Annotated in this window: 60 protein-coding genes and 1 pseudogene (1 of these 61 cut by a window edge); 27 read left to right on the forward strand and 34 right to left on the reverse strand. The window is 60.3% G+C overall.

Annotation, left to right across the window (positions count from 1 at the left end; translation table 11 throughout):
- Positions 1–936: 936 nt before the first annotated feature.
- Positions 937–1,974, forward strand: coding sequence for a PDDEXK nuclease domain-containing protein (locus ACX80B_RS17325; RefSeq protein ID WP_459298469.1), 1,038 nt, complete (start codon positions 937–939; stop codon positions 1,972–1,974).
- 27 nt (positions 1,975–2,001) lie between these two features.
- Here ACX80B_RS17325 and ACX80B_RS17330 read toward each other — a convergent pair whose 3' ends face one another.
- The 3 genes from ACX80B_RS17330 to ACX80B_RS17340 form a co-directional block, all read right to left on the reverse strand.
- Positions 2,002–2,229, reverse strand: a complete 228-nt coding sequence (locus tag ACX80B_RS17330; protein WP_459298471.1) for a hypothetical protein — start codon at positions 2,227–2,229, stop codon at positions 2,002–2,004.
- Positions 2,230–2,403: 174 nt separating this feature from the next.
- Complete coding sequence (locus tag ACX80B_RS17335; RefSeq protein ID WP_459298473.1) at positions 2,404–2,886, reverse strand: pyridoxamine 5'-phosphate oxidase family protein; 483 nt, start codon at positions 2,884–2,886, stop codon at positions 2,404–2,406.
- 55 nt (positions 2,887–2,941) lie between these two features.
- Positions 2,942–3,478 carry a hypothetical protein gene (locus ACX80B_RS17340; protein ID WP_459298602.1) on the reverse strand — a complete coding sequence of 179 codons (537 nt, stop codon included), beginning with the start codon at positions 3,476–3,478 and terminating at the stop codon, positions 2,942–2,944.
- Between the two features lie 199 nt (positions 3,479–3,677).
- Between ACX80B_RS17340 and ACX80B_RS17345 the strand changes: the two genes are divergently transcribed.
- From ACX80B_RS17345 to ACX80B_RS17365, 5 genes are all read left to right on the forward strand, one after another.
- The gene (locus tag ACX80B_RS17345; RefSeq protein WP_459298475.1) at positions 3,678–3,920 is read left to right on the forward strand and encodes a hypothetical protein; all 243 of its coding nucleotides are present in this window, start codon (positions 3,678–3,680) and stop codon (positions 3,918–3,920) included.
- A 506-nt stretch (positions 3,921–4,426) separates the two neighbouring features.
- Positions 4,427–4,852: an N-acetyltransferase gene (locus ACX80B_RS17350; protein ID WP_459298477.1), complete on the forward strand. Its 426-nt coding sequence runs from the start codon at positions 4,427–4,429 to the stop codon at positions 4,850–4,852.
- A 252-nt stretch (positions 4,853–5,104) separates the two neighbouring features.
- The gene (locus tag ACX80B_RS17355) at positions 5,105–5,308 is read left to right on the forward strand and encodes a cold-shock protein (protein WP_459298479.1); all 204 of its coding nucleotides are present in this window, start codon (positions 5,105–5,107) and stop codon (positions 5,306–5,308) included.
- Between the two features lie 86 nt (positions 5,309–5,394).
- On the forward strand, positions 5,395–5,844 hold the full coding sequence (locus ACX80B_RS17360; protein ID WP_459298481.1) for a hypothetical protein: 450 nt from the start codon (positions 5,395–5,397) through the stop codon (positions 5,842–5,844).
- 252 nt (positions 5,845–6,096) lie between these two features.
- Positions 6,097–6,831, forward strand: a complete 735-nt coding sequence (locus ACX80B_RS17365; RefSeq protein WP_459298483.1) for an ANTAR domain-containing protein — start codon at positions 6,097–6,099, stop codon at positions 6,829–6,831.
- A gap of 87 nt (positions 6,832–6,918) precedes the next feature.
- Here the strand turns inward: ACX80B_RS17365 and ACX80B_RS17370 are convergent, their stop codons facing one another.
- Both ACX80B_RS17370 and ACX80B_RS17375 read right to left on the reverse strand, forming a co-directional pair.
- On the reverse strand, positions 6,919–7,173 hold the full coding sequence (locus ACX80B_RS17370; RefSeq protein ID WP_459298485.1) for a hypothetical protein: 255 nt from the start codon (positions 7,171–7,173) through the stop codon (positions 6,919–6,921).
- Positions 7,174–7,370: 197 nt separating this feature from the next.
- Positions 7,371–7,445 (reverse strand): annotated as a pseudogene (locus ACX80B_RS17375) (hypothetical protein); the annotation flags it as partial.
- Between the two features lie 145 nt (positions 7,446–7,590).
- On the opposite strand from ACX80B_RS17375, the gene ACX80B_RS17380 reads away from it, so the two are divergent.
- Positions 7,591–8,349 (forward strand): helicase associated domain-containing protein, encoded by a 759-nt coding sequence (locus tag ACX80B_RS17380; RefSeq protein WP_459298487.1) that lies wholly within the window; start codon positions 7,591–7,593, stop codon positions 8,347–8,349.
- Between the two features lie 215 nt (positions 8,350–8,564).
- Here ACX80B_RS17380 and ACX80B_RS17385 read toward each other — a convergent pair whose 3' ends face one another.
- The 12 genes from ACX80B_RS17385 to ACX80B_RS17440 form a co-directional block, all read right to left on the reverse strand.
- Positions 8,565–8,804, reverse strand: coding sequence for a helix-turn-helix domain-containing protein (locus tag ACX80B_RS17385; RefSeq protein WP_459298489.1), 240 nt, complete (start codon positions 8,802–8,804; stop codon positions 8,565–8,567).
- 118 nt (positions 8,805–8,922) lie between these two features.
- Entirely contained in the window at positions 8,923–9,177 is a 255-nt protein-coding gene (locus tag ACX80B_RS17390; protein WP_459298491.1) for a ParB family protein, read from the reverse strand.
- Positions 9,178–9,270: 93 nt separating this feature from the next.
- Positions 9,271–9,639: a hypothetical protein gene (locus ACX80B_RS17395; protein ID WP_459298493.1), complete on the reverse strand. Its 369-nt coding sequence runs from the start codon at positions 9,637–9,639 to the stop codon at positions 9,271–9,273.
- Positions 9,640–9,703: 64 nt separating this feature from the next.
- Positions 9,704–10,207, reverse strand: a complete 504-nt coding sequence (locus ACX80B_RS17400; RefSeq protein WP_459298495.1) for a single-stranded DNA-binding protein — start codon at positions 10,205–10,207, stop codon at positions 9,704–9,706.
- A 75-nt stretch (positions 10,208–10,282) separates the two neighbouring features.
- The gene (locus ACX80B_RS17405; RefSeq protein ID WP_459298497.1) at positions 10,283–10,540 is read right to left on the reverse strand and encodes a glutaredoxin family protein; all 258 of its coding nucleotides are present in this window, start codon (positions 10,538–10,540) and stop codon (positions 10,283–10,285) included.
- Between the two features lie 525 nt (positions 10,541–11,065).
- Positions 11,066–11,212, reverse strand: coding sequence for a hypothetical protein (locus tag ACX80B_RS17410; protein WP_459298499.1), 147 nt, complete (start codon positions 11,210–11,212; stop codon positions 11,066–11,068).
- Between the two features lie 200 nt (positions 11,213–11,412).
- Positions 11,413–12,444, reverse strand: coding sequence for a DUF4192 domain-containing protein (locus ACX80B_RS17415; RefSeq protein WP_459298501.1), 1,032 nt, complete (start codon positions 12,442–12,444; stop codon positions 11,413–11,415).
- A 455-nt stretch (positions 12,445–12,899) separates the two neighbouring features.
- Complete coding sequence (locus tag ACX80B_RS17420; protein WP_459298503.1) at positions 12,900–13,328, reverse strand: hypothetical protein; 429 nt, start codon at positions 13,326–13,328, stop codon at positions 12,900–12,902.
- Between the two features lie 568 nt (positions 13,329–13,896).
- Positions 13,897–14,481, reverse strand: coding sequence for a hypothetical protein (locus tag ACX80B_RS17425; protein WP_459298505.1), 585 nt, complete (start codon positions 14,479–14,481; stop codon positions 13,897–13,899).
- Positions 14,478–15,419: a ParA family protein gene (locus ACX80B_RS17430; RefSeq protein WP_459298507.1), complete on the reverse strand. Its 942-nt coding sequence runs from the start codon at positions 15,417–15,419 to the stop codon at positions 14,478–14,480. Before ACX80B_RS17430 ends, ACX80B_RS17425 begins: the two co-directional genes overlap by 4 nt.
- A gap of 211 nt (positions 15,420–15,630) precedes the next feature.
- Positions 15,631–17,469 (reverse strand): helix-turn-helix domain-containing protein, encoded by a 1,839-nt coding sequence (locus tag ACX80B_RS17435; RefSeq protein WP_459298509.1) that lies wholly within the window; start codon positions 17,467–17,469, stop codon positions 15,631–15,633.
- Positions 17,470–17,666: 197 nt separating this feature from the next.
- Positions 17,667–17,891, reverse strand: a complete 225-nt coding sequence (locus tag ACX80B_RS17440) for a hypothetical protein (RefSeq protein ID WP_459298511.1) — start codon at positions 17,889–17,891, stop codon at positions 17,667–17,669.
- A gap of 488 nt (positions 17,892–18,379) precedes the next feature.
- On the opposite strand from ACX80B_RS17440, the gene ACX80B_RS17445 reads away from it, so the two are divergent.
- The 3 genes from ACX80B_RS17445 to ACX80B_RS17455 are packed head-to-tail and all read left to right on the forward strand — an operon-like array spanning position 18,380 to position 20,194.
- The gene (locus tag ACX80B_RS17445) at positions 18,380–18,826 is read left to right on the forward strand and encodes a hypothetical protein (protein ID WP_459298513.1); all 447 of its coding nucleotides are present in this window, start codon (positions 18,380–18,382) and stop codon (positions 18,824–18,826) included.
- Positions 18,827–19,279, forward strand: coding sequence for a hypothetical protein (locus tag ACX80B_RS17450; RefSeq protein WP_459298515.1), 453 nt, complete (start codon positions 18,827–18,829; stop codon positions 19,277–19,279).
- Positions 19,280–20,194, forward strand: coding sequence for a hypothetical protein (locus ACX80B_RS17455; protein ID WP_459298517.1), 915 nt, complete (start codon positions 19,280–19,282; stop codon positions 20,192–20,194).
- Here ACX80B_RS17455 and ACX80B_RS17460 read toward each other — a convergent pair.
- The gene (locus tag ACX80B_RS17460; RefSeq protein ID WP_459298519.1) at positions 20,169–21,329 is read right to left on the reverse strand and encodes an alpha/beta hydrolase family protein; all 1,161 of its coding nucleotides are present in this window, start codon (positions 21,327–21,329) and stop codon (positions 20,169–20,171) included. The two genes, ACX80B_RS17455 and ACX80B_RS17460, sit on opposite strands and share 26 nt — an antisense overlap.
- A 259-nt stretch (positions 21,330–21,588) precedes the next feature.
- The gene (locus ACX80B_RS17465; RefSeq protein ID WP_459298521.1) at positions 21,589–21,903 is read right to left on the reverse strand and encodes a MarR family transcriptional regulator; all 315 of its coding nucleotides are present in this window, start codon (positions 21,901–21,903) and stop codon (positions 21,589–21,591) included.
- A gap of 200 nt (positions 21,904–22,103) precedes the next feature.
- On the opposite strand from ACX80B_RS17465, the gene ACX80B_RS17470 reads away from it, so the two are divergent.
- The 10 genes from ACX80B_RS17470 (at position 22,104) to ACX80B_RS17515 (ending at position 33,245) form a co-directional block, all read left to right on the forward strand.
- Complete coding sequence (locus ACX80B_RS17470) at positions 22,104–22,643, forward strand: hypothetical protein (protein WP_459298523.1); 540 nt, start codon at positions 22,104–22,106, stop codon at positions 22,641–22,643.
- Entirely contained in the window at positions 22,640–23,692 is a 1,053-nt protein-coding gene (locus ACX80B_RS17475) for a CHAP domain-containing protein (protein WP_459298525.1), read from the forward strand. The genes ACX80B_RS17470 and ACX80B_RS17475 overlap by 4 nt, the downstream gene beginning before the upstream one ends.
- A 286-nt stretch (positions 23,693–23,978) precedes the next feature.
- Positions 23,979–24,896: a MinD/ParA family ATP-binding protein gene (locus ACX80B_RS17480; RefSeq protein ID WP_459298527.1), complete on the forward strand. Its 918-nt coding sequence runs from the start codon at positions 23,979–23,981 to the stop codon at positions 24,894–24,896.
- Positions 24,889–25,215: a hypothetical protein gene (locus ACX80B_RS17485; RefSeq protein WP_459298529.1), complete on the forward strand. Its 327-nt coding sequence runs from the start codon at positions 24,889–24,891 to the stop codon at positions 25,213–25,215. The genes ACX80B_RS17480 and ACX80B_RS17485 overlap by 8 nt, the downstream gene beginning before the upstream one ends.
- A gap of 32 nt (positions 25,216–25,247) precedes the next feature.
- Entirely contained in the window at positions 25,248–26,072 is an 825-nt protein-coding gene (locus tag ACX80B_RS17490) for a hypothetical protein (protein WP_459298531.1), read from the forward strand.
- On the forward strand, positions 26,050–27,846 hold the full coding sequence (locus ACX80B_RS17495; RefSeq protein WP_459298533.1) for a hypothetical protein: 1,797 nt from the start codon (positions 26,050–26,052) through the stop codon (positions 27,844–27,846). The genes ACX80B_RS17490 and ACX80B_RS17495 overlap by 23 nt, the downstream gene beginning before the upstream one ends.
- A 13-nt stretch (positions 27,847–27,859) precedes the next feature.
- Positions 27,860–29,383: an SCO6880 family protein gene (locus tag ACX80B_RS17500; RefSeq protein ID WP_459298535.1), complete on the forward strand. Its 1,524-nt coding sequence runs from the start codon at positions 27,860–27,862 to the stop codon at positions 29,381–29,383.
- Complete coding sequence (locus ACX80B_RS17505) at positions 29,380–30,876, forward strand: ATP/GTP-binding protein (protein WP_459298537.1); 1,497 nt, start codon at positions 29,380–29,382, stop codon at positions 30,874–30,876. The genes ACX80B_RS17500 and ACX80B_RS17505 overlap by 4 nt, the downstream gene beginning before the upstream one ends.
- Before the next feature lie 33 nt (positions 30,877–30,909).
- A complete protein-coding gene (locus tag ACX80B_RS17510; protein WP_459298539.1) occupies positions 30,910–32,622 on the forward strand; it encodes a type IV secretory system conjugative DNA transfer family protein in 1,713 nt (570 codons plus the stop codon).
- Positions 32,619–33,245 (forward strand): DUF4913 domain-containing protein, encoded by a 627-nt coding sequence (locus tag ACX80B_RS17515; RefSeq protein WP_459298541.1) that lies wholly within the window; start codon positions 32,619–32,621, stop codon positions 33,243–33,245. The genes ACX80B_RS17510 and ACX80B_RS17515 overlap by 4 nt, the downstream gene beginning before the upstream one ends.
- A gap of 275 nt (positions 33,246–33,520) precedes the next feature.
- Here ACX80B_RS17515 and ACX80B_RS17520 read toward each other — a convergent pair whose 3' ends face one another.
- Positions 33,521–33,679: a hypothetical protein gene (locus ACX80B_RS17520; RefSeq protein WP_459298543.1), complete on the reverse strand. Its 159-nt coding sequence runs from the start codon at positions 33,677–33,679 to the stop codon at positions 33,521–33,523.
- A 5-nt stretch (positions 33,680–33,684) separates the two neighbouring features.
- On the opposite strand from ACX80B_RS17520, the gene ACX80B_RS17525 reads away from it, so the two are divergent.
- Entirely contained in the window at positions 33,685–34,062 is a 378-nt protein-coding gene (locus tag ACX80B_RS17525) for a hypothetical protein (RefSeq protein ID WP_459298545.1), read from the forward strand.
- A 567-nt stretch (positions 34,063–34,629) separates the two neighbouring features.
- On the opposite strand, the gene ACX80B_RS17530 is transcribed toward ACX80B_RS17525, so the two are convergent.
- On the reverse strand, positions 34,630–35,328 hold the full coding sequence (locus ACX80B_RS17530; protein WP_459298547.1) for a M48 family metalloprotease: 699 nt from the start codon (positions 35,326–35,328) through the stop codon (positions 34,630–34,632).
- Positions 35,325–39,680, reverse strand: coding sequence for a MobF family relaxase (mobF, locus tag ACX80B_RS17535; protein ID WP_459298604.1), 4,356 nt, complete (start codon positions 39,678–39,680; stop codon positions 35,325–35,327). The genes ACX80B_RS17530 and mobF overlap by 4 nt, the downstream gene beginning before the upstream one ends.
- Before the next feature lie 461 nt (positions 39,681–40,141).
- On the opposite strand from mobF, the gene ACX80B_RS17540 reads away from it, so the two are divergent.
- Positions 40,142–40,585: a hypothetical protein gene (locus ACX80B_RS17540; protein WP_459298549.1), complete on the forward strand. Its 444-nt coding sequence runs from the start codon at positions 40,142–40,144 to the stop codon at positions 40,583–40,585.
- Here ACX80B_RS17540 and ACX80B_RS17545 read toward each other — a convergent pair.
- The 4 genes from ACX80B_RS17545 to ACX80B_RS17560 are packed head-to-tail and all read right to left on the reverse strand — an operon-like array spanning position 40,582 to position 42,635.
- Positions 40,582–41,058 carry a hypothetical protein gene (locus ACX80B_RS17545; RefSeq protein ID WP_459298551.1) on the reverse strand — a complete coding sequence of 159 codons (477 nt, stop codon included), beginning with the start codon at positions 41,056–41,058 and terminating at the stop codon, positions 40,582–40,584. The genes ACX80B_RS17540 and ACX80B_RS17545 overlap by 4 nt on opposite strands.
- Complete coding sequence (locus ACX80B_RS17550; RefSeq protein ID WP_459298553.1) at positions 41,048–41,617, reverse strand: recombinase family protein; 570 nt, start codon at positions 41,615–41,617, stop codon at positions 41,048–41,050. The genes ACX80B_RS17545 and ACX80B_RS17550 overlap by 11 nt, the downstream gene beginning before the upstream one ends.
- Positions 41,614–42,396, reverse strand: coding sequence for a Fic/DOC family protein (locus ACX80B_RS17555; protein WP_459298555.1), 783 nt, complete (start codon positions 42,394–42,396; stop codon positions 41,614–41,616). The genes ACX80B_RS17550 and ACX80B_RS17555 overlap by 4 nt, the downstream gene beginning before the upstream one ends.
- Positions 42,396–42,635, reverse strand: coding sequence for an antitoxin VbhA family protein (locus ACX80B_RS17560; RefSeq protein WP_459298557.1), 240 nt, complete (start codon positions 42,633–42,635; stop codon positions 42,396–42,398). Before ACX80B_RS17560 ends, ACX80B_RS17555 begins: the two co-directional genes overlap by 1 nt.
- A 559-nt stretch (positions 42,636–43,194) precedes the next feature.
- Here ACX80B_RS17560 and ACX80B_RS17565 point away from each other — a divergent pair.
- Entirely contained in the window at positions 43,195–43,650 is a 456-nt protein-coding gene (locus tag ACX80B_RS17565; protein WP_459298559.1) for a hypothetical protein, read from the forward strand.
- A gap of 618 nt (positions 43,651–44,268) precedes the next feature.
- Here ACX80B_RS17565 and ACX80B_RS17570 read toward each other — a convergent pair.
- On the reverse strand, positions 44,269–44,895 hold the full coding sequence (locus ACX80B_RS17570; RefSeq protein ID WP_459298561.1) for an HAD family hydrolase: 627 nt from the start codon (positions 44,893–44,895) through the stop codon (positions 44,269–44,271).
- Positions 44,896–45,227: 332 nt separating this feature from the next.
- Here ACX80B_RS17570 and srmL point away from each other — a divergent pair, with 332 nt between their 5' ends.
- Complete coding sequence (srmL, locus tag ACX80B_RS17575; protein WP_459298563.1) at positions 45,228–46,346, forward strand: PheS-related mystery ligase SrmL; 1,119 nt, start codon at positions 45,228–45,230, stop codon at positions 46,344–46,346.
- A gap of 736 nt (positions 46,347–47,082) precedes the next feature.
- On the opposite strand, the gene ACX80B_RS17580 is transcribed toward srmL, so the two are convergent.
- On the reverse strand, positions 47,083–47,592 hold the full coding sequence (locus ACX80B_RS17580) for a GNAT family N-acetyltransferase (RefSeq protein ID WP_459298565.1): 510 nt from the start codon (positions 47,590–47,592) through the stop codon (positions 47,083–47,085).
- A 104-nt stretch (positions 47,593–47,696) separates the two neighbouring features.
- On the reverse strand, positions 47,697–48,479 hold the full coding sequence (locus ACX80B_RS17585; protein ID WP_459298567.1) for a class I SAM-dependent methyltransferase: 783 nt from the start codon (positions 48,477–48,479) through the stop codon (positions 47,697–47,699).
- Positions 48,480–48,567: 88 nt separating this feature from the next.
- Between ACX80B_RS17585 and ACX80B_RS17590 the strand changes: the two genes are divergently transcribed.
- Positions 48,568–49,080, forward strand: a complete 513-nt coding sequence (locus tag ACX80B_RS17590) for a MarR family winged helix-turn-helix transcriptional regulator (protein WP_459298569.1) — start codon at positions 48,568–48,570, stop codon at positions 49,078–49,080.
- A 118-nt stretch (positions 49,081–49,198) separates the two neighbouring features.
- Here the strand turns inward: ACX80B_RS17590 and ACX80B_RS17595 are convergent, their stop codons facing one another.
- From ACX80B_RS17595 to ACX80B_RS17615, 5 genes are all read right to left on the reverse strand, one after another.
- Positions 49,199–50,104 carry an AAA family ATPase gene (locus ACX80B_RS17595; protein ID WP_459298571.1) on the reverse strand — a complete coding sequence of 302 codons (906 nt, stop codon included), beginning with the start codon at positions 50,102–50,104 and terminating at the stop codon, positions 49,199–49,201.
- Complete coding sequence (locus ACX80B_RS17600; protein ID WP_459298573.1) at positions 50,091–51,530, reverse strand: Mu transposase C-terminal domain-containing protein; 1,440 nt, start codon at positions 51,528–51,530, stop codon at positions 50,091–50,093. The genes ACX80B_RS17595 and ACX80B_RS17600 overlap by 14 nt, the downstream gene beginning before the upstream one ends.
- Positions 51,531–51,539: 9 nt before the next feature.
- Positions 51,540–52,103 carry a recombinase family protein gene (locus ACX80B_RS17605; RefSeq protein WP_459298575.1) on the reverse strand — a complete coding sequence of 188 codons (564 nt, stop codon included), beginning with the start codon at positions 52,101–52,103 and terminating at the stop codon, positions 51,540–51,542.
- 126 nt (positions 52,104–52,229) lie between these two features.
- A complete protein-coding gene (locus ACX80B_RS17610; protein ID WP_459298577.1) occupies positions 52,230–53,582 on the reverse strand; it encodes a dihydrolipoyl dehydrogenase family protein in 1,353 nt (450 codons plus the stop codon).
- Between the two features lie 79 nt (positions 53,583–53,661).
- The gene (locus tag ACX80B_RS17615) at positions 53,662–53,955 is read right to left on the reverse strand and encodes a thioredoxin family protein (RefSeq protein ID WP_459298579.1); all 294 of its coding nucleotides are present in this window, start codon (positions 53,953–53,955) and stop codon (positions 53,662–53,664) included.
- A 54-nt stretch (positions 53,956–54,009) separates the two neighbouring features.
- Between ACX80B_RS17615 and ACX80B_RS17620 the strand changes: the two genes are divergently transcribed.
- On the forward strand, positions 54,010–54,408 hold the full coding sequence (locus ACX80B_RS17620) for a heavy metal-responsive transcriptional regulator (RefSeq protein WP_459298581.1): 399 nt from the start codon (positions 54,010–54,012) through the stop codon (positions 54,406–54,408).
- A 563-nt stretch (positions 54,409–54,971) separates the two neighbouring features.
- Positions 54,972–54,979: the beginning of a toxic anion resistance protein gene (locus ACX80B_RS17625; protein ID WP_459298582.1), read on the forward strand. 1,219 nt of this gene lie beyond the right edge of the window; the window shows 8 of its 1,227 coding nt (coding positions 1–8); it begins with the start codon at positions 54,972–54,974; its stop codon lies beyond the right edge, outside the window.

Here is a 54,979-nt window from a genome sequence, read left to right on the forward strand (position 1 = left end):
CGATTCAGACGCCGGCAGCAATGTCGACGCCGACACCTCGGCCGACAGCACCACGGACAACGCCTACTACGGCGGATCCGACAACGAGGGCCTGCTGGGCGGACTGCTCTAACCAGCCCCTCAAGGAACTGTGTGGCACCCATCCCAACCCGGGACGGGTGCCACACCCCTATCAAGGACGCCCAAAGGCAACGGCCGGCGGGATATCCGGCAAGCCCTCGATTCCGGATTCTGCAAGCACAGTTCCAGCTAATAACGGGCAATTACGTCACTTTGAACCGCCACTTGGACGAAGAGCGTCTGGCCGGCACCTCAGCTCCACGGCTTCTGTCTCCTTCTTCGACGGAACGTTTTGCAGGTGACAACTCGTCTTCGACGCTCATCGTGCGATTCCGGGCCGGCACCATGTCACGGATGACGATTGCAGCCACGACTGCCGACTGGTCTCGTCCGCAGCGAGCCACTCCAACAATACGGCGCCTCTCCCCCATTCAAGGACCACTCCGTTGGCACGCACGTACTGCTCTCCGTCACGAACCCAGGCGGTAGCTTCCTGTTTCATCATTCTATAATTAGAACATAGGTTCGAATTATCCACAGTGGGGATAACAGTGTGGAAACAAGGCAGACTGCCCGCCAGTCGGGGATCAAACAGACCCAACAAACGAGGTCTGGTGCACATAGATAGGGTCCGGTATGGCCCATTTTGAGCTATACGGCTCTGGCAAACGTGCACAAAAAGGCGTCTGCCGAGCTTGGTTGCACACCAAGCTCGCTTGATTCGGCGGTCTGGCAGCATATGTCGGGCGCTAACCGCTCATAACCGGTTGCCCCTTGCTGGGCAGGAAGATGAGTCTCCTTCCAACAACCGCAGGGTTTGTCCGTTCCAGCGGGGTAATTCGCTTGGGACATACGGATTTCGAGAGAATGAGTTCCATGACGCCTGCTGATCTTGTTCTGCCCGACGGTTACAGCCAGACGCTCGACGTGCTCAAGCGTCGCGTTCGGGATGCCAGGGTTCAGGCGCAACGTGTGGTCAATACCCAGCTCATTGAGCTGTACTGGCACATTGGAAGCGAGATTCTGGTGCAGCAGGAGCGCCGGGGCTGGGGAAGCAAAATAGTCGCCCAGCTCGCGTCCGACCTCAGGGCCGAGTTTCCCGAGATGACCGGCTTATCGCGAAGCAATCTGCACTATATGCGGGCTTTTGCCGCCGCCTGGAGCGGTGAAGTAATTGTCCAACAGGCTGTTGGACAATTGCCGTGGGGCCACATCACCACCCTGTTGGACAAGCTGGACGATCCGGCCGCACGTCGGTGGTACGCGGCCGCGGCCGTCGAGTATGGCTGGTCGCGGAACGTGTTGTTGAACATGATTATGAATAAGTCGATGGAACGCACAGGGGCGGCGCCGTCGAATTTCTCCCGGCAGCTGTCTGCCACGGATTCGGAACTGGCACAGCAGGTGGCGAAGGACCCATACACGTTCGAATTCCTGGGGCTCTCCGGTGAAGTCGCCGAACGGGAACTGGAACAGGCGTTGACGGAGCGGATCGTCGAAACCCTGCGGGAACTGGGGCCGGGGTTCGCCTTTGTGGGCCGGCAGGTGCATTTCGAGGTCGGCGAGGACGACTTCTATGTTGATCTGCTGTTCTTCCATGTCGAACAGCTGCGCTACTTCGTCATCGAGCTCAAGACCGGAAAATTCCAGCCCGAGTACGCAGGGAAACTGAACTTCTATGTGGCCCTGGTCGACGACAAACTCAAACGCCCCGCTCACGGTGAGACGGTCGGGATACTGATCTGCGGGAGTAAGAACGAGCATAGCGTCCGCTACGCCCTGGGCAGGTCGGACTCCCCCATGGCCGTCTCCACGTACACCTACGAGTCATTACCGCCGGCGGAAAGAGACGCTTTGCCTGGCGAGGATGAACTATCGGCCGCTTTCGACCAAATCGACCCGTCAGCAACATAAACCGAACGTATTTCTAAGCTGCTGGAGTTACTCGCCCGCTCCCGCAAGACGGTAACCGTCGTCGCGGTGGATCAGCCGGCGGCCGGCGCCGTTATCCATTTGGACCCATACGACGGAGCCGTCCTCGGTCTGCGTATCAAGCACACCTTGGATGCAGTGGCCCTCCTCGCCGTGACGCAACCTGACCGGTTGTCCCGGTTGAATCGCCGCCCAGCCCTTCATCCACTGTCCATCCGCACCCGCTGGCCTCATCACACACTGCTTCCCGGTATCGCCGCAACTGAGCCGGGTGCGCCTGCCACTGAAGGCTGCGGGTGCAGTAAGGATCCCGGCTCTATAAGTCTGGCGGGTCCACCTTCCTCGTTCGTTAACATGGATATGGCGTTCTCCTAATGTTGTCCTCGTCGCCAGGACGACGGGGGCATCCGCCTATAGATCGACGGTTTGGTTTCGTCCTACATTGGGATGTCCGCCGGTGGTCTTGGATTTGATGAATTTCACCACGGTGGCCATGCTCCCGCCGGGGGTGTCCCAGTATTCGGCGGACTCGGCGTTTACCCTGATAAAGACGAGACCGGGGGTTTCGGGGCCGTCCGGGAACCATGCCTCAACGGCGGCGTTCCACAGTTCCTTTGCCTTGGCGGTGTCTTCGACCACCTGCGCTTCACCGCTGACTGAAACCCAGGCGTCCCTCTGGCTGAATGAGATATTAACTCTGGGATCGGTCTGGGCGTGAGCCACCTGAGTGGTGTCCCGGTGGGTGAAGAACCACATGTCACCATCGGATTCAACCTGCTGAACGGCCAGAGGCCGGCTCACCAGTTGCTGATCCTCGTTGATTGTGGTGAGCATTCCGATATTTGAGTCGTTGATCAGCTCCACAACTTTTTGCACGTCAGTGTTCTCAGGCACTGTTTACCTCCATCGTTCTGGTCGTTTTGTTCCTCGTTATATGAACCGCATGGGCCTACTGGGTCAGGCGGGAGATCAGGCTTTGGGGGCGTTGCAGTTCCCCTTCCCTGGCACCGAGGATGATCACCGCTCCACTGAAAAGAGGCAGCGACCACTGCAGCATCTGCAACTGCTTCTGTGCCGAAGCCAGTTCCTTCGACGCTCCCGGGCGGGGTTTAGTGGCACCTGCACCGCCTTCATTGGCGAGCTTGGCCACCTTTTTGCCCAGCACGCCGGAGTACAGGGTGGCGGCCATACCGGCCACGGTGATGACCGACTTCACGACAGTGTTGGCCGGCTCTCCCTCTTGGGCGGCGAGGCGGGATTTATTGTCCAGGATGGTTCCGATCCCACCGATGGCATGCACGCCGAACGCTGCGACCTGTACCGGAGTCCATTTCTTCCATCCGACGCTGGAGAGCCGGGTGCGTTCCTGCGGATCCTTTGCCTGTGCAGCGGCCCCGTTGAGCCCGACGGCGCCCATCAGAGAACCGCCAAACCATGCTGCCGCCCCGAGGTCGTGCATTGAGCGCGATAGCAGATTACCCATAATGAATCACTTGCTCCTTCTATGGTCTCCCGTTCAATAGCAGGTAAAATATCTCACCTGTAGAACAAACAGTCTACTTACCATATCAATGGACTGTAAGAGCAGAACGCTCAACAGTTCGGGCACCAAATGCGCTGGCTTCATATGTGCAGGCGGCCCTTGAAAAGCGAAACCCATGAATGTCGAAGGTTGGAGGCTGCTGATGAATATCAGTGACGTTAAATGGAACGAAGAGGCGCGGCAGAAAATACTGAACGACGCTGACCGGGCCCTACAGGTCGCTGCCCGTGAAGCGGCTCAAACACTTCCGGACGCAGACCGCGATACTGTCTATGAATTTCTCGTCGAAAAGCTCGAGGGGCAGTTCGTCGATTTTAAACCCGGACCGGATCTGGGCGACTATGCCGATGCCATTGTTGCCAAGGAGATCACGTTCGACGGGTAGGTTGCCGGCGGCCGTGCCGGATATGACCGATATCGGTCGGTACTGCACGACTCAGGGCGGGGCGCCGCTGACCACGCAGTGTCCTTGCAATAATCAGCACACTTACGATAATCTATCTGCCGGGTTGAGCAGTTGGCCCATGGATCTCTCGTTTTGGAAGCGAAACTGTGGACCACAAACTGCGTGTCACCGTACGCGTTGACATTGATCAAAGCACCGTTTGTCTTGAAGTCGGCGGATGCCTGACCGCCTCCAGCTGCTTCTTTATTGCCCTTAATCCGGCGCGCCCACGCGCTGAAAGACGGGCTGATGGTCACGGTCGATCTTTCGGCCGCACACCACATTGAGCCGGCGGGCCTGGACCAACTGCATGCATTTGCCGCCGGCCAAGCCGTCGATAACGACCCCTGGCGGGTACGGGGGTTTGATGGAAACGTGAGCGTCATCGCTCCGCCTGTTCTCCCCAGCTGTCCTGTATCCCACGCTGGCCGCAAGTTGGTTGCGGCATGAGCAAGCGACGTTTGCCGACCGCGGTCAAAGAGGTTGCCGAGCCGGTGGTGGCCGTTCATCTTAATCGTGAGCTTCACCGGTTCGAGGCATACCAGGGCGGCGCAGTTGCAGGTTTCGTGGCGTATGAGATGGATCAGGGGCAGTTCCGCTTCACGCTGACACAACTGAGCCGGGATTTCCGGAACATCAGTTTCGGCGAAGCGCTGATACGTGCCGTCCTCAATGATGCCCAGCGCCGGCGGATCGAGGTACTGCCTTACTGCCCGTTGATGCGGTACTTCATTGCCACTCACCACGGCTACCTGCCCCTGGTGCCCGCCGACCGGCGGCACCGTTTCGGGCTTCCACGCCCAGACGAACAAAAACAGTCAAGACCTGCCCCTGAAGTTCCATCCCTGATCCCGGCCAACCGCATTGTTTGACCGGACACTAAAATTGCTAACACGGTCAAGCAGAGCGCCCTTCAAGGCATCGCGTTCGCTGCGCCTGGCATCATCATGTGTCAGAGCTGATGCAGCCAGGACGAAGCGTCCGAATTCGTTCAGAAGGCATCCTCACACCGCAACATCAAACTCCGCGACCTCGCCGGGCAAATAGGCGCCGGAACATGAACCAGTGCGCGGCCACAGACACACTTCGACCACTAAAAACCGCAAAACGATAGGAGAATCATTATGGCCATAGGAACAGTGAAATGGTTTAACGCCGAAAAGGGATTCGGCTTTATCGCCCCGGACGATGGAAGCGCCGACGTCTTCGCGCACTTCTCAGCCATCACCGGCGGTGGGTATCGTTCCCTGGAGGAGAACGAGAAAGTCCAGTTCGACGTTGTCCAGGGCTCCAAGGGGCTGCAGGCAGAGAACATCAGCCGCCTCTAGATTCGGAATTGTTGCACGCAGTACTGCGTGAACCGGAACCGCTTTACCGCGAATAGTTGATGAGAAAGGGCTGTTCCATTTGCTCTGTGGATCCCCGCGGAATTCCGTTCGCCAAAACAGTAAAACCCATTGCCGGCCGCATTTCTATGCCTGCCTGTAGTGTAGAAGGAGCGGTCAAGCAGTGCGCCGTCCCCAAGCGGCGCATGCAATTGTCCCTGAAGCTGAACCCTCCAAGCGTGTTTCTGAACGGCGATGGCGAGGTTGACAGCACCGCTGACCGAATCGCTCACTCCCCCTCAGAAAGAGAAGCCGGGAAGCGGGCGCGCTATCGTCATTCGCGAAGGTTACATATGCAAATTTCGAAAGAGCAAGTCATCAATCACCTCAAGTTCAAAGGCGAGGATGCTGCAGCCAACCGGGCCGATTCCGAGTTGCCGGCCAAAGTGGATCCGGTTAAAGACGTGGAATTACTGTTCGGCATCGGGATCGACCCTCAGGAGCTGACCGGCATGCTTCCCGGCAACTTCGGCGGCTGAATCATAGGTATCAGGCGCAGACTCGCAGGCGACCAAGATGCGGTTCACGCAGCGAACGCTGCGTAGAGTCGATGTTTGTTCATGTGATTGTTTGACCGTGGCCGTTAGACTGGTGGGGACGGTCAAGTAGCGCGCCGCTGACAAGCTGTGCCGGCTTGGTGGCCGATTTTTCCCCTTTGCATGCCCGATGGTGCTCCGGGCGTGAAATTTTCTTCCATGTGGGTTCCGGCGTAACCAAGTACGGGGGCTGTGATGAGCAGCGAAATCACCGACCTAAGCACCGACGAATACCTCTATGATGCTGTGCTCGATTCGGCGGACGTGGGAGAATTCCTCAACGAACTGTGCCTACACGCCGTGCAGTCGCTCAGTGACGACGAGGACCTCTTATGCGGCATCACCTTGCTGCGTCAGAAAAAGGCCGCGACGGTGGCCAGCAGCAGCGAACGCGCCCAGGCCATGGACGAGGTGCAATATAAGTTCAAAGACGGCCCTTGCCTGACGGCCTCCAGGGAACAACACTTCGTCCAGATTCCGGATCTGAGGACTGAGCAGCGCTGGCCGGACTATATCGCCGCGATCACCGGCCGGGGCGTGCATTCGGTCCTCGCGGTTCCCTTCGACCTGTCTGGAGACGCGAAGGCCGCACTGAATCTATACTCCAGCACGGCGGGCAAATTTACTGATGAGGCTGTGGAGAAGGCCTCCGATTACGCCGGTGAGGCCGCCAGGTCCCTGCGCCTGGCCGTGCGGATCGCCCGGCACAGCGAGGCGGTCACGGATCTGAAAGCGGCCATGGAATCGCGCACCGTGATCGACATCGCCATCGGGGTCATCATGACTCAGAGCCGCTGCAGCCAGGCCGAGGCGTTTGAAATTCTGAAAAAGGCGTCCTCACACCGCAACGTCAAACTCCGCGAACTTGCCACAACGATTGTGTCGGGGGCCGGAGCGGGCGCACAGCCGGAGACTCACTTCGACCACTAAAGATGCCAGCACCTCAAAGACTGCTGACGGACTGAAACAACTCCCGCTAGCGCAACGGCGGACGGCATGCCGGTGACCGCTTGTCCGCTAGCTCCCCGGCAGGTCATACGAACTGGCCGCCCTGCGGCATTGTGGGAGGTCATCGATCAATTCGTTGAGTGCAAGAGCGATCAGGTCCCGATCCGCTGCAGGAAGCGGGTACAGCCCATGCAGATACGCATCCAGTTCGAGTTCTCCCAAATCGCCGCCGACGCTGAAGTATTTCAGCCACAGGTCTTCTGGGGTGAGGTCAGCGTCGTTGGCTGCCAGTGAAGTGCTGCGTTGTTGGGTTTGCTGATTCATGCTCTGCCTACTTCGGTGCCTATAGCCGGGAAGAATTCATGCCCGTGCTCCTGAGTGAACACCCTGGGGACCGGAATGCCCAGCAGACACTGCTTGGCATCAATCGTACCTTCTGCTTTCAGCCACGACCTCAAGACTGAGGTCCACGATGACCACGGTCTCCGTGCAGCCCGGGTAAGCGGGATCGTGGCGATACTTTAACCAGCCTTGACGACTGCCAGTTCGTTCCCTTCTGTTGTGCATCGGGGTGAGGAATGATTCCGGGCCATCGTCCAGTCGGGTAAGCGCCGCCATCATTTCGGGCCCCTCCGGGTGAACGGTCCCGCAGAGGCTCGCATTTACTCACGGGGATCTGGCTCGATTAGAGCCTCGGGGATGGCCCGGCCTCAATTCCCTCCCGGTTATAGACTCGCTGTCATGGATAGGCGTTGGGACCAGGCGTTGGTCAGCGCCGTGGAGTTTCAGAGCGCCCATGGCAGGTTGCCTCGACGGCACAGCGGTGATCCGGCCGAGGAGAAGACGGCGATGTGGCTGTACCACGCCCGCCGCCTGGACAGCCGCGGCGAACTCAGCGCAGAACGCATCCAACAGCTCGACAACAGCCTCCAAAACTGGCGGACACCGGGCAGGACCAGGAACGAGGATGAGAAGTGGGACGCCCGCATGGCCGAACTCCAAGCCTTCACTGCAGCCAACGGCCGGGTTCCAAAGCGCAGCGACAAAGCCGGTGAGGCCGAATGGTCCCTGGCACTGTTCATCAACAGGCAACGCAGCCGGGCCCGCAACGGCACCCTCCGTACCGACAGGGCCGCACAGCTCGAAAAAGCTGTCCCGGGGTGGAATGACAGACGCGAGCCTTCGCGGATCCGGTATGAACGCGAATACCGCTCCGCGGCGTGGGGACGGGTAGCGCCGCACGCGCCGGTGATCCTGGCCGGACTTGCCTCGGGCCGGTCGCCGGCGGAAATGGCGCGCATGACCGGTGTGCCCCAGCAGTTGCTGTTCGGTCTGGGCCGGCACAACACTGAATGGGCCCAACAGTTCGAGGAAGCGCTAATGGAGGGCCGGAACCCTGCCCTGGAGCACGGAACGCACTCCGCGTACCAGCACGGTTGCCGGTGCAGGCAGTGCCGGAACCTGGTTGCCGGCTATCGGCAACGGTCACAGCGGAGATAAGAGTGGCCGGCAGGAACCGGTGAAGCAAGGTTGGGGGGAACCATCCACCGGGGCCTGCCGGCCAAACGGAACCAGCGTCAGCAGGCTCCAGAATCACTCGCACCCATAAAGGAAGGCGGGCAACATGACCTAATCTACCCTGAGTTGGAGGGACCTTCGACCCAACAAATGCCGGCACACGCCTGAACTGTAGATGAGGCGGCCGGACTGGAGGCTTAGTCCTCGGTGGCTTCGACGTTGTCCAGTTCTGTCCGGTCTGCTTCGGCCCGCCCGTACTGGGCGGAGATGAACTCCTCGAGCTTGGACCGTTCCACCCGCCAGATGTTCCGGCCGCCTATTTGAATGGCGGGCAGGTCCCCGGTATGGATCAGGTTCCGCACGGTTGGCTCTCCGACTGCCAGTTCCTTAGCGACGTCCTTAATCGACAGGAACCGGGGTTCAGTACCGGTGCTCATGACCGTGCTCTCCTTTGGTGAGTCCATGTTCTGAATAATTGGAAGGCGGGGCCGGAAACCGCACCACACAGTTTCCGGCCCCGTTTCTTTCTTGCTTTCCCTGCGAAAGGAAATCTGTTCAGCGGCGGTGTTTCTCTTCGTTGAGGGTGCGCCTGCCCGGGCGCAGCGCGCCGGCTGGTACCGGTTCCCACGCTTTGCCCTGGTTGTGTCTGCGCTGCAGTCGTTTCACTTCCCGCAGCACTGCCGCTTCGATAAGGTCCGTTACCGAACGGTATCCCTCGGCCTGGCCCGCTGCCAATAATGCGGCGCGTACCTGGTCCGCGTCCTTCTGTGTGAAGTACGGGGTGAAGGACGCCGGTTTTCGTTTACTCATTACTCCACTACTCACTTATCACGCACGGAATCCTTGGACGGGGATGCCCGGGTTTATACGAAAAAGCTGACGACGATGACCGTGACCGTAGGGTCAAGCTGTGGGCTCGTTGTAGCCCTGCCGGTTGATCGCGCTTTGTGCTTGTGCCAGCTCTTCCCCCAGTTGAGCGGCCAGTTGCGCGGCGCGGGTGAGGTGGTCCGTGGCGGTCGCGATCGATTGCACGGGGTCGCCGCCTTCGTCCTCATACACGTCATGGGTCTCCAGGGATCTGCCGAGCCCTGAGGCGATTTGGGTGCAGGTTTGCGGGAGGGAGTGTCCGAGCATTTTGAGGTTCCCCAGGATGCTGTACACGAGCGGTGCCGGCAGCGAACGGGCGTTGATGGTCAGGTGATTGATCGCCCGGACGGCCTCGTAGGCGTCGTCGGCGCGTTGGACAACTGCGGGGGTTTCATCGTCGGACATAGGTGTTTTCCTCCTGGGTGTGGTGTCGGTGGCCAGCGTAGTACCGGCCACCGACAAAAGGGTTTTAGAACGGTGGTTCGTTCTGCTCGGGGCCGCTCCCCCATCCACCGTTGTTACCGGCATTTGCGGGTGCTGCCCATGGGTCGTCCTGCTGACCGGCCGGCGGGTTGTCGCCCTGGCGGGCTGCCCCTCCCCCGCTGGTGGACTGCCGGCGGTTGATGCTCGCGGAGGCGTAGCGCAGTGAGGGGCCCACTTCATCGGCTTCGAGTTCGAAGACGGTGCGCTTTTCGCCTTCCCTGGTCTCGAAGCTGCGCGATTTGAGCCGGCCCTGGGCGATGACCCGGGTTCCCTTGGTGAGGGTTTCGGCCACGTTTTCGGCTGATTCGCGCCACACAGAGGCACGCAGGAACAGGGTTTCTCCGTCTTTCCACTCATTGGCCTGCCGGTCGAACGCGCGGGGCGTGGAGGCGATGGTGAAATTCGCGACGGCCGAGCCTGAAGGAGTGAAGCGCAGCTCCGGATCCGCGGTGAGGTTCCCTACTACGGTGATGATGGTTTCGCCTGACATGGTGATCAACTTTCCTTTCGTCGTGGTTTTGGTGTTGTCATTGCTGGCCGGTGCCGTAGTTCTCGCGCTCGGGCTTTAGCGTGCCTGATCCAGCCGGATCACCTGGTTGATTTTCTCCGGATTCAGCCCCAACCAGTGGTCCTCTGTGCCGTCTTTGTCGTAGACGACGACGGGAGCCTGCGCGTAGCCAAGCTCTTCGCTGATGTATTCAAGCGCCTGCTCGTTCGTGTTGATATCCACCTCCGTGAACGCGACACCCGCGGCCTTGAAAAGGTCTTTGGTTTTCGCGCAGCCGAAACACCCCTGGGGTTTGGTGTAAATGGTGATGGTCATCGCGCTCAGTCCTTGGTTTCGTATCGGTTTTAGTAAGAGTCAACTGCTGTGCTACTGCCTCCATTCTATCCTTTATTCATCTGAATAAACAGGGTTTATCCCCGTAACTGAAGGGTTTTTATGGTCTTTTTATAAACCGAAAACACGGATACACAGAAACACGGATTGGCAGAAAGATGTGGCCCGGGCCGGTTTTGTGGTGGTCGAAGCGGTTGGTCCCTCCCCACATTGTTTTTTGCCTGCTGGCAAGCCCCGCTTGCTTGTCCCCGACGGAGCAGTGCTCAACCCGCAGGGCCGTGGTCGCAACGGGAATGTGGAAGGAAATAAGCGACGCAGGAGCGCCGGAGACATTGCTGTGCGGGTGCGGCCGGCCGCAGGCCGGTTGACGCTGTGGAGCGGGGGCACATCATCGGCAGGACAGCAGCAAATAAACATTGTTTTGCCGGCGGCGGTCTTTAGGAGCCGGTTGTGAGTCCGAACGCCAGTGAGGCCGTTTTGTTGTGCCCATGCAGTCAATCGGGGCGGTCATGCTTCCCTGGTGGACCATTGCAGGTCGGGCCTGCCGCCGGCGGCCGCGTGTGCTGGGAGGATGTTGGCGATGGCGGTTTCGGCGGTGCCTGGTGGGGCATATGCGGTGTTGCGCTGGGAGTAAATGAGGTCGGTGCCGGGCATGGGGGTTTTCCTTGTTAATAGCTCGGTGTTTCGGTGGGCGTGTGCGGGCCGGTGGAGCACGTGATGGCAGCCGTGGGTCAGCGGGTGTCGTGTGATGCGGCGGCCGGAGGAGCGAAGCGGGGGAGGCCGCCGCCGCGCATCTGCAGAACCTTGGCAGGGGCAGGGAATCCGTGGTTCCCTGCCCCTGCCTCTGTTATTGGTCAGCGTTGGTAGGCGGTGTTCTGGTTTTTGACGCATTCGGCGAGGGTGCCGGTGCCCACGAGTTGGAGCATCAGGGCGGCGAGCTTGTGCCCGGGCTGTGCTTCGAGGGCTTGGCTCAGCCAGGCGTGCGCGGTGGAGCCTTTGCCCTTGTACCAGTGGATCCAGCCGAGCATCGCGAACAAGGGTGCGCGGGCCTCATCCGGGGTGTGCCGGAGCAGGTCGACTGCCAGTTGCTCGGTCGCCTCGACGCGGCGCCAGTCCGGCTTTCCCTTGTACGCGCCGATCAGGGTGGCGGTGTAGGCCTCCAGATCGTCGTCGGTGTTGATGGTGTCGGCGATGATCCGGTCACGCACTGCCGGCACGTGCAGGGCGGCCACCAGTTGCAGGGCGGTGTCCTGGTCCGGGTCGGTGCCGATGGTTTCCTGCCACAGTGCCCGGTTCTCCGCCATGACGGGCGCGGTCCAGTCGGTCGGATCGGTGACGGTCCAGCCGGTGACGTGGCCGCTGATCTGGCCGAGGTTGGCGGCATCGCCGGTAAACGGCGCCGCCGTCGCCGCATCGCGCTCGGGGTTCGACCCGGCGTAGATCATGTGGGCGTTGAGTGTGCTGTCGGTGATTTCATCCAGCGGGTGCCCCTGGCAGCAGTCCTCGCCGTTGCAGAAGTATGTCCTCCAGCTTTGCCCGGTGACCAGCCAGCCGTCGCGGATGGGTGTGCCTGCGGCCTCCAGCGCGGTTTCCAGCGCGTGTGCGTGGTCGCTGTAGGGCTTGTTTCCGCCCGTGGCGGTGTGATCGGTGTAGGCGATGAACAGCGTCCCGTCCGCTCCGGCGTCGTGGCCGAGGTAACCCGTCACGGTTCCCGCGAACTGGACAGGGTCGATGTTCTCCGGCGCATCCAGCCGAAGGGTTGCTCCGACCCGCCCGCCGTGCATGGTGATGAACACGAAGGATTCACGCGGGGTGAATCCGAGTGTGTGCAGGACGTAGGCCAGAATGTCGGCGGCGGACTTTACGGAAATTGCTGACTTGCTCATGTGTTGCTCCCTTTTCGCAGTGGTGAGGTTTAGGGCTGTGGTGATCCAGCAGTGGCCCCTCTCCCCCGTTGTTTTTTGCCTGCTGGCAAGCCCGCTTGCTTGTGCCCGACGGAGCCGGGTCAGCCCGCAGGGCAAGCGGCCGGGCCGAATGTGGGAGGAAATAAGCGACGCAGGAGCGCCGGACACATTCGGGGCGGGCGCGCTGCAGCGTCAGCTGTTGACCCGGTGGAGCGGGCACGCATAATCCGAAGGACAGCAGCAAAAAATAGATAGATCCCTGCCGGTGGCGACGTAGGAGCCGCCGGCAGCACAGTCCGCAGCGGCAGCGGAGGTCCGCTTCCTGGTGCGAGCGGGCGAGTACCAGGGCCCGTTTTCGGCTGGGCCGGCTCCGTCCGGGCCGGGCGCGGGACCCCCGCCGCCAAAAGGGGGCGGGGGTGCCTGCTGGAGGCGGCTTGTCAGCTGGTCCAGCCGGGGTAGGGCAGCCGGTCCCTGCCGGGCAGTTCAGCTGCGGCTTCGGGCAGGTCCTGTGGTCCGTGGGATTGGCCCATGTTCCAGTGGAAGAACACTTCTTCGGTGATCGCCTCGAAACACTCCGCTTGTGAGCGGAACCAGCAGGTGCGGGTGTCCCCTTCAACGTAGGTGCCGTAGCCAAACAGTTCCCCTACCCCGTCGCGGTGCCGTGCGACAGCGAAGATAATGTAGGGCCATGCTCCGGCGCCCCAGCCCTCGCTCCCCCAGTTCGGCAATGCCGACCAGCCGGTGCCGGTGAGAGTTTCCATCCAGTCGTAGCCGTCCCCGGTCCGGTCGTCGGCTGGCAGGCCGGGCGCGTTGATGGTTTCGCCGGTGTCCTTGGTGACGGTCCGGGTGATTGTCTCGGTGCTCATAATGTGTTGCTCCTTCTCGCAGTGGTGAGGTTTCGGGGCTGTGGTGGTCCAGCAGTGGCCCCTCTCCCCCGTTGTTTTTGCCTGCTGGCGAAGCTTGCGGAGCTGTGCCTGTCGGAGCCGGGACAACCCGTCAGGGCAAGAGCACGGGCAATGTGGGAGGAAATAAGCGACGCAGGAGCGCCGGACACATTGCCCGGGCACGCAGCAGCGTCAGCTGTTGGGCTGGTGGAGCAGGCACGTACGATCCGAAGGACAGCAGCAAAAAAAGAAAAACCGCCCGGGCGCGACGTCAGGAGCGGACGGCCAACAGCCCGAACGAAGTGAGGACCGCATCCCTGGAACGAGCAAGCGAGTACCAGGTACACCAACAGGCACAGCCGGCAGGCCCACTCCCCCAGCCGGGCACAGAAATGCCCCGGCCTGTAGGCCGGGGCATCATCATGCGGCATTGCGTCCAAGCGGTGGCGTCAGTCGAGGGACACCTCAAGGTCGTCAATCGCTCCCAGAAACCCTAGTTGTCGAATCAAATCGCCGAGACGAATCAAGTCCTTCCTCAATGCGTTGACCGCTATTTTTGTAGTTGGCTCATGTAGAGCTTCAAGACGGTGGATACGCAGGCGCTTCTCGATGGAGCTCCCAACCTTTGCGCTTTATCCTCAAGCCATTCCACTTGGTTGCGATCCAGTCGAAGTTGGATCTGAATCCCTGCCGTTCCCCGCGGCCTGCGCACCCGCCTCGGCATCCCGTGCTCCGCGGACACTTTTTGCGGTTCGAATTCCTTGGCTATGGCTGTATCTTCGACGTGGTCGAAGGCCTCGACGAGAAGGTCTGAATAGGTGACTTGCTGTTGCCTGGTCCATTCCTTTAGCCGCGTCAGGAGTTCTGGCTCAATGTACACGCCGACGTTCTTCAACGGACCCGGGACCTTCTCCGACGCGCTCTCTACTTCGGCCGGTTTCGGCTTGCCTACTACTGGAACCGGGGACGACTGGATATCGACGTCGGACTTCGCGACTACTGGCTTAGTTACGTTGGGGCTGGTTTCTGCATTTCGACGCTTAGGCGGCAGTAATCCTGCTAGTTTGGTTCCCCTGGTCGACGACACTGGTGCCGGCGCGAAGGCTTCCTGGAGACTCCGGCGTTCTGCGTTCATGAGTCGCTCCCGGCTTCTATGTCGTTGAGTCTGGAGAGTATCTCACCCGTCAGCGTCTCGAATTCCTCGGCCAGACCACCTGCATTGCGAGAGAAAAATCCATCTGCAGGTTTCTCTCCGGCCCGTAGTGCTTTGAGCCTGAGTCTTTGAGCCTCGGTGACTGCCCCTTCCAATTCGTGGAATAGCAGTCCCTTCTTGCGGGCATCTGCACTCGCACTCTCCAAGTTTCTGATTCGGGTTTCAAATACAGGGGCCACGTCGCCAAGCATGTCCTCCAGTGTTTGACGGACGCTACGCTCCAACCTCAGTGATCGCGGACCGACCCCAAATAGCACCACTCCAGCCAGCTGGAGTGAGGGGTTCCGATCGCGGACGGCTATGAACCGCCGAGCCACACGTTCTACACCGTCGATGCTTGCATCATCGGACTTCGTGGGAATGACGACAGCGCTTGATATGGCGAAAGCGCCTTCAACGAGAGTCCGTTCCCCCGGCGGCGTATCGATGAGAATAAGATCATATTCCTCGGCTATTGGTGCGATGACAGCGTAGAGCATGTCGCCAAAATCCGGGGCACCCGCCCTGCTGGACCTAGACACCATGACGCCCTGTATATCCTCCAGGGCTTGCCCTCCCGGTATTACGTCTAAGTTCTCTCTCACATTCCGCAGAACGTTGGGCGTTCCCCCGCTCATGAGAACCCTCAGGAGATCCTCACCTGTCTGGGACTCATACCCTAGGTCTCGGGCTAAGTCTCCCTGCGGATCCAAATCGACCATTAGGACCCTCGAGCCAGCCAACGCAACGTAAGCTCCGACATTCGCTGCGGTCGTCGTCTTTCCGACTCCGCCCTTTCCATTTGCCAGGCAAACAACGCGATCAATAGCTTTCGCACTGACGACACTATTAGCAGCTGGGGCTGTAAGGGATCTTGCCATTCTTATTGTTCCTCTCACTGAATAAACTGCGTGATGATCTATTGATCAGAATATGAGAGGTAGTGCTCAATTTCTTGCAGCGACTCACGCTAGTACAAGAGTTGATTGTCAAACCCGGCACCCTATTTACTAACACACAACGTTACCAGTTGACCTTATAATATGGCTTCCTATTTGCCTTATGGCCTTACCTGCGCTCTTCCTTGTCGGTTTAGGCAATGACGGCCGTTGGCCAGTTCAGGAGATCGGGCATAGTCGTTTCCCTTTCTGGTGGTCCGTCGCTGTCCCAGTAGGGGTAGTCGTCGTCGGGGGAGGCGATGATGGACCCGTAAAAAGCCCGTTTTGCCAGCCAGTCGCGCCAGTTGGCGCGTTCCTGCCGGTGCCGTTGTAAGCATCCCGCGATGTGGTCGAGCACTCCGAAGTATTCTGCCAGCGTTCGCAGACTGGTGGTTGGGACGATGGACCATACGCCGTTACGGCGTTCGATCATGTTCCAGGCACACATGGTTTCAAGGGCCATGTTAACGGTGCTGGGGGAGAGGCCGGTTTGACGGGCGAGATCCGCGCTCCGCCAGCGACCGTCGCCTTGTTCAATCGCCTCATACACAAACGCTGCCGGGATCCCCAGCTCGTAGAACACTGGCCGTAAAGCATGGAGTTTGCCTTTGGCCCACTCCCTGGACTCCTGGTCGCGCTGGTAGGCAGCGGGGATAACGAGTTCGTAGAGATCTCCGTGCGTACCTTTGGCCTCCTGCGCCAGACGGATCATGGGATTGGCCATAGTGGCCAGTTCCCGCAACTGCCGGGCCACGGTACTGGCGTGAGTGCCTGTACCGAGCGAAAGCGATCGTGTACCGAATTCGATGAACCGCGACTCTGCCTTATGCGCACCCTCACCCAGTGCCCGCAGCAGCATCCTGTAGCCAAGCCCGGCGCGGGTACCCAGGAACGTTTGCTCATAGCTGCCCAGCGTGGTTCTCCAGCCGCGCAGGAATTGGTGCTCCGTCAGTACAGTCCCTCCTCCCCCCTGTGTATTTAACCGGCTTGTGTCTCTTTTACGGTCATTGTTATTCCCGGCAGCCAGTGGGGACGCTCTTTTTCTCTGTGCGGTGACGTAGCGCACCGCTTCGCGCCAGTCGTTACGGAGTTCTTTGGCCCGGCTGTGCGGCCGGTACCTGGCATAGAAGGCGGTCATTCCCGGCCAGGAATTCTGCTGCATGTGCCGCAGAATGTCGGTCAGTTCCCACCCGCACGCGACCGCTGAGGCCATAATGGCCTGGCGGGCCTCCGAGGCGGAGGCGTACCGGGCGATGTCATAGGCACCCGAGCGCGCCATCGACTGCTTATCGGCCGGCAGCGCCCGTTTGGTTCCCGCCGGAAGGGGCAGCTGCTCAACGTCGTCTTCGACCACGGTCAGGGAGGGCCGGCGGTGCTGGGTGACGATGGCCAGTTCTTCGGCCAGGTCCTTTTGGAGGCCTTGACGGACGCTGTAGCCGTTTCGGCGTTTGGCGACGTCGTAGGCTTCGGAGAGCGGCATCGTCAGCGACTGGTAGCCGCCGCGCTTCCAAAGGCTGCCAGGGGGGCGGATACACCCCGTTTCGGCGCTTTGGTGCGGCGAGGGATCCAGGCTCGAAAAGCGCCGGCCCAGTGCCTCTACCAGGTGGCGGGCATCGGTGAACGCCAGGCTGTCGATAAAGGGGACGTAGATGTGCCGCCCGCCGCCGGGGGAGCGGTCCTCAACCCAGCGGCCACCAAGACGAGCCAGCAACCTTTTGATGGCCTCATAGTCGGCCTCGACCTGCCCCAGTCCATCCCGGCCGACGTCGAGGTCCAGGCACAGGCTGCGCACGAGTCCACCGGTGGCCACGATTCGCACAGCAGCAGGCACCGAAGGCAGTGCCCTGGTCAGTGCCCGTTCATGCCCGGTGGGATAGTTCTTCCCGCCGTCCTTGGACAACCTCATCCGGTGCTGCCCGGACAACTCGGCCGCCAAGGCCGCCCACGCCCGGGCCGCTTCCTCCCGGTCCGACCGAGACGGTTGAGCCGACACGCCGGTAACGGCTGGCGGGCATGATTCCGTTTGCAAAAGATCGTGCGCGTGTATGATGGACTCAACTCCATAAGGAAAAGGACATGTAAATGCCCTGCTTCTATGTGAAGCTCTTCACCGAAACTCTTGGCGGAACTGCGGTGTAGAGCTTGAGACTTTTCGCAGGAAGGCCCGCAAACATTGCGGGCCTTCCTCGTTTAACTGGCCTTATCGATAGGCAAAGCCTCCTGACCAGTCATTTCTTCAACGTCGATTTGTGCGAGGTGATCACTCATGACCTTGGCAATATAGGCAACCGCATTAGTGCCTTCCATCTCAATGATCATTCGAAGCTTCTCGGCTTCCTTGATAGGGAGCTTGGCAGCGAAAGTATGTCGTTCGCCCAAGCTGGGGCGTCCTGTGCTGAGCTTCTTGAGTGCCATGGGTCCCACTATGCCTGTTTCATTTAATGAAACAGCGCATTTTCTACCCCGTGTCGCTGTTCTTTGAAATAGGCCTTCTCACATGAGCTCATTCCCCTCAATTGATGACCAACCACTTGCCACTGGCCGTCGTTGCGCTCCAGATAGTAGATGAGGAGCAGGTTTATGGCCTCTGTGGTGCTTCAGCCAGAAGTCGAGGACCAGTTTGTTTTTGGTCACCCGGTCAATGACGCCCGGGAAACCTTAGCGTCGGATATTTTCACTTTTCCACAAGCCGCCCCAGTGTGGCTGTGGCGGCGCTGATTGCGCTGTCAAAGATCGAGCAAAAGACAGCTTACATACATGCTCCGCACATGCACAACTCAGTAGTTACGCATTGCCTGTACGCTTCGAATGGCATCAGATAACATTTATTTGTCACCTGTCCGCCTGCTCTGTGTGCGGTCAATATCACAAGCAGCTGACTATGGCTGAAGGAGCTTTTAACGATGGCAAACGGGGCCCGCAGGGTGTTCCTTACACAACAACAGAAGAAGGAGCGGCTAGCGGAACGTATGGGCATCCTGGTGGATATCTGGGAGTCTGACAACAACACTGCGCTCACATATCCTCATGTCGAGCAGGCACTTTCCGCCCACGGAATCCACCTGTCGCGCACCCGCTGGTCCTACTTGACTAATGGAACTGGCAGCCTTGTGACAGATCAGGAACTTCTGAGGGGCATTGCGGAGCTCGTTTTTGAGGTGCCGGCCGTTTATCTATGTGACCTCAATAGTGAGCCGCCGGCCGAGGTCGAAGCGCGGATGGAGTTTCTTGTCCAGATGCGTCAGCTCAAGGTGAAGAACTTCGCCGCGAGAAACCTGGGCGCTACCTCTCCAGAGACCCTCAGGACAATCACCAGGATTATCGATGCGTCGATGAACGGCGAGGAATGAATGAAGCTGCCATCTGTGCAGGATAAGGTTCGCGAATTATGTGGAGACGGCACGACATCCATGGAGGAAGTTGTCGATCGCCTGACCGTGATCTGCGAGAAACCGATCCATCTGATCGAGTTCGAAGATAATTCCTGGGGATCGCTGACCGCCTTCAAAGCCGACTTTGAGGACCGAATCAATATCTATTTCCCTCCGCAGGATTCCTTACAGTACAAGTTTCACTGCATCTATCACGAGCTGGGCCACATATATTTGGAAAACTCCCACGACGCTTTGATCTTGGCTGGTCTCTCCGAAGAGATGCTGAAAGAGACCGCAAACGCCATCAACGTCAGTTGCCGGTCCGTTCCGAATCATCCGGTGGAACGGTGGGTGGAGGACTTTGCTTTTAACATGTCGAAGAAAACCCGTGTGCGCAGCTCATTCGATCCTGATCCTTTCCTCTGCTAGATGAAACTGTTGCTGTTTGCACTGCTGAGTGCCCTGTGCCTACTTCGGATCCCCTCGGCGGTCAAGATGGCGGAATCCCGGGCGTCGTGGCTGGCATCGATGTTCGGCCTCGCGGCGCTCTATGTCCTGGGAACGGTTACACCGCTACAGGTGATCGACAGCTACCTCGGTGGCATCAACGTGACGAACCTGCTTCAAGCCATCTTCGCGCTACTAGCGATCTTCTTCTTCAACGACAGCGTGCGGCGGTTAGCAAACGTGCCAGTCAAATGGACTTACTATGCTCCGTTGCTGGGCATTCCCATCATGATTGTCAGCTTCGCCCTGATTGAGGACAAAGCTCCAACAGATGCGGACTTCATTGCTTTGCGCATGGACCAGCTCGCCACTGCCGCGTACAGCGGCACTTACATGCTCGCGTTGTTGTTCACCGTGCTGAGGATCATCTACATGCTTCGACACAAGGCGAGGGGCCTGTATGCAACATTCTCAGCGGGTTTGGCCGTGGTTGCGGCTGCTTGTTCGTGCCACATTGCGTACGTGGTGCTGTTCCATTTCTCTCCCTGGGACGCCTTCGCTCAAGCGATCGGATCCTGGTTTGACCGCCTTTTCTATTTAGGCCTCTCGGTGACGGCTGCGGGGTGGCTGATCCTTTTCCTGTCGAAACAGCTCCCGAGGTTGCGTCTCTGGATGATCGATGCTCTCTGGCTTACTGCATTGAGGATTAGGACGAATACGGATCGGTCACGGGTCGAGCCAGTATGGGACCTTTTCAACGAAACGCTCGAAAATGGCGTCTACAAAAGCCTGATTGTTCTGCACAACCACAAGCGGGTAAACCTGATGGCATTCCCCGAATCTCGTCAGTCTAGGATCAGTCAGATCGAGGCTAAGCTAGATGCGCGGGTTCAGTAGAGAGCGCCCTGCTGACCCAACTGGTCAGCTCGGTGGTGAAAGTGGGAGGCGAGGCATTCCACTCCTGGGTATGGTGCGCCTCAGGTAAGCGAATCAGGGTAACGGTTCCAGGATTCGCGTCTTGGAACGCCGCCGAGATCTCCCAGGGAACCTCTTGGTCGGCACTGGAGTGCAAGACCAGTGTCGGGACTGTCACCCGGTTAGGCACGTCGACCCACTCAAGTGCATCGAAGTTGATCGGTTCCTCCAGCCCGAGCATCTTTGCGAATACGGGGGCCTGCAGAAGGCCCATGGCAAGGCGGGCCCCAATCTCTGGCACACCTGCTTTCGCTGCACCTGCTGTGATGGTTTTACGCCAGCTTGTGACGGGCCCAACGAGAACGATTCCCACGATCCGGTCCCGGTATGCACTCCGCTCAGCAGTGAGCAAGGCAATCGTTCCGCCCATCGACCAGCCGGACAGGATGATTTGTTTGGCTCCATGAGCTACGGCGTAGGTCACGGCGTTTTCCACGTCACGCCATTCAGTCTGTCCAAGGTGGCTGGTCTCGGTCTGTAGCGGGTGGACCTCCAGATCCCCGCGGAATGAGGGTACCAAGGAGGTGAACCCCAAGTGGCTGAAAGCGTGGACATCTCGGAACATGATCGAGCGGTCGGTCCAGCTGCCATGAATATGGATCACCCATACGGCGGTATTCTCGCCTTCGAATCGCCAGGCAGGCGCCGCACCGTAGGCAGTGGGAATGTGCACCTCTTCGTAACGCCCGCCGGCCGCCGCCGGTTCGAAGAACACATCGGGGGTCCAATCCACCATTGGCCCCAGACGTTCCGGCCCGGAGCCATGCAGATCGATCCGCCGTTCCACGTACTTTTGATGCTCATTGATCAGCGTGACCTCGCCGACTCTCGTGTACTGCTCGGTCGTAGGGTCGAACACACCGAAGTCACCTGGAGCTTTGGTGTAGTCGTCTAAATCAATGCGGATTCGTCGTCCATCATTTGTCACTTCGGCCCGGCGGTAGTCCTTTGTGCCACGCTTGACGATCTTGCGAGCCACGACGACCGCGAACCCAGATAGCGCGGCAGTTGGCACAACGAATACCAGACAGGCCAGGCAGCGCCGTGTCGTCAGCATTCGGTCTCATCCTCCAGCGCCAGTCCAAGAAGAGCAAAGGAACCCATACATCATAACGTCCATACATGTCCTGATATACCAACAAGCCATGCTCACTACGCGCATTGCACATGTTCACTACATGCGTGTAACGTGCTGGCTGTGTCAGCCTGACGCTGAGCACCAGGCGTCAAGGCATCGGGTCTCTATTTCTATAAAACTGAACCATTGCTAGCGAGACTTGAGGCACCTGGCTAGCACGAACCAAGGGAGAGCCTTGTTATTCACCGGATACGTACCGCAGGTAGTTTTCCGCCACCTCGCGTACTCGATCGAACTGAGCCGTGTACTTAACCGTCTTGCCCGCTCGGTCTCCCGGTGGGGGGCTAGCGGTGACGGCGCCGACGTCCTCCAGCGCAACCAGATGACGATTCAGGCTCGGCCGCGAGATGCCCGTGGCTTCCACAAGTTCGCGTGCGGTACTTGGCCCCATCCGGCAGAGATGTCTGAGCATGTCCGCCTGGGCGCGGCTCCCGATCATGCCCACTGCAATCTCAACGTTCGGCGGGAGCTCGGGATTGATGAGGCTAGGCACGTTACTATCTTGCCCGACGCGGGCGATTTACCAAGGGTCATGGCACCACCTTATTACTAAGTGATACGGTTGAGGTAATGAAGCCGCTCGCGTCAGCCGGAGTGAAACCGGTCCGCAACACGAAGGGAAGAGGTGTTGGAATCCCATCAAGCTCTGGAGTTGACGCGGCAGATCAAGCACTACTGCACGGGAGGATCACAATGAAATCGGTACGAAACGGACGATTGGCCCTGTTCGCCGTGATGCTGCTGAGTGCTGCTGCATGTGGCGGTCCTACGGAGCCAGCGAGTGAACATAGTGCCACGCCGTCGTTCCCATTGGCGGCAACTCCTAAGGCCCAGGAAGAGAGGCACGTTCCCGACAGCACACCGGCCCCGGACCCTGACGCCACAATCGGTGAGGCCGATACCGCCGATGCCCTCAACGTGGCCACCCAGGCCATGACGTATTACGCGAGGCCGAAGCTGGACGCCGAACGATGGGCCGAAGAACTCTCGCCCCTGTTGACCCCCAAAGCTGCCGAATCGTACGGCTACACCAATCCGGCCAACGTCCCGGCCACTGAGGTGACCGGCGAGGCAGCAGTCGTCCCCCCGCCCGAAGGCGTGGCTCCCAGTCCCAGGGTGATCACCATCGAAGTGCCCACCGACGCCGGGGCGTATAAGGTGGTCCTCAGCCGGCAGGGTAATGACTCGCCGTGGAAGGTCGAACGCATCAACCCGCCACAAAACGGCCCATGAGCGCCGGCAGTAAAACCGCAGTCGCCGGCGGAACAGTCGTACTGGTGGTCGCCGGATTCCTGGCCCTTGGAGACACACCCGAACCGGAACCGGCCGCCGCAGCGTCCCCACCCTGCCTGGCAGCGCAGGCAGACAGTTCAAGCGGTGAATCCATACCGTCCGGTGCTGTTGCCGGCTACTCCGGCAAGCAGCTGCACAACGCAGCGGCGGTCATCGCAGCAGGTAAAGCACTGGGAATCAATCGGCGCGGTCAAACCATTGGCGTCATGACAGCGATGGGTGAATCCTCACTGCGCGTCCTCGACCGGGGCGATCCCGTAGGCCCCGACTCGCGCGGGCTCTTTCAGCAGCGTGCCAATGGGGCGTGGGGCTCCTACGACGACCGGATGGACCCCACCACCAGCGCCACAAACTTCTTCGAAGCCATGCTCGACGTCGAAGGCTGGCAGGAGCTGCCCCCGACCGAAGCGGCACACCGGACACAACGCAACGCCGACCCGTACCACTACCAGAAGTACTGGCCGGCCGCCGTCAAAGTCACCAACGCCCTTGGGGGCGTGGACCCGGCCGCCTCATGTGGCGATACCCAGCCTGTCAAGGCCAAAGACGACTATTCCTGGCCCAACAAACCCACATGGAAGCAAGTCGGCGTCGAAGCAGCCGCCAACCCGGACACTGGAATGCTGTACCGCGAATGCGTGGACTTCGTTATCTGGCGGCTGAACAAGCAAATCGGGATTACCAAACCGCCGTTCAAGTGGACCAACCAGACCCTCGTCAATGGCAACGGCAACGCCATCTCATGGCGTGACCAATGGCAGATCAACGGCTGGGATTACGGCAGCAAACCAAAAGCAGGCTCCGTTGCATGGTTCGCACCAGGAGCCGCCGGAGCCGGCAACCTCGGCCACGTCGCCATGGTCTCCAAAGTCAACAAGGACGGCACCGTATTCCTCGAGGAATACAACGTCGCACCCAATGACCACGAGTACAACACGCGCACTATCAACGCGGATGCAGTAAGCGCGTACCTGTACTCGCCAAATTAAGTCACAGCACTAGGAAAGGGTGAATTTAATGACTACTCACTGGCAGGGCAACGAGCGGGACACTGGCGCTCCTTCGCCTGTAGATATGACCCGTCCCCATAGTGTGAGCCGCGAAATCACGAAACAGTTGGGCGGTGCCGCGGAGACTCTAGCGGCCGGCGGTGACAGTCTTGAAGAGCGGCCAGCGGCCGTATCAGCGGAGCCGGAAGCGGACTCTGAAGCTGTGCCGCTGGTGAGGGGACGACGCAGTGCGAGACTGTTGCCGGCGGACACATCGGCAGCGTTGGTGCCGGCTGAGACGGGCTGGCAGGCGTTCATCCGCGCGGCGACATTTGGGGCGATCAACCCTAAGGTGGGCCGCGAAGAACTCCAGCGACGAGAAAACATCGCTGCTACACAGCGGACCTATTCACGGCCACAGACGGTGGTGCAGGCCACTCCCAAGGGTGGGATGGGCAAGACCCTCTGTACGGTCGGTCTTGCCAGTACTTTCGGTGTGAACAACGGGATACCTGCGTTGGCCTGGGATGCGAACGAGACGATGGGCACGCTGGCGCTGCGTACGATGTCCAATGCCTCGACCAAGACTGTGTGGGATTTGATGGGGGAGCTGGACAGCTTCGAGCACATCAACGCCAGACGCGGCGATTTGTCCGGCTTCATCCGGCGGCAGGGCGATAACAAGTTCGACGTGCTGGCCTCTGATGAGGACCCGGACCGGATGCGCGACATCGGTCGGGACGAGTTCGACCGGATTCACCACCTGGTGAGCAGGTTTTACGATCTGCTTTTCGTGGATACGGGCAATAACACGCGTGCTGAAAACTGGCTCGCGGCCATGGATCACGCGGACCAGCTCGTGATCCCGACACCGCTAAAGACTGATGGGGTGGTCAGTGCGATGCGGATGATTGAACAGTTGGAAAACACCGGACACAGCGCTCTGGTGCGTGACGCCGTCGTGCTGTTGACACAGGGCGGCGGGAAGCGGGAAAGCCCGCAAAAGCAGCAGGAGCTGCGGGAAGCTCTCAGTGATTGCGTCCGGATTGTGGTTGATGTGCCCTATGACGGGCATCTCGATGACGGATCAATCATTGATTGGCGGTTGGTGGCCGAGCCCACCCGCCGTGCATTTGAAAGGGCTGCAGCGGCGGTCGCTGACGGTCTCACCCTTAATGATCAGAAGGAAAAGTCTCATGCTTAATCCAATCAATACCGGGCGCATCCTCGCCCAAGACATTGAAAACCCTCTCGAAGGAGTCACCCCGACACTCAGCGTCTTTGGCACTGAGTTCAACGCCACTATCGTAGCGATCCTTGGCGGCCTGTGGGCGATATGCGTTTTGATAGCTGTCGGCGCATTTTTGATGGGCCTGGGCAAGTACTCGGTAGCTAAGAAAACAGGTCACTCAGATGACCTGTCCGATGGTGCCGGCGGGATGAAGAAAGCCGGGCTGGCGATTGCCGGGCTCGCCGCAGCTCCGGCCATCATCGCGGGGATCATCTTCGTCGCGTCCATCTAAAAGATTTCCCGCCCGACTGCTAAGGAACTGGTATGGCAGACAAAGACAACGACTCAACCTCTCCACCCCGAGGCCGTAAGTGGATAATCGGCGGCGCGGTGGTGCTGGTGCTGGCACTGATAGCGGTGGTAGTCGGTTCAAACATTCCCAGCTCGTTCATCCCCAGCAAAGACACGGAACCATCGCCCGCCTCCGAGACTGCGACCGGTATTGCCGCTGGTGCCGGGGGAGCCGAAGTCGGAGCAGACGGGGTAACCATGATCGGCTACGAACCGACGTGTGATGGAGCCGTGAAGGCCGCGACCAACTACCTGAAAGCGCTGGAAAGCGTGCACGTCGTCAGCGACGAGGAATACAAGGCACTGCTCGATCAAATCGTGTTGCCCGGCTCCTACAAAGAAGCGCGTCTGGACCAACTGACCAAAGTTGACCCTGAGAGCGTCGGGGACGAGGCAAGCAAACGATTCCTAGAGGACTACAAGGAGGTTGTGCATCCCAAGTGGGGTGGGGCCTACAAGGTGAAGTCTTGCGAGCCCGAAGCGGCTGCCGTCGTGGGAGTGTTCCCCTGCACCTACACTGCGCCATTCGTGGTGGAGGGCCAGAAGGCCCCGGCGTCGATTGATTGTCAGTCCCGGCAGGTGTCGTTGCAGTGGAGCGATGGCGATTGGAAGGTGGCCGATATATCCACCAGCGACGATCCGGCCAGCCGAATCATCATTACCGACTCCGGCACTATCCCCCAGGACCCGGACAAAATGCCGCTCAGTGAACAGTTACGAGACCGGTTCCTGGTCAACCTGAACACCGATAAGCCGCTGAAGGGATGGATTGACTATGCCAACGTCAATCGGAACTAGGCGGCGGCTGCTGGCAATCCTGGCGGCGCTCTTCTGCCTGTCGTTCGTCGCTATACCGGTCGCTGACGCTGCACCCTCAGACGGTGCCGGTCAGCAGGCGATTGATGAAAGCCAGCTCACCGCCAAACAACGCGAAAAGGTCGGCGCTGCGGTTTCATCTGCCTACGCCAAGGCGGTATGTAGAGATTCCGGCGCGTTGTCCACGGCAGTGGGCGCAGTCGGCCTGACGGGAGCCTGTGAGAGTGCCGTCACGAGTGCAGTCGGCGGGAGCTACGAAAACTTGGCCGCCTTCAAATCTGCCATCACCAGCGGGGCAGTGTGCCCCGCACTAGGGCAGGTTAATTCTATGTTCGGGACAGCTTGTAGTGCCGTTCTGAATGAACAATTTCGTAAGAACTTGGGTCCGGTGTTGGATGCTGCGTGGCGGATGGCGTTGCAGCAGCATGCGCCGGCAGTGCTGGCGGTGGGTGATGCGGTGTCGTTTATCACTGATCCGTCAACCGCCCTGGATGATATGGCTAACGCGTTGAAGGAGCAGTCCACCAGTTCGGTGGGTGTGGTGCTGTCATCGATTTCTCATGCGACGAGTTTTGATGCCGCTGAGACATGGTTCCGTGATGCGTGGGCGGCTGTGGCCGGTATCGGCGTGCTGGTCATCGCGGTGATGGTGTTGCTGACGCTTCAGGGTGTGGGCAAGAACCGTATTGACGGTGAAGAGGCCACAAAGGGGATTGCCTATTTCGGGCCACTGTCGTTGCTGTTGTTGCTGATGGGTCCGGCACTGGCATACGTGATCGGTAACTGGATTAACGGGATTAGCGACGGGATCATTGGCTGGTCCACGGCCGGTTTTGACCAGCTGTTGGAAGTCGTCTCGACGATGGCCAATATGCAGGCTGGAGGCTTCTTCGGTTCTGTCGTGGGCATCCTGGTCTGGGGCATCCTGTTCCTGGGCGCTTTTGGCACGGTTGCGCTGCTGATTCTTCAAGCATTGGCAGCGTATTTCATGGGCTTTGTGGCGGCGTTGGCGATGGGCATGCTGATTAATCCTGAGTGGCGGTCGAAGGCCCAGAAGGTATTGATTGGGTGGCTTGCGATAATGCTCTCGAAGCCGCTGTTACTGCTGTTGTTGGGTTTCGCGGTCAAGATGACCGGCTCCATTGACGTCTTCACCGGTGATTTGGGGCAGGGCTTCGAAAACGCGGCCACTGTGTTCATGGTGGGTATGGCCTTGATGATGGTGGTACTGTCTCCGGCGCTGCTCTTGAAGTACGCGCCGATCCTGCCTTCCAACGCTGGTTCGGTTCGCAACGCGCCTTCTGTGGTTGGTTCGGCGGCCAGCTCCGGGGTGGAAAAAGTTACGAACACGATGCTGGAGCGGGCGAAACGTACCTCGTCTAAAAACAGCGGCCAAGGATCAGGTCAGCAACCGGCTGCGCCGCTACAGTCCCCGCAGACTCAGCCCCCGTCTGGCGCCCAACCCGGCGGAGGTGGAGGTGGCCAAGGTGGTGGCCCTCAGACCGGCCGACCCGGCACACCTGGTGCCCCAGCCGGGGGCGGTCCCAGCCTGGCTGGTCCGCGTGGTGCCGGTGCTGCCGGCGGCAGTGGTGGTGCAGGCGCGGCCGGTGGTGCCGGCAAGGCGGGCGGCAGCGCTGCTGGCGGTGCAGCAACCGCCGGTGCTGCTGTGGCATTGCAGGCGGCGGTGGAGTCAGCGAAACAGGCTCAGAGCAAGGCCCGTCAATCGGTGCAGGATGCTGCACCAGACCTTCAGTAAAGGGAGCCGCTAAATGTCACGGCAAGCAGTTTTGGGCGGCGAAGTCATCAAACGTGGCATGTGGGGTGGCGGCCGCAACCGATACGAGTGGTATGCGTTGATGGCATTCCTGCTGACCGGGTTGGGCGTGGCCTACAGTACGGGTGGGCATTGGCTGGGGCTGGTGAGCGCGTTGTTGATCGCCGCGGCCGGCATAGCGGCGTTCACACCCTGGGCGGCGACCGGGGACTTGTCGCCGGCCTCCCTGAAAATGATGAGTCTGCATCACCGGTGGCGGAATGTGACGGGCCGGTCGCTGTTCATTCCGCCCTGCCGGGATGAAGAGGAAACCGGCCGGAAGTGGTGGCAGCGCCGCCTGAAGCAGGAGTTGTCTGCACCAGATTCGGTCGGCGATGTGCGCTGGTTCGATGTGAACCTGACCGGCGGCGGTTCCCTTGTGGTGTTGCGCCAGGGCTTGCCGCGCGGAACGTATTACTCGGTGGTGTTGGAAGTCACCGGCACCGCAGGCGGGGTCAAGACCGAAGACGGAATCGATGAGGCGTATATCGGTTGGGGCGAAACCCTATCGGCACTGGCATCTGCCCGGTCGTTGATTGAGGGTGTGCAGCAGATCGCCCGCGCCGTGCCTATGGATTCATCCGATCACTTGGCGTGGGTGAAGAAACAAATTATGCCCGACGCACACGAGCTGCTGGTTGCCTCCTACGGCGAATTGATCGACCTGACCCAATCCGAATCGGAACAGCACCGGGCCTACGTCGCGGTCTCCATTCCGTGGGGACAAAGATTGCGAAAGAAAGCCGAGCGGTATGGGAAAGGCGACGAAGCTATCGGCGCGGCCGTTTTCGAGGAAGTCAAGCTCGCTTCCAGCAGGCTGAGGGCCGGCGGCATGTCCGGCGTCCGTGCCCTAGGGCAGCGCCACGTCGCCGCGCTGCTGCGCTCCCTGCAAGACCCCTCATACGACATCGACGACCTGGACGGTGTGGATTTGGCCACTTGCTGGCAGAAGACAGATGGCCGCGCGGCGGGGCACGCCGTGGTCAACGACCGCTGGTTCAGCAAGGTCGCCTACGTGTCGCCGCGCGCCATTTCACCGGAGGCGCGGCCGGTGCAAACCCTGTCGGCGCTGGTGACCGGAGTGAGCCCCTCGGTGGTGCACACAGTCAGCTCGGTACACCGGTTGATCGATGCACGGAAGGCCCGCACGAGGGCAAGGACCGATTACACCTCCGATAAGGCCTCCCGTGATAAGGCCGCGCGTTCGGATCTCGTCACGGACGGCACCGAGGACGTCTTATTCAACGCCTCGAAGCAACGCCACATTGATTTGAAGATGGGCTCGCCTTACCACGGCGCACAGTTTGGGCTGTATATCACCATTAGCGCCGACAACCTGGAGGATTTGGAGGAAGCAACCGAAACGATGGACATCACCGCAAATGATGCGGGGATCAGTCATTTGTCCTGGCTGGACGAGCGCCACGACGTGGGCCTGATTACCGGCCTGCCCCTAGTGAGAGGAATCCGCGAGAAATGAGTGTGCTGACACCGCCGGAGACGAAATCGGAACTAAACAATAAGAAGAGCAAAAGGAAAGCCCGCCGCGTCGAGGCGAAAGCCGCTGCGACAGCGGCGGCCCGTCACCGGCCGCCGGAAGAGCCGCCAGCACGGTGGCACGGCGGCAAGCGGTCGGGTTGGGCCGATAAAGTCGGCTTCTACGAGCCGGCGGCTGTGGGGACGGATTCGACCACGCGCCAGTGTGAGGCGACAAATCTAGCAGTTGCGGCGTCCCCGACGTCGTACAAGGGTCTGTTGTTTGGTATCGATGCTTCCAGCGGGTGGATGATCGCGCACGACCCGTTCACCGCCTACGAAAACGGGTGGATTGAATCACCCAACGTGTGTTTCATCGGCGATTTGGGCAAAGGTAAGTCTTCGGGCATGAAGACCTGGGGTGTGTTGCGGGCTCTCGTGCTGGGACGCCGGGTGGTGGTGCTGGACAAGAAGGCTCAGGGCCAGCCGCCCGTAGGTGAGTACACGAAGCTGGCGAAGGCGCTGGGCGTTGAACCGATCCGGTTGTCGCAGGATGGTTCAGGTTCGCGTATTAACATTCTCGATCCGAGGATCGCGTCGCGGAACACTGAGAGCGGCGGGAGCGCGGAGACGTCGAAGACGCCGGCCGGGCAGTTGCAGTTGCTACGTGCGGTGCTGGCTGAAGCCTTGGGCCGGAATGTGAGCCCGAAGGAGGGCAAGGCGCTGCGGGTGGCTCACCACTCGGCCCTGGAACATGCCCGTGGCGAGGACCGCGAGCCGGTCATTGGTGACATCAAGGATTTCCTGTTCACGCCACGCCCAGAAGCCGCTGAGCTGGCGAAAGTACCGCTGGAGGCCTTGAGGGAATGGGGTTATGATCCGGCGTGTGAGCTGGAGCGGATGATTGATGATGACCTGGCCGGGATCATTGATGCACCCACTAGTGATGACATCCAGTTGACCGGTGGGCTGACCGTTTTCGATCTGTCCGCGCTACCCGAAGAGGGGCCGGCCATCAGCATTGTGATGATGGTGATAAATACTTGGTTGGCCAATACGCTGTATCGGCAGAGTGAGGGTGTGCCGACGCATCTGCTGGTCGAAGAAGCGTGGCACCTGGTCAAGGGCACCGTGGCGGAAGTGACACAGCGGAACACCAAACTCTCGCGTGGAACCGGGCTGGCCTCGATGTTCGCGTTCCATCATCCCAGCGACATACCGGCCGGGTCTCCGGCCATTTCGATGATCAAAGAATGCGACACCGTGTTTCTGTATGGGCAGAAGAAGACAGACAATGCGATCGAGACCGAACGGCTGCTCAACCTGCCGCCGGATACTCACAAGGTGTTGTCGAAGCTGACCCCGGGTGTGTGCGTGCTGAAGATCGGCTCCCGCGACCCGATCATGGTCACGCACATGCGCAGCTCCGTAGAGGTGGCGCTGACCGACACCAACGAGGCGATGAACAGCCGGGCCACTATCGGATTGGTGGGCTGAGCGGTGGCCACGGCACAAGAGACAAAACAGCCAATGAAGGCCGACAACATCTTCATCCTGGCAGGCATTGGCATCGTCGCAGCAGCGCTGGCGCTGTTCTTCGTGTTTCACCTGCTGGTGGCGGCAGCGTCGGCCATCTTTGGCCAGGGCGGCATCTCGCTGGTCGATTCAATCGCCGCCGTGAAGGCCTCTCCAATGAACCCAATGGCCGGCTACAGCGAGCAGGGGGGCCTGGGTCCGGGCTGGCTGGTGTACGGGCTTCTTGCCTTGCTGGTATGCGCGGCCGGGTACGGCTTGTACCGGGTGATGGTGTGGAAGGCCAGCCGGAAGAAACTCGATGGCATGCCCGCCTACAAGGAAGTCAAGGACACCCTCGGGCGGCCGGCGGCGGTTCGACAGGCCCGTAAGATTCTGGAGCTGCCGGCCGATGTCGACGAAAAAGATATTATTGTTCATTTGTGCCGGCTGGCCGGCAGAGACCTGTACATGCAGCATGAAGATTCCACGTGGTGCTACGCGCCTCAGCGTTCCGGTAAGACGCTCTTTATCGCTGTGGGGCAGTTGCTGGATGCGCCGGGGCCGGTGGTGGCCACCAGCACCAAAAACGACTTGCTGATGCACACCGCCGTGGGCAGGCAGCGTGCCGGTGATGTGCATGTGTTCGACTTACAGAACATTTCCGGGTGGCCGGACACAGTGCGCTGGAATCCGCTCGACGGGTGTGAAGACCCTGAAGAGGCACTCAAGCGCGGCAAAGCATGGGCGGGCGCTCAGCCGATGGGCAACGTCAAGGGTGGGGACTGGTTCAACGCCAAAGCCGGGGCGGTCCTCGGCCGGTACATGCACGCGGCCGCGCTGGCGGGTCTGTCGATGCGTGAAGTCAACGCCTGGTCCATGGACTTGTCGAACACCGAGCCCATCGGCCTGCTGCGTCAGTACAAGGCTACGCCCGGTTTTGTGGAGCGGCTGGAATCGCTGGTGGCGTCGCGGGCCGGTGAAACGGTGGATTCCATTCAAGAGACCATCGCCGGGCTGCTCGAACCGCTCTCATCGCCACGCGCGCTGGAAATGCTGTGCCCGCCAAAGGGCGAAAGCTTCGACGTCAACGATTTTTTGGCCGGCCGCAACACGCTTTATCTGCTCTCGGACAGGGACGGGGAGATGGTGGCCCCGCTATTGTCCATGTTCGCTGACCACATCGTGCGCACCGGCCAGAAAGAAGCACAGAAGCGCGTCGGCGGCCGACTGTGGCCGGTGCTCACGATGATTCTGGATGAGGCGGTGAACACGGCCGCGTTCCCGTCCATGGCTTCAGTGCTGTCCGACTCCGGCGGCCGTGGCATCCGCGTGATTGGATTCAGCCAGACTTTCGCACAGGTCCGCGAACGCTGGGGCAGGGACGGCGCCGAGGCGATCAAAGGTGCGTGCACGGTGAAGATGTACCTGCCCGGACTTGAGGACCTGGACGAACTGGAGAAAATCGCCAAATCCATGGGGCCACAGCAGCACCGCCGGCAATCGACCACCAGCGGCCCGTCCGGCGGCTCCATCACGTGGAGCAATGATGAGAAGCAACGGATGCGCGCCGAACAGATACAGCAAATGGACGTCGGACAGGCAATGATCGCCTACCGCAATCTGCGCCCCGCCCGCGTGCAACTGACGCCGTTCTGGGAACGGGCCGACGCCGTGGCTATCAGGGACGACAAGCGCGCCGCAGAGAAGATCACGGGGAGGACCACATGAGCATCTTCAACACCGAGCCCAATAGCCAGGCAGGAGGCGATACAGAGACGTTGCCGGACGGCAACAGTGCCGATGGTGAGATCACCGAAGAGGCGGCCGCTGACCGGCCGGAGGAGCTCAAGCAGCTACGCCGGGACATGGACGAGCTGGCTAATCTCGTCGGGGAGATGGTGGCCAAAGGGCAGGACAGTGATGGCGAAGCGGACCCGTGGTGCTGGCGCTACCTAGACGAGCCGGCAGGCGGCAAGATGTGGGTCGAATTGCGCGCCTGGGTGGATTGGTACAACGGCCGATACGGGGTGACCGAGAAGTCCCGAATCCCCGGCTGCTGGTTCCGGCATCCGGCGGTGGTGGAGGAACTGACGGCGCTGTGGGTCGCTTGGCGCTACGCTTACTTTGGTCAGGGCGAGCCCAATGATTCGCCGGCCTACTGGCATGAGCGGCTGCTGTGGCCCACCCTTGACCGGATAACCTCGCAACCGTGGGGACTGGGGAAGTGCCGCGCCGGGCACACCGACCCGGTAAACATTCCGTTGGGGCCATCCACAGACGACGACTTCAACGAGTACACCGGAGCCGGGACAGCTCCTGTCGCCGAACAAACAGGAGCACCAATACAGTGACCTTCCATCGCCCGAGTCAGTTTCGACCTTCTGACGCGAGATCGCTGCTGCCTGTGATGCCTCCGAACGCAACAGTCTCGGGGTATGAGGAGGATCCGCGCGAAAATTCACGATAAGGCGAACTGACTGTCCGGAATGGCGGTTAGTAGCGGGCCTCGTTGACGGCTCCGCTGCTCCAGTCATCGATTCCCCGTGCGGATTGACTTGGAGCCGCCTGACGCTGCGACTAGTGTGAGCACACTGGCTGCCTTCAGATGCGTCCGGACGACAAACTATCAGGGGTTGTTGCGGGCTGCGTACCCGCCCTGCGGCAATTTCGGCATATGCAACGAAGCACGGTGGGCACCGGAATCGGCACATACTGCGCGGTTTCCTTGGGTGCAACGGGTGCGCTCGAAGACGTCGAGGTCGTGAATCGGATAGAGGATGCTCAATTATTATGGAGAATTGGCAGTTAATCGTCGAGATACTAACTGCGGTCGGCACGATGGCAGCAGCCGGGTTTGCTGGTTGGGCGGCGTACACGTCCCGGAACGCCGCAAAGGCAAGTGCTGAAATGGTGGCTTTGGAGCGGGACCGTGACGTTGGTAACCGCGAGGAGGAGAGGCTGCACCAGGCTCGACTCGTCACCGTCGATTGCGGCACAGCTCCGGTGGCTGATGCCGCTGGCTATCCGATTGGCGTCGATCTGATGCTGCGTGTGACAAATGCTGGACGTGAGCCAATCCACAAAGTTCGCCTCAAGGCGACAGCTGGCACTGCCACATGGGGCCCCAGATCGTCGGCAATCCATCCCCAGGCGCGACCAACACACTAACCGCTCGTGTCTACGTGACAGGCGACCTCAGCAACACTGATGGCTCAGTCCGGTTCGTGGATGTCAAGCAGCGCGCTTGGATTCGCACTGCTCGGGGGACCCTAGTCGAGGACGATGAAGTTGGGCTTGCCCGCTGGATAGATGATGGTAGAGACGCAGCGGCTCGAATAGGGCAATTATCCCCTGCCGAGCAAGGATGGATTCCCGAACAACCTTTGATCCCAGTGATCAATTCCTTTCGCGAGGCGTTCGATCTGGACCAGGAAAATGCCGAGAATTAAAGATGCCCCCCCCTGAATAGCTCGCGGCTATGGCATCGTGCCGCAATTTTCTCGAGAACAGGCCCCTTCATATCTTGCGAATTCCCCTTGATACGTCTTGATCCGTCGGATTGCTGATGCTCTGACCTGAACTGCCTCCGCCCTTGGGGGCCGCTACGATCCGACCACTTCATTATGGACAAGAGCCAGCAGGCAACTGTCGATGTCAAACTGGAACAGTATGCGAAGAGCTCCCAATTTGGGCGCAAGCTAAGAATGCTCGAATCGTCTCGCATGGGGATGGGGCTTATTGAGGCATATCAAGATTTCGTTCCAGAGCCGCGTTCATAGCTTTCAACCGTTGTTCGTGGCTGGGGTGGGTGCTCCATGGACGCTCAAGAAACCGCTGGAGCCGGGTTCTTGATGGACGCCGTTCGTCGAAGAAAGCGAACTGTTCTCGCGCTCCCTCGGTGCTGTCCAGGTGCCGCGCGGCGAACGCGTCGGCTCCGTGTTCAATCTGCCGCGAGCAATACATTGCCCCGGCCATAGGGAACAGGCAGAGAACAATACCGGCGAACACCCAGCCACCCGACACTGGAGCCTCTTGCTGGAGTACTAGCAGGTTCACCACTGACCACACGTATGCCGCGAGGGGGAAAAGCAATCCAATGACGACAGCGAAGAACAACAGCAACCGGCGGCGATACCAAGGTGAATCCTGCGTGGCCACGTGGCCAAGTTCGTGTGTCATCAACCAGCGCAGACCCGCGTCGCTCGCTTCCAACGCCACAGCGACAGGCAACTTGAGGAGGACCTGCTGTGGATTGCGGAAATTGATTTCTGCGGTGCTGTCCCCGCCTGGCTGAACCGATACGGATGTCACGATACACAATTGTGGAGTAGGCATGCCGGCGGCCGCTGCAACGGATTCAAGTATGGGTAATGCTCTGGCATAGGCTGCATCGCCCTCGGGGCCGGCGACCGGTTGGGGCTTACTCTTGGTCATAGCTGCGGGCCTCTGCGCCGTTGTTGCGGTTCGGTGCGCCCCTGCCGTCGTTGCTGAAGCTCACGCTTCCGCTGTTCTTCCGCCTGTTGGCGTTCGCGTCGCATTTGCTCGATCCGTTCGGCGGCCTGCGACCTTGGTGCGTTGGCCGCCCTTTCAGCTTCCAGCCGTTGGTGCCGCTCGGTGCTCTGTTCTGTCGGCTCATTGCCACCTGTGGAGAGCTTAGCGCTCTTGCGTATTGCGGTGGTTCGTGCGGTCAGTTCTTTTCCGATGTCGGCCAGGGCCAGTTCTGCCGGGATTGGGGCAGGCTCGGCGGGATCGACCTGATAGCGGGCTCGGAATGCTTCAATTTCGGCGGCGAGGCGCAACCAGTCGTTCTTCAGTCGTGGGTTGGCGGGTACGTCCCCAAGCTGTTGGGACCATTCCGGACGTTCGGCCCCGACGGCAGCACCGCGTTCTTGAAGTAGGCGGCCAAGTTCGCGACGGCGCTCGATCAGATGTTCGCGCCATGATGCGGGCACCAGTTCGTCCACTGCGGGCCGTGCCGGCGCTATCCATTCGGGCAATCCATCCGGTCGGACAGATTCGGTCAAGTCGTGACCGCTGGGCATGAGGTCGCGGTTGCGTTGCTCGGCGGTGATCCGTGCTTCCACGGTTTTTGCCTGGAACATGCGCTCTTTCATGCCTTTCAGCTCGTGTGTGGGACCGTTCTCGTCGGCGCTGGGATGCCGCCGGGGCAGGGTGACCGGTCCGCGTTCGATGGTTTCCCGTGCACGCTGTTGCGTGGGGAGGAGCTGACGTGTGTCGTTTTCGGCCTTGAGCTGGTTGATCAGCCAGTGCGTCTTACGGTCCTTATCGGCCTGCCGGCCGTCCTCTGGGCTTTCGTCTGTTTGTCGGGTTTTGCGCAGTTGTTCGCGGGCGTTTGTCAGCCGGCGGCTGAGGTCGTCGTCGGAGAGTCGGCCGAAGCGGCGCTCATGCCACGGCGGTGCCGGTGGTGCTGTTTCCTGGGCTGGTTGTTGTGCGAGTTCGGCGGCCGCGGACTCTTTGCGTGCGGTGGCGGTGGCCAGCAATGAATCGAGTTGGGCGTCGGTGAGGTTTTCCAGCGGCCGGGCCTTGCCGTTGGCCGTCATTCGGTCGGCCAATTCGCGGCCGCGTTCAATCCGGCTCTCGATACGGGCTGACAGTACTGCTCCCACGTCATCGGCCCCGGCGTAGTTACGTTCGCGGTGGGAGGCGGCGAGCAACCTTGATGGGTCCCAGCCGGTTTCTTCTCCGTGCCGGATGGCGGCCGCGACGGCTCCCCATGCCGGCGAGGCGATGAACTGCTCAGCCTGATCCGCAAGAGTGGTCCGCGCTACGGCCGCGACTCGCAGCTCGTCGGCGCGGGTGGCCGCGTCTTGGTACTGCGCCATTAGGGCGGCGAGGCTGTCCACGCGGGCTGATTCCATCTCGGCAGCGTCGTGAGCCGAGAGCATCGAGGTATTGTTGCCCGCGATGGTGCTTAGCACGTCAGTGACGTCCTGGCCGTGTTCGGTGGCGACGAACATGTGGTTTTCTTCGCGGCCTCGGGTCAGTCCCACGTAGGCGTTTTCCCTGGTGGTGCTGGCGTCGGCCATGATCAGGGAGACGTCGGCGGTCTGTCCCTGGGCGCGGTGGACGGTCGAGGCGTAGCCGATTTCCACGTGCTGTTTTACGTAGTCGGCCGGCAGCCGGATGGTGCCGCCGTGGGTGAGGCTTTCCACGGACAGGGAGCCGTTGGAGTGGACGTCGGTGACCATCCAGCGGTCGTTGTTTTTCACCTGGTCGCGGCCGCCGTTGAGTTTCAGCCGGCTTTCCGGTCGGCGGGAGACGACGATATCGCCGTTGTAGGCGTCCAGCCCGTCACGAAGGCGCACGGTGGTTTTCCCGCCGGTCTCCCCTGTGCCCAACCGGTGCGCTTGCGCGCGCGCATTCAGCTCCGCGACGGAGGCGTTCTGGTGGGCGATCATCACGGTTTCTTTGCCCGCGTTGGCTGATTCCTGCCAGTGCCCGTACAGGTTGTCGATCATCTGCTCGGTGCTGCCGCCGGTTATCCTGCCGTTGTCCAGGTAGTAGCCGAAGGGGTCGGCCTCTCCCGGTGCGGGTGTCCTCAGCGCCAGTGAGGCGGCTGCTTCCTTGGGGTCTTGGAACCGGTGGACGTCTTCGAGCTGGACGGAACCGACTTCGCTTTCCAACCGTCGCAGTGCTCCTCCGGCTTCGACAGCGGAGAGCTGTTTGTCATCTCCAATCAACCGGACGGCTGCACCGTAGTTTTCGGCGATGTCGAGCACGCGGGCCAGGCTCTTCGTGCCGGCCATGCCCGCTTCGTCGACCACGATCACATCTCCCGGTCCTACAGCGAATTCCTGGTTCCGGGGCGGTCCCTGTTCGTGGCGTTTGAGGAACAGCGCCATGGTGTGTGCCTCTGTTCCGAGTTCGCGTCCCAGAACGTCGGCCGCTCCCCCTGATGTGGCTAGGGCGACGACGCGTCCGCCGGCATTTTCCACGGTCCTTGCGGTCATTTTCAGTGCCGTGGTTTTGCCCGCTCCGGCCGGGCCGGTCCCCACCAGCAGCAGCTTGTCGCTGGTGGCGAACTGCAATGCCAAATTGCGCTGCCCGGCATCGAGCGGCCCGTCATGGGCTAGCGCGACGGCCTCGAAGTTAGCTCCGGTGGCGGCCGGGATGACCGGTGTACGGCCGGCCGCGATAAGCCGGTCTTCGGCCCTCAACAGGGCTTCCGATGTGTACAGGGACCGGCCTTTGTGTTCGTAGATGCTGCTCCCGTCGCGGCGTGTCAGCGGCTGGAACGCGCCATGCACGGAGGCCGGTGTCAGTGCAATGGATTCGTCGACAATGGCGGCGCGGGTGATTCGTTGCACCACTTCATCGGGCACGATGTGGCCGGGCCGGTGGTTCTGGACCCAGCGTCGTGCTTCTGCCTCCAGCATGTGCGCACCCCATGCCGCGTGGTGGGTGGAGACTTCCTCCACGACCGCTTTGGCAGCCGACTGGATATCAACACTGCGTTCTGCCTCCGGGTTTTTGAGCTCGGCCTTTCGGCGTTGCAGTGCGATCTTCTGCGCGTTCGTTAGCAAGGATCTCACCGTGTGCCGGGGTGCGGTTCTCAGTGCTTCTTTCTTCCACTCTGTGCGCAGTTCGGCCAGTGACCGGGCTTTCTTTTTCGCCTCCCTGGTGGCCAGATTCGCTTGCTGGGCCAGTGCGATGCGGGCCTTGGCGGGCGGGGTCCGGCCGTGGTCCTGCTCGTAGGTTTTGCTCAGTTCCTTCATCACCTGGCGCATGGACACCGAGCGTTTGGAGAAGTTCTCCGTCAGTGTGGGATCGATGCCGGCGATTTCCATGACCGGGCGCTTTCCGTCTCTGACCTGCCGTGCGGTGGTGGTCACGCCCAAGGCTCGCTGCACGTTGTTCATTACGGCCATGTTGTAGGCCTCGGAGGCGGCCACTCCCTGCCGGTGCAGCAGGGCGCTGTCGATGGACAGCCACTTGCCCGATGCCAGTTGCACCTTGTTGGCCACCACCAGGTGATCGTGCAGTTGCGGGTCGCCATCGCGGGAGTCATAGTGGCGGAACCGGGCGGCAATGATTCCGCCTTTGACGTCCTCCTGGGCTACGCCGTTGGTTCCGGTGCGGGTGGCGATCGCTTCGCGTTCCAAGTATTTGATGGTCGAGGTGATGGCTTCCTCGTGGGCCTTCTCGATGGCCTCGCGGGTGTGTTCGTCTCCCAGGGCCCACAGCACCGACACGCTTTTGGCGGGTGAGAAAACCAAGTCGAATCCGGCGACCGGGTTTTGTTGCGGGCGGGTCTGTGCGGTGATGAATTTGCCGAGTTCTTCGGTGTGCTGTGGTGGCCGTCCCTTGGCGATGCGGAAGGCTATTGCTCCCTGCTTGGCCCGAATCCGGCGGCGCTCCGCCTCGGTCGGCTGCCGGTGGTTGAGGCGTTCAAAGTCGCCTTCGGCCTCCCGGAATGTGGCCAGCAGGGTGCGGTCTTTGGCCTTGTACTGGTAATAGGCCCGGCCCAGCTTGGTGGCGTCGGAGATTTCCTTCTTGGTCGCTCCCCTGGTGACCAGTTCGGCGGTGATCCGCTCATTGTCCGGGTGCCGTCCTTCCCCGAACAAGTGCCGCATTTGCTCTTCGGTGACTTCCCCGGACAGGCCCAAATTGGTGATACCGGCACCGGCCCACAAGCCCGGCGGCATCCCATGGACCGTATAGTAATCACCCAGCTCGCGGCCCGGCTGGCGCAGCTCGTCGGCGCTGGCCACCTCGCGGGTGTAGTACGCATAACCATCCCCCGCGCTGAGCACGTGGACGGTCATCACGGCGCTCACTCTACCTCGTTTATTCGAAATGCCAGAGGTGTGACGAAACTGCTCGTTTTTGACTGATGCGAACTAGTGAGTATCAACGCAAAAATCGCAGCTGGTTCAGTCCATCGAAACTTCGATGCGGCTGTACACATGAGACCGCGCATTGTGGACAAACACGCTTTTCGTTTTCCATGATCGCGGTCGATTGTGGGCAGGCGAAGCAGTGCGGGCCGTGCACGTGTGGTCAGGTCAGAGACCGGAGGGCAAAATCTCTGAGCTGTCCAACGGGTGTGCGGGCTGCACAGAGCAGCCGGCGGCTACAGGCCGCTCCGATGCTGCAAAGCAGTGTTCTCGGCAAAACCTTCCGTCTCCGGGCGAAGGTCGGCCGCTCGTCAGAGCGGCCGTAACCGTTAGGTTTTGTGTGAGGATGGAAGGGCAGAAATCAACACAACGAAGGGAGCCGCCGAACCATGGCACAGCAGACGAAAGCCAGCCGCCAGGCAGCCGCGCGGAAGCGTGCCTATGAATTGGCCGAAGACCGGCGCAAGCGCGAAGACCAGCTCTTGGAACACGCCGAAAGCTACTTCATGGCCCAAGGAGAAATCGAGGATATACAAGCGGCACTCGATCAGAAGATTGCCGAACTTCGCGCCAAAGCGGACAGGGACACGGCCGCCGTGCGCACACGCGCCGATGAACAAATAGTGAAGATGCTGTCCACCGGGGAGCCGCGCTCCGGGGTGGCCGAGCGGCTCGGCCTCAGTGTTTCGACCGTGCGCAAAACCGAGAAAGCCACCACGCCGGACAACGACGTAAAACCTGCCCGGTCGGCGGCCGAACCTGGAAGCGATGGTTCCGGTGAAGCGGGCGGGGAAACGCCCAACGATGCAGCGGATAGTGAGCAGGCGGCTTAGAACAAGGTTGGTTCGTCCGGGTCGTATCCGTTGAGCATCGGCCTGATGATTTCCTCGACCCAGCCATGCTCGCGCAAGGCAGCACGCAGCTCCCTGGATTGAGCGGCCACCTGTTGGCGTCCGACACCGCGCCAGTGGAACGACGCGCCGTTCGCGTGGCGTCCTTTCAGGCTCCGGTCCCACATGTTCTGTGCCTGGGTCGCCGATACCAAATGTGAATCCAAACTGGCGGTGGCGTGTACGCAGATCGGCACATCGCAGTTGTGCATCAACACCACATCAGCAGTCAGGGTAAGGCCGGTGTCCTGCTCCATGGCGAAGCGTTGCGGGCGTAACGCCTGCTGCTTACTCTCGCGGGAAACCCAGAACCGACCGTAACCGTCGTCTGCTATCGCGCCGGTCCATAGCCAGCAGTCATTCGGACGTGGGCCCTGGATGACTTTGGCCCAGAACCGTTGCGCTTCAGTCTTCATCCGAATACCTCTTCAACGCCCGCGCGACCGACGAGCTGCCCACACCAAACGTCTTGGCTATGGTGGCGATGCTCTTACCTTCACGCTTCAACCGAACGGCGGCGTCAATGCGCTCGGGAGTCATCACGGTGGGCCGTCCGCCGATCCTGCCCTGGGAGGCGGCGTGTGCGAGACCGCTCCTGGTGTTCTCACGGATGGTATCAACGCGCAGTTGGGCGAAGACGGCCACGATTCCAAACAGTGCACGCCCCATAGGGGTGGTCGTATCGATGTCGGGTTCGGTCAGGGACTTGATGTTGATACCGCGCTCGTGCAGGTTGCTAATGGTTTGGATGGCGATCACTTCAGTGCCGGCGATACGGGACAATTCGCGGATCACCAAGGTGTCGCCCTCGCGCAAAAAATCGAGGCAGGCCTGCCACTGCGGCCGTTCGGTGACCCGGCTCGATTCACCGTGGTCGACGAACACCTTGATGGCTCCGGCCTGCATCAGTTCTGCTTCCTGGGCTGCCGGGTTTTGCTCGCGTGCGGAGGTTCTTGAGTAACCGACGTAGCTCATAGCTGCGGGCCTCCCCTGCCCTGCTGTAGCCCCGGTGGCTCGCGCCGGCGTTCTGTACGGCGCTGCTCCCGTTGGGCCTCGGCTTCCGCGCGGCGCTGCCGGGTCAGCTCGATCACTTTCTGTGCCGACGATGGTTCCGCCGTAGGTGGTTCCTCGCGTGGCTGGGCCATCGCATGGAAAACGGGAACGATACGGCCCGGCCGTGGATCATAAGTACCCTCAGCCGGGCGCACCTGCAACGAGGCCAGCCGCCAGGCAGACTCCGTCATCCCGGACAATTTCGGAGTGTAATCAATCCGCCACGGACTCATTTCTGCCACCTGCTGCATAAACAGCTTGGTCGCCCGTCCGTTGCCTTCACGAAATGGATGCGCCTGATTGGCGAAGGAAAACGTCTCGGCGGCCGCCTGGGCGAATCCATCCCGGTCCAAACTCTGCCACGAAAACGAACGGATGGACTCGGCAGCCTCCGACATGTACAGGTCGATAGCATCCGGATGGGCAAAGGCAGTCGGACCCTTTTTCATCCCGACTGTGCGGTACTCCCCCGCCCATTCATAGACGTTCTTAAACAGCTCGTAATGGAGTGTCCGTAAATGCCCGGCGTCATAGGTGCGGGCAATGTCGATCCGGCCGCGTTCGATGTCGAACTGCTGCGCGGCGGTCTCAGCGTACTCTTTGCGGGCCAGCTCGTCCGCGTCGTGTTCGCCGTAGAGGTTGCGCAGCACCTTGCCGTCCGGTTCCCAGAAGTAGGAGTCCCACGAGTCGTACTGTGCCATCAGCCGGCGGTGCGGTGTGCTTTGTCGCGTGCTGCCGCCATATCGACCCGCCGGCTGTATTCGGCCCGGTCGATGGCACCGCGTGCATAGTCGGTCAGGTTCTCGACATCCTCACGGTTTGGTTTCCAGCCTTCATGCCAATTCGACGCCAGGGCGTTGAGTACGTGCCGGCGGTCATCAGGTGTCAGCTCGTCGAACAGCTCGGGCCAGCGGGCCTCGACGTTGAACTCGGCGGCCATTGGTGGCCCTCCCCTCTCGTGGTTTCGCTTCATCCTACTCGGCATACCGAAAACGGTCTGTGCACGGTTTCGGTGAGTTAAGGTTTCGGGTCTTGGTTTCGGTGCAAAATTTTGCGGCGTGTTGCTGCCCTGGCGGAGCCGCCGGCTGCCGTGCCGGATGCGGCCGTTTTGGACACGCGAACCTGTGAGACGACTTTTCATGACAAAACCGATTGGCGTGGTCCGCGCGAGTGGAAATGAACCGCCGGAGAAGAATTTTCTTTCTTGAAAGCAGTAGCTTTCCGAGACGTGAAGCGCGAGCCGCACCGCGTCCCTGTCCCGGAATACTCACCGGACGGGGTAAACGGGACAACCACCTCGATACCGACCCAAGAACAGCAATTGACGTGCGCCTTCACCGATAGCGGTTCGGCATACGGGACGGCCAGCCAGCGTGGGAAATCCGGTATAGCACTCCCGCCTTCATAATGTATTGCCAGACTTTGGCCTCTTTCGAGGGCGGCACCTTAACAGGGGTACATTCGATCCGTTTACATTAACAACCAGAGGGAACCAAGGTATGTTAGAAATTTCAAGCGTCTACGAGGAGCGAGATCAGGTCCGCGACACTCCATTGTGGACTATTGATCCGGAAGACGACAGAAAATACACACGTGAGCCATTCGGCACACCAGGTGATCAATGGGCCACCGTATTCGAGGTTGAGCTGACCTATTACAACGGGTTTGTTGGATCCATATTTCGCGCCTTTGGCCGACCGAAGCGTGACCCCACTCGTGAACCCTTCGGCGAATTTCTCCAGTTACGGGTATGCTCGCCCACTTTTGTGGACGAAGACCCACGGTTCCTTCTCAGCGATGGTCAACATCGAGCGCTGATCCAGGATAAGTTCTCAAGACCGGCCGTGGAAAGGTACTGCCGAGACCGGTTGATGAAGACACTGCATCTGCGAGGAAACAAGCTGATTGCCGCATGGGCGAAAGACTTCTACATCTTCGACCCGGACACCGATTGAGCCCTCCCAGTCCAGGGACTGTCCTAGATGCGCTCCTCGGTAAACCCGGGCCGAGCGGGCGATTCCCGAAGTGCATTAGTGCTCTTCCACTATGAATTCGCCTTTGACTGTGTGGAGAAGATGCCAGCTGTGATCACTCGCGGTCCATGCGTTTCCTCGGGTCGGCGCCGCCGTTGCCCACTCCACTGCTCTTTGTAGCCAGAGATCCAACATGGCATGTCGAATCTGTTGTCGCAGTCTGGCGGGGACCGCGTGGTGCATTATCCGCAGCGGAACCGGAGTTGCTTCAGCAACACCGAAGTAATTGGCTTGAGCGTCGGAGAACCAATCCACCGTCAACAAGAATTTCGAGTCTCTCTCACGTGGGCGGAGCCAGATGAGGGACAGACTATTTATCCGCAGTTCAGAGTGGGACAGGGCGGTCCGGAAGTCTTCTTGTCCCAAGGGATAAGACCACCCTTGGGGCAGCTTGTCCCGGCGATAGTTCATCCACTGTTCTGCAGGGTTCATCATCGAATCTTATGGCAGCAGGCGGAAAGATTTTCGTTTGCCTTTCAACCGGACAAGTCGGCCGGTTCACGATCCGGTTGCGGACGCGCTGAGTGGATGCGTCCAGCTTTAGGCAAACGCCTTCGTCAGGTCGACGAGTGATTGGATGTATACGTCGGAAAGTTGGACCTCCGGGCGTTGGGCATGAATGTATCCCCACGGGCCACGACGGATGAAGGCGGTCCGCATGCCGGCCTCGCGAGCGGGCAAGACGTCGTTGTCGAGACGATCTCCGACGTACAGAATCTCACCTGCATCAAGATGTGCGGCATCGATGGTCCGGGAGAAGAACTCTGCTGAGGGCTTCGCTACACCCCAGTCAGTGGATGAAGCGATGAAATCTGCATCGAAACCGGCCTCGCGCAGCTGCGCGTCTACGCCGGCTGGCTGATTTCCTGCTATCCCGACCGAGAGGCCGACGTCCTTGGCGGCCCGCAAACAATCGAGAGCATCGGGATAGAGATCGATTCGCTCGATTAGAGGAGGCTCGACTGGGCGTTCGACTCCCAACAGCTCCCAGACACGACGGTGATCCTCGTCTCGAGCGATGAGCGCCCCAAGGAGGCCCATCAAGGTAAACGGTGTGACTCCCGCACGCTCCGCTTGACTTGTCCAGGCTCGGGATTCGTCGACCAAGGTCTCCCCAACGTCGAACACCACTCCGCGGATTCCAGCAGGGATTCTGATGTCTAGCATGGTGCGATCCTCCCACTACTAAGGATTCACCGTTATGCGAGCGTTCGCGGAGGGATCCCCGGCCGGGACGCGGTCTAAGGAAATATCGGCTTCCAGCCGGAGTGTCACGCCGTCGCATCTGCGGACCAAAGTTCTTCTTGCAAGCTGTGGTGCTTTGTTGAGCGCTGCTGGTATGTTTAGAGCGTGAGTTGGCAGCAGCGATTTCTTACCCCCCGGCCGGGAGACGGCCGCGGGGTCCTTCACGTGCGTCTATAAATCGCCGGATCTCCGTAGGCACGGCCGGGGGAAGCAATTCCATCCTTTATCGGCGCGCCTTACTCAGGAGATCCCCAATGCAAACTTCTCAATACCTCACGCCCGAACAGATTCAGCGCGCTCTCACCCTGCGGGATCTGACCGACCCTTCGCAGGGCGAACACGCAATCCAGCAACTCCTATCTTCAGTAGTTTCTGTACTGGCGACTCGATGGCAATGCTCTGTCCGATATGTGCGGAACCCACCGGTCGTGGCAGTCAAGGACAATTACGACCGGCTCGGCTACGACCCCGCCGACATCACCCGTGACCGCCGTTATACCCGCTACCTCAGTCCGACGACGATGCTGCGCAGCCACACAAGCGCAGAGATCCCCGTCGCTCTGGAGTCGTACATCCAGAGCGCCAGTGTGGACGAGCTGCTGGTGGTACCCGGGCTGGTCTACCGCCGGGATGTCGTTGACCGCAGTCATGTTGGCGAACCGCATCAGGTCGACCTCTGGCGCATTCGAGACACACCGGATGCAAGTGATGATGACATGCTCGACATGATCGACCGTCTTGTCGAGACTGTCCTTCCCGGAGCCCAGTGGCAGGTCACCGACGCTGTTCATCCATACACCGTCGGCGGCCGCCAGATTGACGTGTGGCTGGAAGGCGAATGGCTTGAACTGGCCGAATGCGGGCGAATCCATCCCGGTGTTCTCCGCGCCTCAGGCCTCGACCCCGAACGCTGGTCCGGTCTGGCGCTCGGGATGGGACTGGAACGGGCGCTGATGCTGCGCAAGTCCATTCCCGATATCCGCTACCTGCGTGCCGTTGACCCCCGCATCGCCACTCAATTGCACAACCTGGATCCTTGGCAGTATGTCTCTCCGCTGCCGCATGCACGTCGCGACATTTCTGTCGTTGTCGATGACACGGAAGACGAGGAAACTCTTGGTGACGTTATACGGTCAGCACTTGGCGTCGACGCCGAAGTGATTGAATCCGTCGAGATGCTCACTCGAACCTCATATGAGGAGCTACCCGAGACGGCACGTGATCGGCTTGGCCTTTGCCCGGGCCAAAGCAACATGCTGCTGCGGATCATCCTGCGACCAATCGATCAGACTTTGACCTCTCATCGAGCGAACGGCATCCGCAACGCCATCTATAGCGCAGTCCACCGGGGACCAGTCATGGAACTTATCTGATGACTATGCCGGCGGTGGATCTCCATGAGGTTCACCGCCGGCTGCATGCTGGGCGACGCAGACGAGACCCATGAGCGCAACGGAGATTTAGAACAGCATTCCCCGACTGACTGGCTTAGCACACGTCCTGCATACGGATCGGCATGCGGCGACGTCGGACATGCTGGTCCCCTTGAGGCTATGGCCACAATGGATGGCGCGTGGAATATTGTCGCTATGACGAATGAGCCTGGCCGCGTCCGCCGTTTCACTGACTATGTCGGAATCACCACATCCAGAGAGACCCAGGCACGTCGTCCTCCAGGGTCAAAAAAGTGGTGGTTGTACTTGTTAGAGGTGGCGCTCCTTGGCTTCGTCGTCGCCATGATCGTTCAGATGTTGATATAGAGCCTCGACTGCGTCCGGACAAGGATCCTCAACCGTACTCCCGCTCAACTGCGTAGCTAGGCTCTATCGCTTGTTCTGGTTTTGCAAGCTCCAGATACCTTGGTACAGCGGCAACGGCATAATGATGACGAGTGGCAGCCATGACCCAATTTGTCGAGTATTGATGACGAGGTTGACTAGTGCGACCAGCAGCAAGATAACCGCCGTGATGACAGCGAACAGAGCGAAGGATCTCGACCACGGCCGCATTGATTTCATAGCTGTGATGCTAGACCATCGGCGGGTTGCATGAATGCGTCCGCTACGGGATCCTTGGCCGGACGTGTCGACGAAACGGGAGGTTCGCATCCTAGTGAGTGCCGTGATCTCGCTCGACAGATCGTTCGTAGCGGAGGAGCTCTGGCCAGGGTGGGAATGAACTGTGGGTGCGCTCTCCGGTTGGAAGCCAGCCGAGCTTCTCGTAGAAGCGCCGGCCCCGCCTGTTTCCGGTGAAAACCACAAGCCGCGCGTGCCGAATGCCACGGCTCCGCATCCGCCCCAACACCGCGTCGTGTGCCCTCCGGGCTATTCCGGTGCCCCAGTGCTCGATAGCGATCCCGAAGTGCAAGAACTCCTCGCCCCGTGTCGCAGCAAAGCCCACGACTGCCTCGCCGAGCAGGACTACGGAGCAGTCAATGCCCGGTGTTGAGATTTCCCGTTGCCAATCATGGGCGACGTCGTCACGGGGAAATGGGTAGAGGTCCTGCGGAAATACGTCCGAGAGAACACGAATTGCGCCTAGCTCCTGGATGTCGACCACGCCCGGGACATCGGCAGCTGTCATCGCTCGCAGAGGGCTGAAGTTATCGGTCTGGGGCACACCCCAAACTCTACGATGGGCGCGACGCGTTGGTCGTCTGCTCATGGGAGTCGAACACAGCGCCACTGGGACCGCTCCCGTGCTCGAAATGCGAAGGAACGCATTCACTCGGCGGGGTTGGTCGCGGTCCAGATGGTCCAGTGATCTATCTCGTCGATGCTTTCCTCGCCGTTGAGCTTGCCGCCGATGTAGTCGATCAGGATTTGCAGTTCCTGGTCCGAGAGTTCATGCAGTATGGAACGGCCCGTTCTGGCACTCAAATCCAAGGCGAGTTCATTGATACCGCTGTAGGTGCGCCGGCGCTCTGGAATGGAGCGCGTTTTTACGTCGGTGAAGCCGGCTGCTCGAAGGGCGGTCTCTATCGTCTTGGCCTCGGGGCGACGTTGCGATTCGAAATCCACGAGCCGGGGATAGAGTTCGAAGAAGTATCCTCGCAAATGCTGGGAACTTCCGGGTTTACAAACGTCGGACATAGTGCGGTCCTGAATCATCAATGTTCCGCCCGGTACAAGAAGTCTTCGCGCTTCTCCGAAGCCTGGTCCGGTGTCTTGCAGGTGGTGCACCAGTGCCCGCTGAAATACAAGGTCAAAGCTTGCAGTTGGCAGCCCTGTATCGGCCGCATCTCCAACTGCAAAGTGCAGGTTCGGGTACTCATCGGCACGGGCTAGAGCGTCGTCAATCATTTGCTGAGATGAATCAATGCCCGTGACTAATTCCGCTCCCAGTTCAAGCCATGAGGTCGAGTAGATCCCGCCTCCGCAACCCACATCGGCGACTCGGAGTCCGCCCGGATCGATCAAGCCCATTACTGCTTCCTTCCAGGACTGATCGGCGGTTCTCAATGCATATGTATTGCGGTTCAGCGGACTTGTGAAATCAATAGGCATAAGAGCCCCTTCAGGTTCGATGACTGTCTGGCAGCAGCAATTGTGACGCTACTCGTCAACTATCTTGACGTCAAGATATAATGGCGGCATGGACCAGGAACCAACCAATTTCAATGACAGTGTCGATGATCTGGTCAACGGTTGGGGGCGGGCCATGGCGGGCATTGACCCTTCCCCCTTGCACGCCCTGAGTAGGATCAGCCGGATCGCGCAACGACTGGACGCGGCACGGCGTCAGTCCTTTGCTGCGTTCAATCTGCAAACCTGGGAATTCGATGTACTCTCCGCACTTCGCAGGGCCACGCCGCCACATGAACTCACCCCAGGAGAGCTGATTGATGAAACGCTAGTAACGTCAGGAACGATGACCAATCGAATCACCCGCATGACTGATCGCGGACTGGTTACTCGCCATGCCAGCGAACGAGACGGAAGGGTCGTGAACATTCGACTGACTGCCACCGGTCAAACAGCAGTCGAATCTGCGTTCATGAGCTTGCTCTCGCAGGAGCAGAACCTCCTTGAAGGACTCAGTGGACAAGACAAAGATGTGCTGGCCGAAATTCTTCGTCGGCTCCTGCGAAGGTTTGAAGAGCAATAAACCGGCAACGGGCGCATGCGTCCCGTAAGCCCAACCCTCAGCGCAACACCTTTCGCCACTCCCCTGCAAGACGAAAAACTGTGAATCGCAGCGGTAAATGGCGTGGTTCTGGCAGCGGTTAGTGGCCGATGAGGAGCGCCTCTCGGGCGGCGTCGACGATCTCGGGTGTGAGCGTGTCGAGTTTGTTAAGGACCTGGATACGTTCGATCTGCGTGAGGAGTCGGTCGACGAGGCGGAAGTTGCCGCCGGTGATGCGGACGATGGTCGCGATGGCGGTGGTGTGAGCGATCCCATCGTCCGTCGTGTTCTCGGCGGCGGGGAGCCGATGTGTCAGGACGGCGGTGAGCTCGTCGGGTGTTAGGGCCCGGTATTCGTGAGCGAAGCCGATACGGCTGTAGAGCTGGGGGTAGCGGGCGAGTCTCTTTTCGATGCCGGGCATGCCGATGAGAATGACGCCCATGTGGTGGCGGTCGAAATAGTCGCGGACTTGCTCGAGGCCGGTGGTTTTGAGGCGGTCGGCTTCGTCGATGATGAGCAGCTCGGTGCGGCCGCTGGAGCGGGAGTCCGTATGGACATAGGGGTCGACTGTGCCGTGCTCTGCGTAGTCGACGGCGTAAGAGATTTGCTGGCATGACTGCGGGAGTCCCTGGTCGATCTGCCGGACAGTCGCCGCTACGGTGGGTGTGAAGAACGCGGTACGGGCCTCGAGCACACGAGTCGGTACGGGGCCGAGGTTATCGGTGAAGATGGACTGCCATTGTTCCCAATCGTCGGCGCCGGCGTAGTGCCGGGCGGAGAGGGTTTTGCCGACACCGGGTGGTCCCCAGCAAAGCCCGATGTAGCGGTGTGCGCGGACTGTGTCGGCGAATTCAGTGAACCGACGATGCTCACGGGTGGCCTGGAAAGGGGGCCGGTCCGGTAGCGGCGGGGCGCTGGTGTTCACCTCTCCGAATGAGCCGGAGAGGAATCTGCGGCCGTCCTCTCCCTTGCCGAGGATGCTATGGGCGGGATCAATCGGCGGCATAGAGACGCAATCCATGTCGTGGCGGGGCTTCTTCGATGGCGATCGGTTCCGGGTCGGTCGGTTCATCAGGGACATAGCGGATGTCGGATGGCAGCGCGTCGGCGAGGCTGCGGCGTTGACGCAGCTGATGCTTGAGGTCTCGCCGGCGCCCGGACCGGGCGGCTTGTAGCTCTTCGAGCGAGACGGAACTCGCGGCAAGTTCCGGGGCGATTGCTCGGCAGAGATACTCATCGTTGAAGTAGATCCGGATCTCGCCGACGTCGCGCGGGTTGAACCGCACGGTGACATGCTCGCCGACGTATGCGGCAAGGACGGGCGAGATGTACCGGGTGGAGGCGAACTGGACGCCGTCGCGTTGTACCTTTCGCGTGGCAGCGGCAGTGAGCAACAGCAGATCCAGGTCATCGGGCCGGGCTGGACTGCGTGGGATGAATCCGGATGCTCCCCAACGGCCCGCGGGTGCTTCTCCGGTCTGGGAGTGCAGGCGCTGGTTGTAGTCGGTGACGATGAACCGTTCTAGGATTCCGTCGAGTTGTTCAAGGCTCAATGCCGGCGGTGAGACAGGTTTCCCGTTCGTTCCGTGTGGGATGTGCCCGGGCAAGTGCGGCAGAAGTTCGGTGGTGATGGTGCCGTAGAACCGCTCGATTTTCCCGCGGCCCTGCGGGACGCCGACCCTCGAATGGATGAGTTGGATGTGGGTGTCCAGGCATACCTGTTCCAGCCGGGCGGACGTGAAATCGGAGCCATGGTCGCTGTAGAGCACATCGGGCAGACCGCACACGTGCCAGGCGGGGTTTGTTTTGCGGTTCACAGCCTGATGCAATGCAAGCGCGGTCTGCTCGGAGGTGGGGGCGCCGATGAATACGGTGTAGCCGGCAACGGCACGTGAATAGTCGTCGAGCACCACAGTCAGCCATGGCCGTACCGGCGCACCGGCCTTGTCGAGGATTGCGATGTCCAACAGGGTGTGATCGGCCTGCCACTGCTCGTTCGGACGGGTTGTGGTCCGCCGGAAAACCAGTTCGAAATGGTCCCGGTAGGCGGTGTCACCATGTTGTGCAAGGGTTCGCAGGCCCGGGTCGATCGCTGCGATGATCGTGCGCACACTGGAATAGCTCGGCGCCGCGAGTCCACGGCCGCGGGCGATGTCGCCGACGCGTCGATGGATGAACGCTGTTGTTGGCTCCGGCCGCCGAAGCGCTAACCCCTCGATCGCTTCGACAAGCTCCGACGGAATGTGTCGCATGCCGCGGTCAGCCCGTCCAGATCTTTGCAGACTGACGGATGCCGGATCGACGCGATACTTCGCGGCCCACCGCGTGAGAGTCCGCAGCGGTACCCCTGATTCGGCGGCAATGCGCGTCCATGGGACACCGTCGTCGTGCTGGCGTAGTAGTGCGAGCTTGTCCTGGACACTGCGCTGCACCACGGTGACCTATGCCCTGACGTCTTCACCGAGATGACGGTAAATGGTGCCGCGCGAGACCCCGAACGTCTCTGCGATCTGCTGCACCGTGTACGACTTCTCGTCATACATCACCCGTGCCTGCCTCGCCTTCGTGGGCGTCATCTTGAATCGGCCCCCACCCTTACGGCCTCGAGCCCGGGCCGCAGCCAAACCGTCCTTCGTGCGTTCAACGATGAGATCGTGCTCGAATTCGGCGATCGCTGCGAGCATATGAAAGAACAACCGCCCACCAGGGGTCGTCGTATCGATACCCTGCGACAAAGCTTTCAAGCCGACGCCCTGCTGCTGCAACCGATCGACGACTTCCTTCAAATTCCGCACCGACCGGCCGAGCCGATCGAGCTTCGTCACGACGAGGGTGTCCCCTGCACGCAAATAGTCCAGCGCATCATCGAACGCCGGCCGCTTTGCAAGAACACCGGACGCGTGCTCAATAAAGACCTTCTCGCAGCCAGCAGCCTCAAGCGCATCGGTCTGACCGTCGAGATTCTGATCCCGGGTCGAGACGCGCGCATAACCAACTGAAGCCATGCATAAACTGTACCGCCAACGTAGGTCGCAATACATAGCTCTCGGACACGGCTCATAGGACACGACGCGCCGTTCTGTGCGCTCGGTGAGAAGAGTGTTACGTGGACGGTCGTCCGCGATACACCGCTAGAGCATGGAAGCTAGGTCTGATCCTTCGGAAGGATAAACGGCGGTGGTCGATTTCAGTTGCCGTGTTGTCAGGCCGTTTTTCATTGCGGCGCTGATGGTGTTTGCCAGTTCGGCGTAACCGCTGCCGAAGAGGTGGGCGCCGACGATGAGATCGGTGTCCTTATCGACCAGGATCTTTGTTGCTCCGGCGGTTTCACCTATCCGATAGTTCGAATACCACCCGTTGGTGTCGGTGTAGCGAACATCCACGCTCAAACCACTGTCATGGGCTTCGTGTTCAAGCAGGCCTACCCGGGCGAGCTCGGGGACGGTGAAGACAACCGTCGGGGTAGCGGCGTAGTCCGGTACTGTCGTGGCGGATTTGAGCATGTTGGAGGCGGCGACCTTTGCTTCGATGACTGCAACGGGAGTCAGCGGCAGTCCAGCGGTGTCCGCGGCGTCGCCCGCAGCGTAAACAGCGGAGTTTGTGGTGCTCTGCAGATGGCCGGCTACCTCGATGCCCTTCTCTGCGTATTTCACGTCACCGGCCTCGAGATCTAATCTGGCCAATTCCGAAACCCGCCCAGCCCCGTGAACGATGAGATCCGCTTGGAGTGAGGCCGGGGTACCAGCGGTATCGGTGTGGATGGTGTATCCGCTGCTGGTCTGGGTGATGCCGGTAACACTGGTGCGGCGTTGCACCTCGACCCCAGCCTCGGATCCGCGTTTGATCAGCAGCTCTACGAGGTCCGTATCGAAGGCTTTCAACGGGTTCGCTCCTCGATCAAGGATGACGGGCATGCTTCCTGCCCGGGCGGCGATATGAGCGAACTCGAAGGAAATGAAACCGCCTCCGACGAACACGATCCGGGGAGGAAGTGCTTCCAGGTTCAGGAAATCACTGCTGTCGATCAGATGCTCATGGCCGGGAAAATTGAGGGGCCGCGGAGAGGCCCCGGTAGCGATCAGAATCTTCGACGCCGCGTAGGAAGTGCCTGCGACGTCTAGCTGTGCAGGCCCGGTGAAGGTCGCCGTGCCATGAAGTGTTTCAACGCCGTGTGCCCGGAGATCTTCTTCCATATTCTGGGGAACAGGGTCCGTGAAGCCGTGTTTGTGCTGCATCAGATCCCCCCAGTTGATGCAGAGCCCACCGCTGTCGATGCCTTTGCCGCGCATGAGCCGTGCGGCGTCAACCACCTCAGCGCCGCGCCGTAAAATCTTTTTGGGATCGCAACCGCGTAGCGCGCATGTCCCGCCATAAGGAAGCGCGTCGACGATTCCAACCCGCCAACCCTTCGACGCGGTCTTCGTCGCGGCCGCAACACCGGCCATGCCCGCCCCGATCACCAGCAAGTCATAGGTATCAGTCATCAAGGGTGCCTCTTTCTTGGCCTAGGGGAAGCGTTGTTCGTCGCAGCAGTCGAACCGTGCGCTCCGTTCAGCGCAACCTTCAACGGAGGGCGTCCCTCAACTGGGTAAGGCTAGGTGCGCCCTTTGGTCCGGCCTCGGTCATGTACCGACGGCAGGCAAGACCCACCGGCGCGGACGCATCACCAAAAGCGTCGACGCCGTCAATGAGAATGGTCGGAGAACCGTGAAATCCCGCCTGCTCGGCCTCATCCACGGTGTCGATGAGCTGATACCCGAGGACGATGTTCGGCCGTTCCCCGGCAAGCAGCTGCAATCGCTCGGCGGCGATCATCCAGTTCGGGCAACCATCGAAGTACTGCACGGTGATGTTCATGCGTTCACACTAAACCTTGCAGCCAGGTACAAGGTCAAGGCGTAGAATCGGTGCATGCTCATTGGGGAAGTGTCCGCAGTTACCGGCGTGGATAGCCAGACCATCCGCTTCTACGAACGCGAAGGTCTACTACCCCCGCCTCATCGGGCACCGAACGGCTACCGGACATACAACACCACAGCTATTGACCGCCTGCGGTTCATTCGCGCCGCCCAGACGGCGGGCCTTGCCCTGGCTGACATTAGGCAGGTTCTCGGCCTTCGCGACGCCGGTCAGGCACCCTGCACTCACGTATCAGTCGTTCTCGGACAGAAACTCGCCGACGTTCGGGCACGACAACAGGAACTCACCAACCTGGCAAACGACCTCGAACGGCTCATCGAAACCAGCCGCACCCTGGACCCGGCTGAGTGCGGACCGACGGACATTTGCCACATCATCGCGAACCGCTGAGAGTAGAGGAACAAGCACCCTTCCGTATGCCTTGAGCTCCCTTCTAAACTGGCACATGACCTCGATCAACGGGACCAGCGACACCACCACAGCTTGTTCGTGCTGCGGCCGAGACCTACCGCTACAGAAGCTGCACGCGCTAGCCGACGGCGCAGCGCACATTTGCCGACGATGCGGACTGTGGGTGGCAATCCGTCGACGCTAAACCGGCCACTAAAGCTGAGATAACCACGCCAGTTACCGCTGCGATTCACACTGCGGACCATCCGGTGTCTCACTTAGCTGTATTGCATCCCATGGGTTACAAGACTGGCAATCGCCCGATTACTTCAGAGAGCTTAGGTTCATGCAGAGCCATTTCAAGGCCAAACACTCGAGTTTCGCTCGGGTCACACAATCCATCAGAGGTCGCGAAAACAGAACCAGGGTTAACTACATGGGTTCTGGCGCATTGGCTGAGGAGGGGTTCGAAGATCATTGCCGAGGGTCATAATCGGCCATTTGCGGTACCCTACATGAAGCCTGACAGAGTGCAACTGGTCCCGGATCCTTAGGAGTACAGCATGTCGAA

The organism is Arthrobacter monumenti, assembly GCF_054511255.1.

Excerpts from the sequence above, each read along its gene's own strand:
- ACX80B_RS17325 (WP_459298469.1), top strand. The coding sequence starts at position 937 with ATGACGCCTGCTGATCTTGTTCTGCCCGACGGTTACAGCCAGACGCTC.
- ACX80B_RS17345 (WP_459298475.1), top strand. The coding sequence starts at position 3,678 with ATGAATATCAGTGACGTTAAATGGAACGAAGAGGCGCGGCAGAAAATA.
- ACX80B_RS17350 (WP_459298477.1), top strand. The coding sequence starts at position 4,427 with ATGAGCAAGCGACGTTTGCCGACCGCGGTCAAAGAGGTTGCCGAGCCG.
- ACX80B_RS17355 (WP_459298479.1), top strand. The coding sequence starts at position 5,105 with ATGGCCATAGGAACAGTGAAATGGTTTAACGCCGAAAAGGGATTCGGC.
- ACX80B_RS17365 (WP_459298483.1), top strand. The coding sequence starts at position 6,097 with ATGAGCAGCGAAATCACCGACCTAAGCACCGACGAATACCTCTATGAT.
- ACX80B_RS17370 (WP_459298485.1), bottom strand. The coding sequence starts at position 7,173 with ATGAATCAGCAAACCCAACAACGCAGCACTTCACTGGCAGCCAACGAC.
- ACX80B_RS17380 (WP_459298487.1), top strand. The coding sequence starts at position 7,591 with ATGGATAGGCGTTGGGACCAGGCGTTGGTCAGCGCCGTGGAGTTTCAG.
- ACX80B_RS17385 (WP_459298489.1), bottom strand. The coding sequence starts at position 8,804 with ATGAGCACCGGTACTGAACCCCGGTTCCTGTCGATTAAGGACGTCGCT.
- ACX80B_RS17390 (WP_459298491.1), bottom strand. The coding sequence starts at position 9,177 with ATGAGTAAACGAAAACCGGCGTCCTTCACCCCGTACTTCACACAGAAG.
- ACX80B_RS17395 (WP_459298493.1), bottom strand. The coding sequence starts at position 9,639 with ATGTCCGACGATGAAACCCCCGCAGTTGTCCAACGCGCCGACGACGCC.
- ACX80B_RS17400 (WP_459298495.1), bottom strand. The coding sequence starts at position 10,207 with ATGTCAGGCGAAACCATCATCACCGTAGTAGGGAACCTCACCGCGGAT.
- ACX80B_RS17405 (WP_459298497.1), bottom strand. The coding sequence starts at position 10,540 with ATGACCATCACCATTTACACCAAACCCCAGGGGTGTTTCGGCTGCGCG.
- ACX80B_RS17410 (WP_459298499.1), bottom strand. The coding sequence starts at position 11,212 with ATGCCCGGCACCGACCTCATTTACTCCCAGCGCAACACCGCATATGCC.
- ACX80B_RS17415 (WP_459298501.1), bottom strand. The coding sequence starts at position 12,444 with ATGAGCAAGTCAGCAATTTCCGTAAAGTCCGCCGCCGACATTCTGGCC.
- ACX80B_RS17420 (WP_459298503.1), bottom strand. The coding sequence starts at position 13,328 with ATGAGCACCGAGACAATCACCCGGACCGTCACCAAGGACACCGGCGAA.
- ACX80B_RS17425 (WP_459298505.1), bottom strand. The coding sequence starts at position 14,481 with ATGAACGCAGAACGCCGGAGTCTCCAGGAAGCCTTCGCGCCGGCACCA.
- ACX80B_RS17430 (WP_459298507.1), bottom strand. The coding sequence starts at position 15,419 with ATGGCAAGATCCCTTACAGCCCCAGCTGCTAATAGTGTCGTCAGTGCG.
- ACX80B_RS17440 (WP_459298511.1), bottom strand. The coding sequence starts at position 17,891 with ATGGCACTCAAGAAGCTCAGCACAGGACGCCCCAGCTTGGGCGAACGA.
- ACX80B_RS17445 (WP_459298513.1), top strand. The coding sequence starts at position 18,380 with ATGGCAAACGGGGCCCGCAGGGTGTTCCTTACACAACAACAGAAGAAG.
- ACX80B_RS17450 (WP_459298515.1), top strand. The coding sequence starts at position 18,827 with ATGAAGCTGCCATCTGTGCAGGATAAGGTTCGCGAATTATGTGGAGAC.
- ACX80B_RS17455 (WP_459298517.1), top strand. The coding sequence starts at position 19,280 with ATGAAACTGTTGCTGTTTGCACTGCTGAGTGCCCTGTGCCTACTTCGG.
- ACX80B_RS17460 (WP_459298519.1), bottom strand. The coding sequence starts at position 21,329 with ATGCTGACGACACGGCGCTGCCTGGCCTGTCTGGTATTCGTTGTGCCA.
- ACX80B_RS17470 (WP_459298523.1), top strand. The coding sequence starts at position 22,104 with ATGAAATCGGTACGAAACGGACGATTGGCCCTGTTCGCCGTGATGCTG.
- ACX80B_RS17475 (WP_459298525.1), top strand. The coding sequence starts at position 22,640 with ATGAGCGCCGGCAGTAAAACCGCAGTCGCCGGCGGAACAGTCGTACTG.
- ACX80B_RS17485 (WP_459298529.1), top strand. The coding sequence starts at position 24,889 with ATGCTTAATCCAATCAATACCGGGCGCATCCTCGCCCAAGACATTGAA.
- ACX80B_RS17490 (WP_459298531.1), top strand. The coding sequence starts at position 25,248 with ATGGCAGACAAAGACAACGACTCAACCTCTCCACCCCGAGGCCGTAAG.
- ACX80B_RS17495 (WP_459298533.1), top strand. The coding sequence starts at position 26,050 with ATGCCAACGTCAATCGGAACTAGGCGGCGGCTGCTGGCAATCCTGGCG.
- ACX80B_RS17500 (WP_459298535.1), top strand. The coding sequence starts at position 27,860 with ATGTCACGGCAAGCAGTTTTGGGCGGCGAAGTCATCAAACGTGGCATG.
- ACX80B_RS17505 (WP_459298537.1), top strand. The coding sequence starts at position 29,380 with ATGAGTGTGCTGACACCGCCGGAGACGAAATCGGAACTAAACAATAAG.
- ACX80B_RS17510 (WP_459298539.1), top strand. The coding sequence starts at position 30,910 with ATGAAGGCCGACAACATCTTCATCCTGGCAGGCATTGGCATCGTCGCA.
- ACX80B_RS17515 (WP_459298541.1), top strand. The coding sequence starts at position 32,619 with ATGAGCATCTTCAACACCGAGCCCAATAGCCAGGCAGGAGGCGATACA.
- ACX80B_RS17525 (WP_459298545.1), top strand. The coding sequence starts at position 33,685 with ATGGAGAATTGGCAGTTAATCGTCGAGATACTAACTGCGGTCGGCACG.
- ACX80B_RS17530 (WP_459298547.1), bottom strand. The coding sequence starts at position 35,328 with ATGACCAAGAGTAAGCCCCAACCGGTCGCCGGCCCCGAGGGCGATGCA.
- mobF (WP_459298604.1), bottom strand. The coding sequence starts at position 39,680 with ATGACCGTCCACGTGCTCAGCGCGGGGGATGGTTATGCGTACTACACC.
- ACX80B_RS17540 (WP_459298549.1), top strand. The coding sequence starts at position 40,142 with ATGGCACAGCAGACGAAAGCCAGCCGCCAGGCAGCCGCGCGGAAGCGT.
- ACX80B_RS17545 (WP_459298551.1), bottom strand. The coding sequence starts at position 41,058 with ATGAAGACTGAAGCGCAACGGTTCTGGGCCAAAGTCATCCAGGGCCCA.
- ACX80B_RS17550 (WP_459298553.1), bottom strand. The coding sequence starts at position 41,617 with ATGAGCTACGTCGGTTACTCAAGAACCTCCGCACGCGAGCAAAACCCG.
- ACX80B_RS17555 (WP_459298555.1), bottom strand. The coding sequence starts at position 42,396 with ATGGCACAGTACGACTCGTGGGACTCCTACTTCTGGGAACCGGACGGC.
- ACX80B_RS17560 (WP_459298557.1), bottom strand. The coding sequence starts at position 42,635 with ATGGCCGCCGAGTTCAACGTCGAGGCCCGCTGGCCCGAGCTGTTCGAC.
- ACX80B_RS17565 (WP_459298559.1), top strand. The coding sequence starts at position 43,195 with ATGTTAGAAATTTCAAGCGTCTACGAGGAGCGAGATCAGGTCCGCGAC.
- ACX80B_RS17570 (WP_459298561.1), bottom strand. The coding sequence starts at position 44,895 with ATGCTAGACATCAGAATCCCTGCTGGAATCCGCGGAGTGGTGTTCGAC.
- srmL (WP_459298563.1), top strand. The coding sequence starts at position 45,228 with ATGCAAACTTCTCAATACCTCACGCCCGAACAGATTCAGCGCGCTCTC.
- ACX80B_RS17585 (WP_459298567.1), bottom strand. The coding sequence starts at position 48,479 with ATGCCTATTGATTTCACAAGTCCGCTGAACCGCAATACATATGCATTG.
- ACX80B_RS17590 (WP_459298569.1), top strand. The coding sequence starts at position 48,568 with ATGGACCAGGAACCAACCAATTTCAATGACAGTGTCGATGATCTGGTC.
- ACX80B_RS17595 (WP_459298571.1), bottom strand. The coding sequence starts at position 50,104 with ATGCCGCCGATTGATCCCGCCCATAGCATCCTCGGCAAGGGAGAGGAC.
- ACX80B_RS17605 (WP_459298575.1), bottom strand. The coding sequence starts at position 52,103 with ATGGCTTCAGTTGGTTATGCGCGCGTCTCGACCCGGGATCAGAATCTC.
- ACX80B_RS17610 (WP_459298577.1), bottom strand. The coding sequence starts at position 53,582 with ATGACTGATACCTATGACTTGCTGGTGATCGGGGCGGGCATGGCCGGT.
- ACX80B_RS17615 (WP_459298579.1), bottom strand. The coding sequence starts at position 53,955 with ATGAACATCACCGTGCAGTACTTCGATGGTTGCCCGAACTGGATGATC.
- ACX80B_RS17620 (WP_459298581.1), top strand. The coding sequence starts at position 54,010 with ATGCTCATTGGGGAAGTGTCCGCAGTTACCGGCGTGGATAGCCAGACC.